Origin of the sequence: Pseudomonas sp. BP01, from assembly GCF_022760795.1 — a bacterium.
In the GTDB taxonomy this organism is placed as follows: domain Bacteria; phylum Pseudomonadota; class Gammaproteobacteria; order Pseudomonadales; family Pseudomonadaceae; genus Aquipseudomonas; species Aquipseudomonas putida_Q.
Genome location: NZ_JAFBKA010000043.1, coordinates 1 through 49,833 on the forward strand (window position 1 = coordinate 1; position 49,833 = coordinate 49,833).

Genomic DNA, 49,833 nt, shown 5'->3' on the forward strand with positions numbered 1-49,833 from the left:
GCAAGCTCCTGCTCCCCGCCCCCAGCGAACCCGCCATCACTCCAGTCCGCACGCGCCGCCCACGCCAGCGCAAGCCGGAACCGACGATCACCCGTATCAGCCAGCAACCAGCTGCGCTGGAAGTTGCCACCGCCCCCAAGGGCAGCAACGAAGACAGCACCTCGGCGCGCCTGCCGGCCAGCTACCCCTACCGTACCCGACTGCGACGCCAGGACTACGAAAAGGCCAAGCACGCGCTGCAGATCGAGCTGTTGAAGGTCCAAAGCTGGGTGAAGGAAACCGGCCAGCGTGTGGTGATCCTGTTCGAGGGGCGCGACGCAGCAGGCAAGGGCGGCACCATCAAGCGGTTCATGGAGCACCTCAACCCACGTGGCGCACGCATCGTCGCACTGGAGAAGCCTTCGGAGCAGGAACAGGGCCAGTGGTATTTCCAGCGCTACATCCAGCACCTGCCCACAGCGGGCGAAATGGTGTTCTTCGACCGCTCCTGGTACAACCGCGCGGGCGTCGAGAAGGTGATGGATTTCTGCACACCGCTGCAGTACCTGGAGTTCATGCGCCAGACACCGGACCTGGAGCGCATGCTGTGCAACAGCGGCATCCTGCTGTTCAAGTACTGGTTTTCGGTGAACCGCGAAGAGCAACTGCGGCGCTTCATCTCGCGCCGGGACGACCCGCTGAAGCACTGGAAGCTGTCGCCCATCGACATCAAGTCGCTGGACAAGTGGGAAGACTACACCGCGGCCAAGGAAGCGATGTTCTTCCACACCGACACCGCCGATGCGCCGTGGACGGTGATCAAGTCCGATGACAAGAAGCGCGCACGGATCAACTGCATCCGCCACTTTCTACATTCGCTGGACTACCCGGGCAAGGACCACAGCGTGGCCCATGCCCCGGATGCGCTGCTGGTCGGCAAGGCCGCTCGCGGCTTCGAGGAAGACGAGCTGGTCGCCCAACCAGCCTGAAGGGCCTAGAAGTTGGCCATGGCACTGCAATAATCAGCTTTGCGCCGGGCCACGTCCTCGGCCTTGTCCAGGCGCTTGAGCGTGCCGCCGCAAGCGCTGTAGCCGTGCACCACCAGCTCATAGTCGGCGCCTTTTTGCGGCACGAACGAGAACATGCCCAGGCAGTTCTGCACCGTGTCATAGCCGGCCGAGCGGCCCCCATCGAGAAAGTGCAGGGTAAACGGCTTACCGGCAGGCACCAGCACTTCGCTGACTGCGTCACCCGCCTGGGCAGATACACTGGCCGGCATGCCCAAGGTTTCGCCATTGCGGTCGGAGAAGCCTTTGGTGGGTACCGCAATCACTCCGGCACCGGGGCTGTACCAGTCCACACAGTCCTTCTCCGGTACCGCCCGTACCATACCGTCGGCGATTACCCGCAGGCGTGCGGTGTCACCGCCACTGGGCGAGCCGTAGGGGGTATTGAAAGATTTGACTGCGGCAATGTTGCCGCAGCCGGCAAGAGCGGCGGCCAGCAGGCCGAGCATGACGGGTGCTTTCATCCGTGAATGTCCTTTGCGCGAATGCCGAATGTCCGGCAGCCTGACTCAGACCCGCCAATGCCGCTTGGGTTTCACTGCCATCTGCGATTCAATACGCACTTTTCCAGCACCACCCAAGGACTCAAGCCCCCATGGCCACCCCTACCAAGCAACAAAAACGCGCCAAGCGCGCCGCCAGCAAGGCCAAGCAGAACCGCATGGTGCGCAGCGGCCAGGCGGTCAAGCCCAGTGCCGGCGACAGCGCCAGCGTCGAGCAGGTATACAACAAGGCCATGGAGTCGGGCAGCTACGACGCGATGTTCGAGAAGATGAAGGAAGCCCAGGAAGGCGGCCTGGTGCCGATGATCTCGGTGTTCCTGGTAGACCCGCTGCTGGCCCTGGTGCTCAAGGGGCACAAGGAAGAGCACGCTACCGACTACATCGTGCTGGTGTTCAACGCCTACCGCAAATGGCTGGACGGCGCTGACGAAGAGGCCACCATGGCCTGGCTGGAAAGCGATGAGTTCCAGGAGGCCTACATCACCGCCTCTGAGTTGGTGGCCAAGCAGCAGCAACAGCAGAAGCAGTTTGGCTGACAGGGCCATTTAACCTGCAAGGGCCCTATCGCCGGCAAGCCAGCTCCCACAGGTTCATGACAGGCCTGAGGGCAGCAAGCTTCTTGTAGGAGCTGGCTTGCCGGCGATAGGGACACAGGCAACAAAAAGGCCGCACCCTTCACAGGGCGCGGCCTTTTCATTACAGCCAGCGCGGATCAGTTATCCAGCGCCACCCGCCCGGCAGCTTCGCGCTTGCGGTGCACCAGCAAGCCAGCCGCTACCACAGCGATGCTCAGCAACGCAGTCGCGATGATCTCCGCACGGTGATCCTCACGCAGCGCCATGACCACAAGAATGGCAACGATAAAGGCAATGGTCGCCCAGGTCAGGCCCGGGAACAGCCACATCTTGAAGGCAATCTTCTCGCCACTGGCTTCACGCTTGGCACGCATGCGCAGCTGCGAAATGGCAATCACCAGGTACACCAGCAGGGCGATGGCGCCAGAGCTGGCCAGCAGGAACTCGAACACCTGGGCCGGGGCCACGAAGTTGGCGAACACGCAGAGGAATGCCGCTGCAGTGGACAGCAATACCGCCACGTACGGGGTCGCCGCCTTGGTGGTGCGCTGGGCGATGGCCGGGGCGTCGCCACGCTTGCTCAGCGAGAACAGCATGCGCGAAGAGGTGTACAGCGCCGAGTTCAGGCAGCTGGTCACGGCAATCAGCACGACGATGTCGACAATCAGCTTGGCATTCGGCACGCCGATACGGCTCAGCACGGTCTGGTAGGAACCGGTTTCGGCCAGGGCCGGGTCGTTCCACGGCACCAGGGCCACGACCAGGAAGATCGACACCAGGTAGAACAGGCAGATACGCCAGATGACCGAGTTGGTGGCGCGGCTGATCTGCTTGCCCGGGTCCTTGGACTCGGCAGCGGCGATGGTGACAATTTCGGTACCCATGAACGAGAACATGGTGGTCAGCATGGCTGCCAGCACTGCGCCCAGGCCGTTAGGCATGAAGCCTTGGGTGTCGAACAGGTGGCTGGCACCGCTCACCTGGCTGCTCGGCACAAAGCCGAACAAGGCCGCACAGCCCACGGCGATGAAGCCGATGATTGCCAGCACCTTGAGCAGGGCGAACCAGAACTCGAACTCGCCGTAGTTCTTTACGCTGCACAGGTTGGTCAGGGTAAGCGCCAGGGTAATGATGAGGGAGAACGCCCACAGGTCAACCGCAGGGAACCAGGCATGCAGAATGGCCGCGGCAGCGTTGGCCTCCAGCGGAATCACCAGCACCCAGAACCACCAGTACAGCCAGCCAATGGTAAAACCGGCCCAACGCCCGATGGCGCGGTCGGCATAGGTCGAGAACGAACCGGTGTCTGGCGAGGCGACCGCCATTTCACCCAGCATGCGCATCACCAGCACGACCAGCGTACCGGCAGCGGCGTAAGCCAGCAGCACGGCCGGGCCGGCAGCTGCGATGGCGTGGCCGGAGCCTACGAACAGGCCGGCACCGATGACGCCAGCGATGGACAGCATGGTCACATGCCGTTGTTTGAGCCCCTGAGCGAGGTCATTGGAATTGTTACCGCTCATAAAACTACCTTTGTAAGGAGTGGACCACTCCGACTTCGGAAACGGAGCGCGCCTGGGGTTGACCTGGGCGTCGCTGCAATCGGCGGTTTCCTACTGGCAATAAGTGCGCCATCTGCTGAATGCATTCGTCAGAAAATTCCGCGGGCCTTTTAGCACGCGGTTTGGAGGGCTTTCGGCCATACCTTGACCGAAAGGGCGCCAAATCATCGGATTACTGAAATACCCACTTACAAACGCACCAAAGGTGCTCCTCGGTAACACCTGTGCACCACGGCAATGCCAAAAAGTGCAACCTTCAGGTACAACCTTTTAGCCTGCCGATGCACTCCCAGGTAAACCTGCCCCCAATGAACGCCTTTGACCTAAAGGTCGGGTTTACCCCCCGAATGGGCCAAAACCGCTTCCATGAGCGGGCTAAAGCTGGCACCATCGCGCCTTTTTTCATCAAGGCTCTGGTGCTGGGCGACACCTTCGCGGACATCTGCGCGACGTTACGCTGTAGCGATGCGACAAACTGCCCCACCAGTGCCCACAGTCCCTGGCAACCCTGTTGGCCGCCATAATGCCGCTATGCTAGCTTGGCGCTCGCCAGGAAGGCCGCCAATAGCTGGGAACGCACCCGAACACATGAGGACCGCACATGGCTCAGGCCACGCCCGCGCTGGAAATCCGCAATCTGCACAAACGCTACGGCGAGCAGGAAATTCTCAAGGGCATTTCGCTGACCGCACGCGACGGTGACGTGATCTCCATCCTGGGGTCGTCCGGCTCCGGCAAGTCCACCCTGCTGCGTTGCATCAACCTGCTCGAGAACCCGCACCAGGGCGAAATCCTGGTGGCCGGCGAAGCCCTCAAGCTCAAGGCTGCCAAAAACGGCGACCTGATCGCCGCCGACAACCGCCAGATCAACCGCCTGCGCAGCGAAATCGGCTTTGTCTTCCAGAACTTCAACCTGTGGCCGCACATGTCGATCCTCGACAACATCATCGAGGCGCCACGCCGCGTGCTCGGCCAAAGCAAGGCCGAGGCCATCGAAGCCGCCGAAGCGCTGCTGAACAAGGTTGGCATCTACGACAAGCGCCACAGCTACCCCGCCCAGCTTTCCGGTGGCCAGCAACAGCGTGCCGCCATTGCCCGTACCCTGGCCATGAAGCCTAAAGTGATCCTGTTCGACGAGCCCACTTCGGCCCTCGACCCGGAAATGGTCCAGGAAGTGCTAAACGTTATCCGCGCATTGGCCGAAGAAGGCCGTACCATGCTGTTGGTAACGCACGAGATGAGCTTTGCCCGCCATGTGTCCAGTGAAGTCGTCTTCCTGCACCAGGGCCTGGTCGAAGAGCAGGGATCGCCGCAGCAGGTCTTCGAGAACCCGAACTCGGCGCGTTGCAAGCAATTCATGTCAAGCCACCGCTAACGGAGCAATACATGCACACTTACAAGAAGTTTCTCCTGGCAGCTGCTGCCACGCTGGTGATGTCGGCAAACGCCATGGCCGCAGAAAAACTGCGCATGGGTATCGAAGCCGCCTACCCACCGTTCAACAACAAGGATGCCAGCGGTAACGTGGTTGGCTTCGACAAAGACATCGGCGACGCCCTGTGCGCCAAGATGAAAGTCGAATGCTCGGTCGTCACCTCCGACTGGGACGGCATCATCCCGGCCCTGAACGCCAAGAAGTTCGACTTCCTGGTGTCATCGCTGTCGATCACCGACGAGCGCAAGCAGGCGGTGGAATTCACCGAGCCGTACTACTCCAACAAGCTGCAGTTCATCGCCCCGAAAAACGTCGACTTCAAGACTGACGCAGCGTCGCTGAAGGGCAAGGTCATCGGCACCCAGCGTGCAACCCTGGCCGGCACCTACCTTGAAGACAACTTCAAGGGCGTCGACGTCAAGCTGTACGACACCCAGGAAAACGCCTACCTGGACCTGGTGTCCGGCCGCATCGACGGCATCCTGGCCGACAAGTACGTGCAGTACGAGTGGCTGAAAAGCAAAGACGGCTCGAACTTCGAGTTCAAGGGCGAGCCGGTGATGGACAGCGACAAGATCGGCATTGCCGTGCGCAAAGGTGACACCAAGCTGCGCGACGAGCTGAACAAAGCCCTGGCCGAAATCAAGGCCGACGGCACGTACAAGAAAATCAACGACAAGTACTTCCCGTTCAGCATCGAATGACCCGCCCTGACCGGCGCGCCCAGGTGGCGCGCCAGTCCCTAAAATGACCTGCCCATGAATATCGACCTGCACGGATTCGGTCCGGCCATGATGGCCGGCACCCTGATGACCGTAAAACTGGCGCTTTGCGCCTTGCTGCTGGGGCTGGTGCTGGGCCTGCTCGGCGCCCTGGCCAAGACCTCCCCGCTCAAGCCGCTGCAATGGCTTGGCGGCTTCTACTCCACCCTGGTTCGCGGCGTGCCCGAACTGCTGTGGGTGCTGCTTATCTATTTCGGCACCGTCGGGCTGATGAACAGCCTCGGCGAAGCCCTGAACATGCCGGGCCTGGAGCTTAGCGCCTTCGCTGCGGGTGTTATCGCCCTGGGCCTGTGCTTTGGCGCCTACGCCACCGAAGTGTTCCGTGGCGCCATCCTGGCGATCCCCAAGGGCCACCGTGAAGCTGGCCTGGCGCTGGGCCTTTCCAAGGGCCGCATCCTTTCGCGGATCATCCTGCCGCAGATGTGGCGTATCGCCCTGCCCGGCCTTGGCAACCTGTTCATGATCCTGATGAAGGACACCGCGCTGGTGTCGGTGATCGGCCTGGAAGAAATCATGCGTCACTCGCAAATTGGCGTGACCGTGACCAAGGAGCCGTTCACCTTCTACATGGTCGCGGCCTGCATCTACCTGGGCCTCACCGTCATTGCCATGACCGGCATGTACTTCATGGAAAAACGCGCCGCTCGCGGCTTTGCGAGGGCTGAATAATGAATTGGGAAGTCATCTTCAAATGGCTGCCACGCCTGGCCGAGGGTGCGGTCCTGACCCTGGAGCTGGTAGCCATTGCCGTGGTTGCCGGTTTGATCCTGGCCATCCCGCTGGGCATCGCCCGCTCCTCGCGCCGCTGGTACGTGCGCGCCGTGCCGTTCAGCTACATCTTCTTCTTCCGCGGTACGCCGCTGCTGGTGCAGCTGTTTCTGGTCTACTACGGCCTGGCGCAGTTCGATGCGGTGCGTTCCAGCTCGCTGTGGCCGTACCTGCGCGATCCGTTCTGGTGCACGGTGCTGACCATGACCCTGCACACCGCCGCGTACATTGCCGAGATCCTGCGCGGCGCGCTGCAGTCGATCCCCAAAGGTGAGATCGAAGCGGCGCGGGCGCTGGGCATGTCGCGTGGCAAGGCGCTGTTCTACATCATGCTGCCCCGTGCTGCGCGCATCGGCCTGCCGGCGTACAGCAACGAAGTGATCCTGATGCTCAAGGCCAGTGCCCTGGCCAGTACCGTGACCCTGCTGGAACTGACCGGCATGGCCCGTACCATCATTGCCCGTACCTACCTGCCGGTGGAAATCTTCTTTGCCGCAGGCGTGTTCTACCTGGTGATCTCGTTCTTGCTGGTACAGGGCTTCAAGCTGCTGGAGCGCTGGCTGCGTGTAGATGCCTGCCAGGGTCGCTGAGACCTTACTCGCCCTTTCGCGGGTAAACCCGCTCCCACAGGTACATCACTGGCCTTGAAACCTGTGCTAATCCTGTGGGAGCGGGTTCACCCGCGAAGAGGCCCTCAAACCCAACACACATCTACCCATGCCCAGCCACCTCCACAGCCACCACCTAAGCACCCGCTTCAAGGCCCTCGACCAGTTCCTGATCGAGCACCAACAGCTGTGGAAACCGCGCCCCTTCACCACCCTGCAACTGGCCTGGGAAACCACCCACCCCGAACTCGCCACCCACCTGCGCCAATGTTCCCTGGCAGACGCCGAAGCCGACCGCGCCACTGACCGCTTGCCCGCGCCCTTCCCGCAACTGGCCGAACAAGCCCAACAGCTCGCCGCCCTCGGCAGCCTCCCGCAAACCGACCTGCCACCTGCCGCCCACCGCCTCGACGTCGCCGTCCCCGGCCGCAAATGGCAGCAGATCGAAGCCTTCGCCAGCCACCTGGTCTTCCACCACCCGCCGCGCCACTGGCTGGACTGGTGCTCCGGCAAAGGCCACCTCGGCCGTCGCCTGCTGCAACCCGGCCAGCAGCTGACCTGCCTGGAATACGACGCCGAACTAGTCGCCGCCGGCCAGGCCCTGAGCGCCCACCATCAATTGCCAGCACAGCACGTACACCAGGATGTGATGGCCAGCGACAGCGCCCGCCACCTGGCTAGCGACAAAAGCGTGGTCGCCCTGCACGCCTGCGGCGACCTGCATGTACGCCTGATGCAGCTGGCCAGCCAGCAAGGCTGTCGGCAACTCGCCGTAGCCCCCTGCTGCTACAACCGCATCGCGGCGCCGCAGTACCAAGCGTTATCCACAGCCGCGCAGGCGTCGGCCCTAAGGCTGTCGCTGGACGACCTGGGCCTGCCCCTGAGCGAAACCGTCACCGCCGGTGCCCGCGTGCGGCGCCAGCGCGACACCTCGATGGCCCGGCGCCTGGGCTTTGATCTGCTGCAACGCCAGCAGCGCCAAACCAGCGAATACCTTGCAACGCCGTCGCTGCCGGTAGCCTGGCTGGAAAAGCCCTTCGAGCAGTACTGCCGCGACCTGGCAGACCTCAAACAACTGCCCTTGACCGGCAACCCGGACTGGGCCGCCCTGGAAGCCGCCGGCTGGCAGCGCCTGGCCGAGGTGCGCAACCTGGAGCGCGTACGCAACCTGTTCCGCCGCCCGCTGGAGTTGTGGCTGGTACTCGATCGCGCCCTGTTCCTCGAAGAACAAGGCTACGCCGTTCGCCTGGGCTTGTTTTGCGACTATCCACTGACCCCACGCAACCTGCTCATCCTCGCAGAACGCGACCGTTAGCCGCAGCACAACCTGTGGATAAGTCTGTGAACAAGCTTTTGATTACCTGTTGGATCCAAGCGCTATTTCAAGCGTTTGGCTTATTCCGGGTTGCAGCTCAAGGCCAGTAAAAACAGGCGTTTGCGCAAAGACCAGCGGCGCAGCGATCCGGCATGCCTTTCGCGCAAGTCCCAAATGCCACTTGTGCATAAACATTTCTTGTGGTTGGCGCAAGCGGCTTTTGTGGGAGCAAAAATGTCAGTGCGCCTTACCTTTGGCAATCTCGATATCGTTCATTAGCGCCTTGGCCATGTCGCACAGGTAATCGGCAGCACCCAGGAATTTATGGTCGTCTTCCATATCTCCCTCACGCACCAGGTGCTTGATGTAGCCCATCAGGATCGAGACATGCTCGTAGGCAGCATCCACAGGGACACCGGGCTCCACGCGTAGCAGATTGAGGGATGGGTTACCGGCTGCGAGGAAGGTTTCCACGCCTGCGGTGGTGATTGGCTTGGGGGTGCTGGGATCAGAATCGATCGTTTTCAATGTTCAAACTCCCTAGTTCAAAAGGAGTTGCCGTGTTCATTCTTTCTCACGGAATAAAGGCGGCAACCGTGCACGAGGTGAGAAACCGAGTGAACATAGGAAGCTCGGCCAGACCAAGGTCTGCCCGCGCACGGTCGCCATTACGCAGCCGATACGTTCAAAGTCGGGTTCTCACACCCGGTCGCCAGAGCGACCCGAGAACGGTATCCGTGAGCCACTTCCCCGACAACAGCGATACTTCGGCGGCGCGCGTAGGATACTTCCCAAGCATCCAAACCCAGAAGCTTTAGGCCCCATGGTTCAGAATTTCCTTACGCAAATTGCCGCACTCACACGATCCCTGTGGGAGCGGGTTCACCCGCGAAGAGGCCCTATCAGGCAACACAAGGCTAATGCCCCACCGCCGTAACGGTGTATCATCCGCCCCCCAAATCATTAAAAAGTGACGTCGCGCGCTGCCCGCCAGCCTCGCGGCCTTCTGGCGTTGCGCCAGAACCGACAATGGACCAACGGACCTGACCATCGTGACCCGAGCCAAACCCCTCGCCCTGTTGACCCTCGCCCTGACCCTGACCGGCTGCGCCGGCGGCACCTCGCCTCACCCAAACAGCAACCTGGGCTGGAACCACCCCGGCATGCAACTGGGCGGCGACAACGGCCTGCCCCTGCGCACCGAAAGCCCCTGCCGCAAGCGCGGTTGCGACAACGACAAGTTGTTCTTCAACCCGGGCAAAAGCGAGCCAAGCGTCAACACGATCCACCGCGGCTGGTAGGAAAATTCTCCTTTTAGGCCGGTGACTTAGGTCTTTTTCGAACATTCGCAAGGAAGTGGTTTACAGGCGCCAAACGATCGTTATAATGACGCCCCATTGCCGGTATAGCTCAGATGGTAGAGCAACTGACTTGTAATCAGTAGGTCCCGGGTTCGATTCCTGGTGCCGGCACCATTCAAGGTTCCATAGAAAGCTTTCAAAATCTCTGGAACCCACGAAAAACCCGCCTTCTGGCGGGTTTTTTCGTTTTGGCGTTCCGTCGGATTCCGAGGGTAGCCAGCGCTAATAAGGGTACTTTTAAGGATACCTACCAATTCGACATTGGAAAGTACCCTTATGGCTCGCACAACGGCTCCCCTTACCGACAACGCCTGCCGCACTGCAAAGGCTCGCGAAACTGAGTACAAGCTTTTTGACGGCGACGGTCTTTACCTGCTCGTGAAGCCCAACGGTCGCAAAGGCTGGCGGCTCAGGTACGTGAAGCCCGATGGTCGCGAGGGCCTTACCTCTCTCGGCAATTATCCGGTAGTCGGACTGGCTGACGCTCGCCGTAAGCGCTTCGAGCTCAAACAGCAGCTCGCCAATGGCATTGACCCTATACAGTCCAAGCAGCAGGCCAAGGTGCAAGCCGTGATCAATGGCCGTACCTTCGAAAGCGTTGCGCTCGATTGGTATGCCGGGATGGTGCCGAAGTGGGCGCCGGGCCACGCCAAGACTGTGCTCAGCCGGTTAAAGACTCACGTATTCCCTTTGATCGGTGCCAGAGCAATCGTTGAGTTGGACACCCACGACCTCATGCAACCACTGGAAGTCGTGACGAAGCGCGGCACCATCGACGTGGCGCTCAGGGTCAAGAACTACCTGCAAAGCATCATGCGCGAAGCCAAACGGCTGCGGCTGATCACGGCGAACCCAGCCCACGACCTCGATGGGTCGATCAAAACACCACGGGTTACACATCGACCCGCTCTACCCTTATCGCGGTTACCTGAGCTACAGGCGCGTATCGACGGCTACAAAGGTCGCCCGCTCACGCGCCTCACGGTGATGCTGTCTTTGCATGTGTTCGTACGCTCCAGTGAGCTGCGTTTCGCCCGCTGGAATGAATTCGACCTCAAGCGAGGTATCTGGGAGATCCCCGACACCCGCCCGGCGCTGGACGGCGTGCCCTTTTCCACAAGGGGTACAAAGATGGCCGGGGACATTCACGTTGTACCCTTATCGCCGCAAGCAGTGGCCTTGCTTGAGCAGATCCACGCGATCACCGGCAAGTTCGACCTGGTGTTCGCGGGGGATGCCAAACCGTGGAAACCGATGTCCGAAAACACGGTGAATGCAGCGCTCAGGACGATGGGCTACGACACCAAGGTGGATATCTGCGGCCACGGGTTCCGAGCCATGGCGTGCAGTGCGCTGGTCGAGTCCGGGCTGTGGTCGGAGACGGCTATCGAGCGACAGATGAGCCACAAGGAACGCAACAACGTGCGCGCCGCCTATACCCACAAGGCCGAGTTCCTCGAAGAGCGCCGGATGATCATGACTTGGTGGAGCCGGTTTCTGGAGGTAAACCGCGAGGAGCATGTCACCCCGCATGAGTTCGCCAATCAGTCAGGTGAGAACGTCACGCGCCTTCGCAGTGCCAAGAGGACCGAGTAGCCCGCCGCGCTACCTCCCAAGCCCGCTGTGAAGTTACCCACAGCTCCGCATGAAGCTCCTCCGCGCGGGTCCATTGAAACGAGGCGGCAAAGCCGCCCCGTTTCAATGGACCTAACCTTATTAAAAACCACTGGCACAGTTGTCATCTGTGGAAAACCACTGATGTCCACCGGAGGATAGTTTTATCCACAGGCGCTAACCCCCTGAAATTGCTTTGCTTGACGAACATTGTCCACAAGCGTAGACCGGTAGATGCAAGCGCTGCCGAGGCAGCCGAATGTGGCCAGAAACCTGAAAGGTCACGCCGCTACCGCGGTGGTTCAACCCCCAAGTACGATTCGCGTCCGGTAGCTCGTACGGTCACTACCCATGTGATGGATGCCAACTAAACATCGTTGCCCCTGCGGCAGCCACCCTACCCTTCTGTCCAGCAGCAACCTATCCGCTTGGCCATTTCGTATGCGCCAACCTGCACCCGTCTCTTTCTCTGGAAAGAGACGGGCGCTCCTACCACTGCTGCAGCCCTCATCGCATATGGCTTTGCGGCAATTCCCCTCGTGACAATCGGCGTGACAAACGCCGATGTCACCAGCAACAGCGCTGCAGATGATGGTGCCGCAGACCAGGGAATGGACTGCACCTGACTGACAGTCAGGCATGCCCCGGTCATCGCATCGCTGCGTTCACCCGGCTCAGGATCTTCAGGTGCTGGTCTCGTCAGCCAATGCCGCCTCTACCCGCCCACCGGCAACGGTGCTCAGGAGGCCAGATCATGAGATGCCCTTGCTCCCGGACGTAAGGAGCCGCCAGTCCCGCGTAGTGGACGTTCCCCACAGGTCGCAGGGGCCTTGATCCCTGATAACACTCAGCATTCTTGGTGGGATGACGTGGGGCAAGGATCAAAGAACGGTAGATGAGGTGACTGACATGCCATTGGTGGGTAGACGCGGTGGTCGTAATTTCGGCTATGGCAGGCAGTTGAGTTACGCAGGACCACAAGCGCTGAAAGACATGTTCGGCGGAGGCCACTACGGTACGGTGAAAGCACACTGTGATCGGTGGCAGGCATTCGTGAAGTGGTGCCGCTCCGAACAGGGGCCGGGTATCAATGATGCGCGGCAGATTGATCGAAAGGTGTTGGCCGACTATGCGGCGTATCTGCGCGACCTGGTTCGGCGCGGTGACCTCGCCGTCAGCACCGCACAAAACCGGCTATCCAGCGTTAACAGGACCATGGCGGCGCTTCGCGGTGATCAGTACGTGAAGTTGCCAAGTCCGAGCAAGGCTTTGGGTATGCAGCGCACCGGGGTTCGGCAGTCGGTGCCGCAAGGCCAAGACCGCGAACAAGTTCAGCAGATCTTCGAGGCGCTTTGCAGCCGTGACCAGAGACGGGCCGCAGCGATCGTCCTGTTGGCGCGAGCCACCGGAATGCGCTTGCGTGAGGCCATCCTAGCCGACTTGCCACGGCTGAGCCGTGAGGCCAACGACCTAAGCAGGATCAACATCCAGGATGGCACTAAAGGCGGCCGAGCTGGCGCCTCTGCGCCACGATGGATCGCGGTGGACCACCATATTCAAGATGCACTTGGGTTTGCACGGCAGGTGTCGCCTGCGAGTAGCCGCAACCTGATTGCGCCAGACGAAAGCTATCGGAATGTTCTGCAGGAAATCATCCGCCCAGCGCGGGATGTCCTGCATGCACACAAGCTCAAAGGCTTCCATGAGTTACGATCGGCGTATGCATGTGAACGCTATGAGCAAATCACCCAGCAGCCCGCGCCTATCAACGGAGGCCAATGTTACCAGGCAGATAGGATCCTAGATCGTGAGGCCCGAAGGCAAATCAGCTATGAGTTGGGGCACGGTCGGATCGACGTGGTAGCGGCCTACATTGGTGGCCGGGCATGAGTAAGCCATTCGATATGGAGCTGTTCCTGTCTGGAGTACTGTCCGGCTCGCACGCAACTCGGCAACGCCACATACGGCAGGCGAAAATCATCCAGGCTGAGATTGCCGTTCGCTGGCAGCGAGAGACGCCTTGGGTTTGGCAGAGAAAGCATGTCGCGTGGTTTCTCGATCATCGGATGAGCAAACGCAGTGAAGAGACGCGGTATTACTACGTGCTGACGGTTCGGCTGCTCGCTCGTCGCCTAGAAAAGTCATGGGTCTTTAATCTCTGATTCGGATCTAATGCTGGTAGTAACGAACGGCACCAATCGGCTATCACAGGCCGCTCATAGGCAACCTTCTCCGGCCTGGCGGCGGGAGACGTACCAAGGCACTACAGGATCGGCATGAACGTGTTTCTTCTCTAAATCAGGAACGCGCTGTAGCGCTCGTCAGTGTGCCTCGAGCCGCGCCACGGCTGCTGGAATACACCCTAGGCCCAGCCGAAAGTAGACTTGACAAAAGCTCGCATACCAATAATATTGGTGCCCTCTTTACGCGTTTTAGGAGCTTTCGAGCTCTAGTCTGGTGTATAGCCGGACTCTAATTTATTGAACGGTATTAGTTGCGACGAAGGCTCGCGTGGGCTTCACTCGTCGCACTCGTGCCTTAGCACTCGCACTCCTCGCAAATCCCACGCGAGCCTTCGCCGCTATATCTTTGGTAAAGAGAACCTCCTGGAGACGCAATCAAGTGCCATGGACTAGGGTCGACTAACGTGACGTTGAAGTACGATGACAAAAGACTCGAGTCACTAGCTCATATTTCTCTTGAAAACTCCCGTGTCGTTCTGACTCATCCAATCCTTTTTCTCTGCGGTGGCCAAGTAGATGTTAAGTCTGCTGCTCCGACTTCTGTTAGAGGGGCACTTGTTGAGTATTTGCACAAAGCCCGTTGTCATCTTGCAGACAGCATTACTCTGGCTGAAGACTTTAAAGACTGGATTCATGATGCTGTTTACAAAGACCTCTTGGCCTTTGAGAGCGACATTGCTCACATATCGTCCTTGATTGTTATAATCCTCGAAAGTCCGGGTGCGTTAGCTGAGCTCGGGCTATTTGTAAAAAACAAAGCTCTCAAGAATAAAATACTGGTCTTTGTCAGGCAAGATCACTACGAAGAAAGCTCATTCATTAAGCTCGGGCCATTAAGATACTTGCAAGGCGTAAAGGAAAGCAGCGTCTGCTCCTATCCCTGGGATAACAATGACCTAGCAGGAAGTCTATCTTCTTCATTAAAAGAGATGAGAGAAGATATCTTAGGCGCCATATCAAATCGAGACGAATCAGAGGCGTTCAACATCGATAACGAAGGACACATCGCCTTCGTAATTTATGAAATCATTAAAGTTTTCAGAGCCTTGAAGCTTATGGAAATTGAAGGCTACCTTCGAGCCCTCGACATTAACATTTCAAGAGACAAACTGAAAAGGCTTATATTTCTCCTCGGCAAATTCAACTTGATTAAAAGTTCGAAACGAGGCCATATCGACTACTACTATGTCGCCCTCGATGTAGTTATGGTCGAGTTTGCAGGGAAATTTGAACCGATTAAGGTTAAACTTGCGGCGCAACAATATTATGCGACCAATGATAGCGAGTCGAGAAGAATGCATGTTATTCAGTCTGCCTACGCTGTGGCTACTCCCGAGCCGGTCGTCTTGCCAGTGGGGGCGGAGTGATGCTGATCTTAGAAGAACTGGCAAGTAAGCTACTAATCAGTACCGCAGAATTAGTAAAGTTCGTGAACACTGCACCCTACCGATATAAGGTGTATTCAATTCCAAAACGGAGTGGCCGAGGACTTAGAACCATTGCGCAGCCTACTGAGGTGCTGAAAGTAATACAGCGAATGGTTCTCGATAGTTACTTGAAAGGCCTTCCTATCCATGATTGCGCTACAGCTTATAGAGATGGCTTAAGCATCAAGGAAAACGCCGCAGTACATCTGGGTAGCAAATATCTGTTAAAAATGGATTTTTCGGACTTCTTTCCGTCCATAGGCCCGAGCGATCTTATTACGCACATAAAGAAACATAGAAAAGATATCGCTAGAGAAGATGCTTACGCCGTAAGGAAAATATTTTTCTGGGCTACAAAGAAAGACCCTGCGCATAGACTTAGCATCGGCGCGCCTTCATCACCTTTCATATCTAACACCTTGATGTACGAGTTTGATTGCAAGGTCTTCGACGAGTGCACTCGTTTAGGTGTCAGATACACACGCTATGCGGACGATCTCACATTTACAACTAATGTCCGAGGCATTCTGTTTGAGCTTCCCGATATAGTAACCAAGACTTGTGCCGAGATTGGATATCCAACCTTAAGAGTAAACCAGGACAAAACTGTTTTTTCATCAAAAGGAAACAACCGCCACGTCACAGGACTGGTACTAACGAATGACAACAAAATATCACTAGGCCGAGAGAAAAAAAGGTACTTTAGATCGTTGATTCATAGATACTCACTTGGTGGCATGTCTAGTGAAGACATCTATGCACTCAAGGGAAGGCTGGCATTCGCTAAGCACGTGGAGCCGACATTCTATTATGCTGTTGTTCAGAAGTACGGTACGGAACTCATTAAATCAATCATGGAGTACCAAATCTTAAAATAGTTGTTTCTGCTCAGGTCTCGACTCACCTGCTTACAGTTCTCAGCCATAACACCAGAGCGCTAGGCCTCAAAAGAACAAGCATCAGCAAATCCGCATTGATCTAGGACACGTATATTTTCTGTTATTCATTACAGCCACAACGTATCGATCACTCTCATTTTGGCACTTCCCATAGCGTTGCGCCGCAGAAAAGGGGACAGATTTATTTTTCGACGATAGTTGATGTGCCATTAAATAAGTTTGTCCCCTTTTTCCTCCACAGCGGATAGCTAACGCCCGAGACTGAATACTCAGCACACTGATATTTGCGCTAAAAAAATCAGAATATTTGCTTTAGATAGTGATCTAGGTTGTGCTCGCGACGAAACTAGCCCGCGTAACTTTTCTCCGCTGCATGTAATCTCACTGATCAGTCGTGCCAAATTTCACCCGCAATCGCAGACAAAGTCGGATCAGAAATACCTCTAGTTACCCTACAAAGGTCGATATTCTGTCCAACTTGAGCCTGTAGCTTTCCTCTGAGAGAACGCTCTACAATTTTCCCGTGCATGAAACCGCGCATATTGCCATCAAAGTTTTGCGTGCACTGCCGAGCAATAAGACCAGCATTCGGCTTGGCGCCACCTCTGTAGGAGTCTTGAAGCTGTCGATTGTATATTGTGTTTATGTACTTCTCCAGTATCGCATCTCGTCGTTCATTGAGACACTCCTCTATCAACGCTGAAACTTGCTGCTGTGTTAGCCGAGGATATAACTCGGAAATATGCTCTTCATCTACAAAGTGACTCTCAGCATCATTTCCGACCGAAATAAAGACTTTTATACCTACAGCCTCTAAACCTTCCTTATACTCCAAAATTTCAGCGTCCGTCATATAATCCCGATCACGATGAACAACTACAGTTGTACCTGGAGCATGTTCAACTATGAATGAATTCAATGCCTGCGCGATCTGTATATTCGAACAACCATTATATGACCAAACTTGATACTCCCCAGGCAAGAAACCAGAAGCCTCAGCAATAAGATTAATATAACTTACATCTGCATCTTCAGTAAGCAATATACAAGGTATCTCGCCATTTCTCAGTTGATCCCCCTTATCAAGAGCCCCGATTTCTAGCAAAATGCTTCGTTCAAGATCTTCCGAATTTTCAACCAAAGAACAATTATTTATCCAATGAATAGTGGCATCATCTTTAAGCGCATCGAAAAAATGTCGAGAATGCGTAGAGATTATAAGTTGACAGCCGGTTTCCTGGTGTAGCTCTTTGAGCAAGATCGCTAAAATTCTTTGATTATTTGGATGCAAGTGCGAATCAGGCTCATCCAATATAAGCAGCTTAGGCTTGTACAAATAATAATAAGCTAGTATTTGAATGGCCTGTAGAATCCCTGTCCCACACGAATCAATTGGCAGCGACACCTCGTTACTAGTAACTCTCGCATTGATATGTTCATCAATATTGGAGTCAAACCTCACGCTTATCTCATAATCTGGAAATACAGTCTTAAACTTATCCTTAAACGATTGCCATGACTGATCATCCTTAGATAGCAGCAGCAAAATATTTCTAAAGACACTATTCGAGTCTCCTTTTGCGGCAGCTTTACGGACAACTGATGGCGGTCTATATTCTTCAAAGGAAGGTATTCCTGCTAGACCAGGAACAATCATTGAGTAAGGGCTTTCAATGTTTTGGAGGTGCTCTCCCAAAGATCTACCTTCTAGCGAGGTAGTAATATTTCTATTCCTGCCTTTTCGTATAGTAACAGTTGAGTTTGTGTTCTCAACAAAAGTTACTTTAATCGCATGCTCCAATGAAGTCTGAAGCCTTCCGTACGGTGCTAACGCTTCAACGTCCCTCAAAGGTGAGTAAATCAACGACTCACTAGAAAGTGATGAGGGGCATCTATCTTGAGACCACCGAGCGCCTTGTTGTGCAGTAGTTTGTGCAATAGACACAGAAAATTGGATTGCTTGCTGGATACTGCTCTTACCCGCATTATTAGATCCAATAAGGAGATTTATACCTCCTAGAGGAATTTCAATGTCCGTAATATTCTTAAATCGCTCTATTTTCACAGAACTAAGCAAATCCATCTCCTTATTGACATGAAAACATCAGAAATCAAGACTATAAAAATAATTACCCGGACGATCAAAACGCCTTATGCAACAGATCAATAATTTATCAAGCAATGCTTTAGCGCATTCAATTATTGATACCTCTCGACAATTACAAACATGGCCTGTGCCCCTCCCAGCCACATTTAACCGGGAGCGCCCCTTAAGAAATGAAAGGTCATGGATAATTATTATTTTCTAACGCAGCCTGAAAATTACCGCAGCCTCAAATATCGTAAGTTACATCGCGACGTTTATGCTCACCACTCGGAGCGAGAAGCTATCATTTTGCCAGTAACACGTCCATCGGTGAGTAGCTACAGGGCGCCGTTTGTCACTGCTGACCAGCGCTAGAGGGATTCCCCTATTCGTGCAACCACGCGAGATTAGCCATAGCCCAGAACGTTAGAGTGCCTTCCATCCTGCTAGAGTTAGTTATGTATCTTGGGCTATCAGACAGAGCCTTAGGGTAGTTTTAGAGATACTGGCTCATGTGAATTGATTTAAAAACCTTATAGATCAGAAGCTTACTATATTTTTCGACTCCTGGTGCCGGCACCATACGCAGTATCAAAAAAGGCTCACCGAAAGGTGGGCCTTTTTTGTTTTCGGCTAAGAGGTATGACTCAAATGGCGGATTCCCCCAGCCTTGCGCAAGACGCTGTGGCGACTCGGCCGTAGAGCGGCCTCAACAATCCCACAGCAACACCCGTGGCTCTACCAGGCTGCACCATCGCGCAGAGTAAAAGACTCACAAGCACGCCGCGTCTCCTGTAGGAGCGGCCTTGCGTCGCGATGGGCCGCAAAGCGGCCCTGGCAATCTCAGGCCAGAACAGCGAAGGCTCAAGCCCTCCGACAGCACTCAAAAAACCCTGTCAGGCGGCTTTCTGCTCCAGACTCTCCCAACCCAGGCAAGCCAGCGCCAATGTGCGTGGTACCGCTTCACGACCACTGCTGTAGCGGCTGATGCTGCGGGCGCTGACTCCCAGCGCTTCGGCAGCCTGGTCGAGCGTCATCCGGTGCCGCAAACGCCAGCGAATGAAAACTCGGGTGTTTTCATCAGGTGCGTTTTGGGCAAGCGCGTCCAGTAGCAGGGTATCCGCACCAATCTGAATATCCAGCGCTGGCCACTCCACCGACCATCCTCCGTCGCCCAATACGACGCCTTCAAACGCTTTGCGCTTGGACAGTGGCGCCAAGCCAGGATACGTCTTGACCGCATCGCTCATATCCAGGGTGAAATGCTGCCCATTGGTAAAGGTAAGCTCAAGGCTGGCGTCCGATCGAGGCTGTACACTCTTCAGACGGGGACGTTTCATCGATGCCATTTCATCCACTCCTTCAACAAATCGGCCTGATTGGCCGCCACCCAGGCCAAGGCTTCTTGCACCACTTTCGCAGGTGCCCTGCCTTGGCTAACAGTCACAGATTCCAGACTGATCACCACGTCCACCCCACCGCCGGTAAGGTGTACGTGGGGTGGTAGATGATCCCTTTCCCTTAGCTCGATGCGGTACTTGTCGCGAAATCGGTATTTGGTAGACATGGCATGATCGTATCGCCAATTTGGCGATACTACAACGTTGAAAACCAGTGTAAAACATTCCGCTCAGTGTACTGGCAGAACGTCTACACCCATACAGTCGCCATGCCTATGGCTGCTCCGTCCTCTTGCGCTTGTTGTTCAGAATCTCTGAAACCGCGCTCTGGGTCGCTATCGCCGACAGGTCCGTTACCGGTCAAGCCAGAAGCAGGGCCCTGGATTACGTCGTGATCCTTGTCAGGCACAATTCAGTCCAGATAGGATGAGATAAATTCTCAAACGCAATCCTATACCAACAAGAGGGCTGAAGTTGTCTACCCCGCCCGTGCCATCTGCAACGCAGGCTGATGTTCAGTCCCTCTACATCGACCACCACGCCTGGCTGGTGGACTGGCTGCGCAAGCGCCTGCACCAAGGGGATAACGCTGCCGACCTGGCTCAGGATACGTTCGTCAATGTGCTGGGCAAACTTGACCGGATACAGGATGTGCGCCAGCCGCGTGCCTGGTTGAGTACCATTGCCCGCGCTCTGGTGATCGATCGTGCGCGCCGCGATCGTGTCGAAAGGGCCTACCTGGATGCAGTGGCCAACCTGCCAGAGCCGTTGATGCCATCCCCGGAAGCCCAGATGATCCTGCTTGAAACCCTGGCCAAGGTGGATGCCTTGCTCGACGGCTTGCCGCCCAAGGTGCGCACAGCCTTTCTGCTGTCGCGCCTGGACGGGTTGGGCTACAAGGAAATCGCCGCGCAACTGGGGGTCAGCCTGAGGTCGGTGGAGAGCTACATGGCGAAAGCTATCCGCCATTGCTACTTCGCTACCTCATGAGCGGCGCAACGCGCCCCGAGCTACCCGATGACGTGCTCGACCAGGCGATCATGTGGATGGTGCGCTTACAGTCGGGTTACGCGGACGAGCATGCCCTGCAGGGTTGCCTGGATTGGCGCAAGCTTCATCCTCTGCATGAAACCGCTTGGCAGGCATTGCAGAACAACGAATCTACCTTCCACAACCTCGCCAGCCTGCCAGGCGTCCCCGGCGGTGTCGCGCGTGAAGCCCTTGAGCGCATACAGCATCGCCAGCTGGACCGGCGGCGGCTGCTTCAGGTGCTGGGTACCGGCCTGGTCGTTGGCGCAACGGGCTGGCAGGGCCAGGAGCAGGTTCAGCGCTGGGGTGCCGACTACAGCACCCGCGTGGGCGAGCAACGAACAGTGATGCTTGCCGACGGTACACGGCTGCAGCTCAATACCAATAGCGCCGTCGATGTCTCATTTACCAATAGCCAGCGCCTGATCAAGCTGTTGCAGGGTGAAATCTTCATCTATACCGGCGCTGACGAAGGTTCGCCCGCAGGCCGGCGCAGCTTCTGGGTGCACACCGCCCAGGCACAATTGCAGGCACTGGGTACGGCGTTTGCGGTGCGCCAGGAAGCTACGCGCACACGGCTGATGGTCGAACAGAGCAAGGTGCTTATCCATCAGCAGGCACGGCAGCAACTGGTGGGCGCAGGCGAGGAGTATTCGATCAGCGACGAAGGTAGCCGTAAGCTCCAACACAGCGAAATGGATGCCAGCGCCTGGACGCGGGGCCAGCTGGTAGCACGCAGCCTGCCGTTGCAGACACTGATCGCGGAACTGGCACGCTATCAGCACGGCTGGCTTGGCTGCGCGCCACCGGTGGCGGGGTTGAAGGTATCGGGCGTTTTCCAGCTGGATGATATTGAGCAGGCACTGAATGCCCTCAGCGATTCAATGCCCGTCAGGGTTGAGCGTTTCACGCGGTTCTGGCGTCGCGTTGTTCCTCGCTCAGCATAAATTGCAAAAAGACGAGTTTGAGACTGCGGGTTTTTCGAGCACTTCGGCCAATAGGGAAAACACCCTGCCAAACGAATGGAGCTCGATTCACATGTCATCTGCGTTCTCACCTCGCCATATACCCAGGACCCGCCTTGCCGTAGCGCTGCGTGGCGTGTTGCTTGCCAGCGCTGCAAGCATTGCGCTGCCGATTTACGCGGTACATGCCGAACAGAGCGAAGTACGCCATTACAACCTGCCTGCAGGCACGTTGGAGCAATCGCTCAGTGCGTTTGCACAAGTTGCCGCCATCAACTTGCCCTTTGACCCTGCGCTGGTCCGTGGCAAGCATGCGACCGCATTGAACGGCGACTACACCGTTCAGCAGGGCCTGGATGCGCTTCTGCAGGGCAACGGCCTTGTTGCCACCCAAGCGGCCAATGGCAACTGGGTACTCGACCCAGTGGCCACCACCGGCGGCGCGGCGCTGGAGCTGGGAAGCACGCTGGTCAGTGGCCAGGGCATGGGCGAGATGACCGAGAACACCGGTTCGTACACCACCGGTGCGGTGAGCGTGGGCTCCAAGAGCCCGACCAGCCTGCGCGAAACGCCACAGTCGGTGTCGGTGCTGTCCAGCCAGCTGATTGAAGACCGCAGTCTCACCAGCCTGCAGGACGCGCTGAAAATGGCACCCGGGGTCACGGTGCAAAAAACTACCAGCGACACCTACGAGTTCTACTCGCGCGGTTTCAACATCGACAGCATCCAGATTGATGGCGCAGCGCCCATGGCACTGTCATCAGTGGCTACCAGCTTCTACTCCCGCCGGTTGTACAACCTGGCTGAATTCGACCACATCGAGGTATTACGGGGTTCCGGTGCGCTGTTCGGCGGTGTGGGCGACCCCGGTGGCGTCATCAACCTGGTGCGCAAGCGCCCGCTGTCGGACTTCCAGTTGAAGTTCGAAGCCGCCGCCGGCTCCTGGGACAACTATCGTTCGCAAGTCGACGTGACCGGCCCGCTCACCGACAGCGGCAATGTTCGCGGCCGCCTGGTGACGGCATACACCGACCGCCAATACTTCACGGATAAATTGGCCACGCAAAAACCCACGGTATACGGGGTGTTCGAGGTCGACCTGGGCCCGCAGACCATCTTCACCCTGGGTGGCATGTATGAAAGCACCCACTCCAACTCGTCGTTGGGGCTGCCACGCTATACCACGGGTAAAGATATCGGGCTGGCGCGCCACACCAACCTGGGGCAGAACTGGTCCTACATGGACAATATCTCCCAGGAGATCTTCACCAAGCTCGACCACTACTTCGATAACGACTGGAAGCTGAACGTCTCGTATACCAATACCCGCGACGCCGGCAAGGCGCTGGCGGCAGTATCGGGCAACGCCGTCAACCCGGTGACCTTGGCAGGCCCGGTGTGGCGCGCCAGCTATAACGTCTATTCCACCAGCCAGGACCTGCTAGACAGCAACCTTTCTGGCAGCTTCGATGCCTTTGGCCGCGAGCACCAGTTCGTGCTGGGTGCCGATTATCAGAAGGTCACCAGCCGCTGGCAGGGTTCTGGGGTGTTCACCGGCACCGGTGTCCCCATCAACGTGTTCGACCCTGGTTACTGGAAGCCCACCACAATTTCATTGCAGACCCCACGGGACTACAGCCCCAATACGCAAGAGCAGTACGGCTTGTATGGGCGCTTGACGCTGCAGGTGGCTGACCCACTCAAGGTCATTCTGGGTGGCCGCGCGGCCCGTTACCACTTCGAGCAGGTGTATACCAATGCGGGCGTGGTGCAGAGCGACATCGACATGCGCGAACCGACGCGTTTCGTGCCTTACTTTGGCGCCATCTACGACCTTGATGAGCAGTGGTCGCTGTATGGCAGCTATTCGAAGATCTACAAGCCGCAGCAAAGCTACCTTCGCGGGCCGGTGGGCAGTAATGACGTGCTGGAGCCGCTGGAGGGCAAGACCTCCGAGGTGGGTATCAAGGGCGAACTGTTCGATGGCCGCTTGAACACCAGCCTCGCCGTGTTTTATACCAAGCGCAAGAACGGCGCGGTGCAGGATACCAACTTCCCGGCGGCCTCCGTGCTGTATGGCGGCAGTTGCTGCTATGTGAACCAGGGCGAGGTCGTCAGCAAAGGGATCGAGCTGGAAGCGACGGGCGAAATCCGCAAGGATTGGAACCTGATGGCCAGCTACGTGTACAACTACAACAAGAACGAGACTGACAGCACGGCCTTGAGCACCATCACGCCCAAGCATCAGTTCAAGGTGTGGACGACTTATCAACTGCCCGCAGAGCTTTCGGACTGGACCGTAGGCGGCGGCGTCGATCTGCAAAGCGCCACCTATGTCAGCGGTACCACGGTGCGCATGGATGGCAATGGCAATGTGGTGGAGTCGAACATCCCGTTCGATTACAAGCAAAGTGGCTACGCGGTGTGGAACGCCCTGTTGAGGTACCGCGTGGATGACCACTGGACCGTGTCGCTCAATGCCAACAACCTGTTCGACAAGACTTACTACCAAACAGTCTCCAGCGCGGCGAACGGCAACTTCTACGGGGACCCGCGTAATTACATGCTGACCCTGAGGGGGACGTTCTAGTCGTCTCGGTCGGCGGGTATGCAACCAGAAGCTGGTTCAGCTGCTGGTTAACCGAAAACCCGGGTTCGCGCGGGTTGCAACGCTACGGAGAATTCAACTTTTCCCGCTGAGGTAATTTCTCCACGGTGCAAGCAAACCCTCCTGAAGAACTCGATCAATGACGCCATCTTCAATGCTGCCTACATAAGTAGCGCCCAGCTGAAACTCGAAGGAAATACTTCCTTTTTCAGATAAGTCCCTAACAGCTTGGATCAACGCTTCCACTTCCTCCAGGTTCTTCAAGTCGACATCATGAGGAAGTTTTTCCGGCAGCAAAGCTGAGTAAATCTCCAGCGTCCCGCCTACCACTTCCAAGCCATTTTCGTCAATCTCGTCAACCATGGTTGGCGGCGCAATGCTCCATACCCTTGACGCAGCAAGCTCACTCACAAGCTGGTGTACATCAGACCTGATTGACTGATCCAAATCCTGAGCCACGTAGAAAATCAAGTTCTGCTTTGCGTGATCTAGCAGTATGGCATGCATTACTCAGTTCCTTTCTTCGGAGGGTATGCCGGAAGCGCTGATCAGGGGCCGCCTGGGTTGTACATAAACCGGTATTCTTTGAATCAACGAAGGTGGGCATTTTTGTTTCATCTTTCACTGAGCTGCGCCCACCCTTTCTTCGCTGTCAAACCACCCCATGCATGAAGAACTCGACCGGTACACTGAAAAACTCAGCAAAGCCCTTTATCTGGGCAACCGTCATCTTCCGCTTGTTGTTCAGAATCTCTGATACCGCGCTCTGGGTCGCTATCGCCGACAGGTCCTTCTGCCTCACCCCCCTGTCCGACAGCAGAAAGGCCAACGCTTCGGCCTGGCTCGCGAACGGCACCAATACAGACTCACTCTCATACTCGTAGACGCGGTCCGCTACCATCTCCGCAAAGCGTGCCGCAGCGTGGCCTTCACTGTCCGCATGGGCGTAGAGCTCGTCGATCAGTGTCATGCGTGCCTCAAGCTCGGCATCGTCCTTGATGGGGTCATGGCAGGCGGCCAGAAGCTGGGCCATGGTTGCCATCTGAGTGTTCAGGCCATCGAGCATGGGTGAAATATTAGCGATGAAGGCATCTAGTCCATTGGCTTCGATTTTATCCCGCTTCATGTTGTCACCTGTCGAATTGAAATATCGCGCTGCCCAGGTTGCTACCTGATATCGCTTCGGCACCATTTGTCGTACTCGGCGTGCGACAAAATGGCCTTGATGTAGAGAGTGCCCGTTCGCGCATTGAGCCACGCGATCAGGCGGCATTCGTTTTTCTTGATATCGAACACGTAGATATCAAGCGGCCCTTTGCGGCTGGTGGGCCTGAGTTTTGAGTGGGGGATGCGATCAACGTTCCAGCCAGACACAGTGGCCCACGTCTGCCTCAACTGTTCAAAAGATTCAAAGCGCAGCGTCGCCCTGTCGAAGGTCGTCAGCCACAGGCTAAGCGGCGCTTTCCACTGGCCGTGAGCTTCAATCGCCTTGGTAACCGCCGCTTTCGTTATGACCCGCATTGTGTTGTCCCGGCGCACCAACATAACGTGGAAAATATCTCTGATCCAGATATCTGTCAACCAGATATCTGGATTCGCGATGCGCGATGACCTCGCAATCGGTGGAGCTGTTTGGCGAGGATTGGAACAGCTTCGAGGGCCAGTTGGAGAAGCCGGTTGATGCAGGGACCGCGCGCAGACCTGTGGGAACGGTTGGTCAGAACGCGGTGCTTACCGTCACCGACAGGTTACGCGGGTCGCCGTAGATGGCCCCGGCATAGAACCCGTATTGGGTGTAGTAGTGCTTGTCGAACAGGTTGTTGGCGTTGAGGCTGACGCTGGTTTCATCGGTCAGCTGGTACTTGGCCATGGCATTCCAGATGGCATAACCGGACCAGTTCACATCAGTGGCCCCATTGCTCACACCGTTGGTGGGCTGGCCGGCCGGGCTGGAAATGGCACGGATGTTGGTCTGTGCAGTCACACCGGCACCCACGGTCAGGCGGTCGAGCGGGCCGCTGAGGCGGTAGGTGGTCGAAGCCTTGAACAGGTGCGACGGGTCGCTGCGGCCATCGCTGTCGACGCGACGGAAGTGCAGGTAGGTGTAGCCGGCATACACGTTCCAGTTGGGCGTCAGCGCGCCTGCCACTTCCAGGTCGATACCGTCGGTTTCCACGCCAGAGCCCGCCTTGTAGGCGCTGGCCCCGGTCGGTGTGGTCAGGTCGCCGTCGAGCACGGCTTTGTTTTCCTGCTTGGTGCGGAAGTACGCCGCCGAGGCGTTCAGGCGGCCATCGAACCACTCACCCTTGATACCTGTTTCGTAGCTCTGCCCACGAATCGGCTCGACCTTGCTACCGCTGCTGGTTTCAGAGGTTTGCGGGGTGAAGATGTCGGTGTAGCTGGCGTATACCGAGTAGTTGTCATTGAGGTCGTACACCGCGCCCAGGTAGGGGGTGACGATGCCGTTCTCTTCCTGGCTGCTGCGCTCGCCGGCCACGCTGCGGGTAACCGAGGAATAGTTGCTGGTGCGCACGCCAACGATCACCGACAGCGGGTCGCTGATGCTCAGGCGGGTGGCGGCGTACATGCCCTGCAGGCGGGTGGTGGTCTTGCTGTGAAGGCCGGTGCGTGAGGCGATGATGTCGTAGTCGTCATCCACGCCATTGCGCCAGTCGGTGACCGGGAAGCCGTTGTTGGCGCGGAACTGGCAACCCAGTGCAGGCGCGCTGGCCATGCCATCGCCGACCATGGTGCAGGTGTACTGGGGCGACCAGCCGACGGTGCGGCTGTCGTTGTAGCCGACCATAGCCTGGTGCGTGCGGCCGAACAGCTGGAACGGGCCGGACAGGTCGATCTGCGCCGACTGCTGGGTGGTGTCGCTGGAGCTGTGCAACCCGTTCAGCACCGCGCCGCTGCCGTCCTGGTCCCAATAGCCGCCGTAGCTGCCGCGCCCAGCCGAGTTCACCTTGGCAAGGCCCCGGTGGTTCAAGGCTTCGGTAGTCGCCTGGGCGGCTTTCAGGTCCAGGGTCCAGTCGTTGTCGAAGCGGTGCTCGAGCGAGCCGAACGCCGTACGGGTGGTGTACTCGCCAAAGCTCCAGCTGGGCACCACGTTGGTGCTGCGCGGCAAATCGGTCTTGCTACCGTCGCGGTACCAGATGGGGATGTTCGCGCCCCAGCCGCCGCCGACAACCTTGTTGTACTCATACTGGTAACCGGCGCCCAGGGTGGTGGCGTCGTCCAGGTCGAACTCGAAATTGGCCAACGCGGCGCGGGAGCGCTCGGACTGGTTGTCGCGGAACGAGTTGGCGTCCTGCTGGGTCATCACGAATCGCGAACGCAGGCGGCCATCCTCGGACAGGGGCAAATTCAGGTCAGCACCCAGGCGACGCTTGTCCCAGCTGCCGTAAGTGGCGTAGGCGCTGCCGCCGAACGTCTTGGTCGGTGCCTTGCGGATCAGGTTGACGGTGGCCGAGGGGTCGCCGGTGCCGCCCAGCAGGCCGTTGGCGCCGCGCACGATGTCGATGCGTTCGTACAGGTCCATGTTCAATGCATTGCCGCTGCCACTGAAATCAGACCCGCCCTGGGTCTGCAGGCCGTCGACCTTCCAGTTGCTGATCGAGTAGCCACGGGCACGGTAGTCGGTACGCCCACCCACCTCGGACTTGTTGGCCGTTACCCCCGGCGCTGTTTCCAGCGCCTGCTCGATGGTGTGGATGTCGCGGTCATCCATCTGCTGGCGGGTAATGGTGGTGACCGATTGCGGCGTCTGGCGTGGCGTCAGCGCCAGGCCGGTGGAGCTGCGGGTGCTCTCGACCGTGTAGCCTAGCTGGCCAGCATCGTCGGCCGGCAGCAGGGCACTGTCCTCGATCTGCGTGGCGTCCAGCTCCAGAGGTTTGCCGTCGGCAGCTACGGCCCCGCCACTGATGGCGACGGCAACGAAGAACGCCAGCGGCTTGAGGCGATTGCCACTTTGGCTGATGGGGGTGAACACTTTCGGGATGCGCTTGGGATTCATTTGGGAAGGCTTCGTATTTGCAGATGATTTTTTGTTAGGATTCTAGGGATCGGCCCTCCAGGCTCCAGACCCGACATGTACGGGCATGTAATTGAACGTAACGAGCGCCACCGGCCCTCACCGAACAGGTGTTTTTCCGCATGAGCACGAACTTGCTGGTCGTCGACGATGACGACGAAATCCGCGAACTTCTTTGTGATTACCTGACCGATGCCGGCTACAACGTGCTTGCCGCAGCCGACGGTGAACAGATGCGCGAACAGCTGGCCCGGCACAAGGTGGACCTGGTGGTGCTCGACCTGATGCTGCCGGGTGAAGATGGCCTTAGCCTGTGCCGCCAGTTGCAAGCGACGCCTGGGCTGGCGGTGATCATGCTGTCGGCCAAGGGCAGCACGCTGGACCGCATCATCGGCCTGGAGGTGGGTGCCGACGACTACCTGGCCAAGCCTTTCGAGCCACGCGAGCTGATCGCCCGGATCAAGGCCGTGCTGCGTCGCCCGCAACGCCTGGATACCCCCGCCGAAGCGCGCGCCGTGGTGGATGCGCAGCTGTTCGCCGGCTTTCGCCTTGAACACGTCAAGCGGCTGCTCACCCGCCCCGATGGCGAAACCCTGACCCTGCCGCGCTCCGACTACCGGGTGCTGCGCGAACTGCTGGAAGCCAACAACCGGGTGGTTTCCCGCGACCAGCTGACCCGCAGCGCGTTTGGCCGCGACCACCTGCCCGACGACCGTTCGGTGGACATGTGCGTCAGCCGCCTGCGCCAGCAACTGCGCCGTGCGCCGCCGGGCGCCGCGCAAATCCTCACCATCCGCAATGAAGGCTACCTGCTGAGTATCGCCAACCTCGCGGCCGATGCCTGACATGCGCTGGCTTCGCCGGCTGTGGCCGCGCACCTTGTTTGGCCAGCTGCTGCTGATCATGGTCAGCGGCACGCTGGTGATCCAGTTGATGTCGAGCAGCATCTGGTTCGATGTGCGTTTCGCCCAGGTACTCGAGGCGCCCATTCGCCTGATCGCCGCGCGCAGTGCACCATTGATCGCCCAGGCCAACTGCCACGCCGGCACGCTGAAGGTGCCCGCCCACTATCAGTTGCGCTGCGCCGAAACGCTACCCACACCTGAACATGACGAGCGCCGGGGGCGCAGGCGCGTCGAGCTGTTGCTGCAGCAGGCCCTCAGGTACGAACTGGGGCATGCCCAGGACGTGCGCCTGCTGAAGGTGCGACTGACCGATGAACTGGGCCAGCCGATTGTCTGGCGCAGCCTGTTCGGCCTGCGCACGGCCCAGGCGCACGTGCAGTTCGCGGTGCCGTTGGCCGACGGCCACTGGCTGACCATTGAGGGCCAGGAACTGCAGGGCTGGAGTGGCGAATCGGCCTGGGTGCTGATCAGCGACTACCTGTTGCGGGTGTATGCGCTGCGGATTGTCGCGGTATTGCTGGTGTGCCTGATTGCCGTGCGCCTGTGCCTGCGCCCGTTGCGACGCCTGGCCGACGCAGCGCGCGGCCTGGGCGGCAACCTCGAGCAGCCTCCCCTGGCGCTGGATGGCCCGGAGGAAGTGCGCCAGGCGGCCCAGGCGTTCAACGCCATGCAGCAGCGGCTGATTGCCATGGTCAATGACAAGGCCTACTTCCTGGCCGCCGTGTCCCACGACCTGCGCACCCCGCTGACCCGCATGCGCCTGCGCCTGGAGCGGCTACCGGACGACGAACACCGCCAGCGCCTGCGGCAGAACATTACCCAGATGGACGACATGATTGGCCAGGTACTCGATTACCTGCGCGCAGGCGAGCAGTTGAATTTGCAGCAGGTGGACCTGGACCGGCTGGTGGCACGCCAGTGCGCCGAGCTGGCCAGCGCCGAAGAACCGCTGCCGGTGCATGGCCAAGTGGGGTGTTCGCAAGTCGATGCCTTGCTGCTGCAGCGCTGCCTGCAGAACCTGCTGGTCAATGCACTGCGCTACGCCAAGGATGTTTCGGTCACGCTGGAGCGGGCGGTAAGTGGAGTGCTCATCCATATCGACGATCGCGGGCCCGGGGTCGCGCCGGAGCTGCTGGCAACCATCACCGACCCGTTCGTGCGCGGGGAAGGCTCGCGTAACCAGGCCTCTGGCGGGTATGGGCTGGGGTTGAGCATTGCCCAGCGGATTGCCACCAGCCATGGGGGTGAGCTGATGCTGTCGAACCGCGATGGCGGTGGGTTGCGGGTCAGCATACTGCTGCCCATCTAAAGACCAGCGCGGTCCCCTGTAGGAGCGCGCCGGGTTTACCGGGGCCGCGAACGCAGGAATACGCAATCAGGTAACAGTCTTTTACCGATTACCCAGGTTTTCCCCTCCCCGCCTTTGCCTATCCTATGCCCGGTCATCCTGCCTGCGATGGACCCATGAATCACTCTCTGCCCAGCCGCTACGCCTGCCTCGCCATCTGCCTGTTGTTCACCTTCGCCAGCCTGCCGCTGCTGCCCCAGCACGCCTGGCTCTGGCCAATCATACTGATCACTGCCCTGCTCAGCCTGGTCGGGCTCAACGACCTGCGCCAAAGCCACCACGCCGTGCGCCGCAACTACCCGATCCTGGGCAATATCCGCTACCTGATCGAAACCATCCGCCCAGAAATCCGCCAGTACCTGATCGAGGGCGACGACGACAAGCTGCCGTTCTCCCGTTCGCAGCGCTCGCTGGTGTATGCACGCGCCAAGAACGAAAGCGCCGAGAAAGCCTTCGGTACCCTGAACGATGCCTACAAACCCGGTTTCGAATTCATCAGCCATTCGATGCTGCCGGTGGCCACGCCAGACCCGGCCTCGTTCCGCATCGCCATTGGCGGGCCGCAATGCCGCCTGCCCTACTCGGCCTCGATCTTCAATATTTCGGCCATGAGTTTCGGCGCCCTCAGCGCCAACGCCATCGCCGCCCTCAACCGCGGCGCGCGCATGGGCCGGTTTGCCCACGACACCGGCGAAGGCAGCATCAGCCCCTATCACCGTGAACACGGCGGTGACCTGATCTGGGAAATCGGCAGCGGCTACTTCGGCTGCCGCACCGCGGACGGTCGTTTCGACCCACAGCGCTTCGCCGAGCAGGCCCGCTCGCCGCAGGTGAAGATGATCGAGATCAAGCTCAGCCAAGGTGCCAAGCCGGGCCACGGCGGTATTCTGCCGGGGCACAAGGTCAGCCCCGAAATTGCTGAGACCCGTGGCGTGCGCGTAGGTGAGGACTGCATCTCGCCGGCCGCGCATAGCGCCTTCCGCACACCGGTCGAGTTGCTGCAGTTCGTGGCCAGCCTGCGCAAGCTGTCGGGCGGCAAGCCCGTGGGTTTCAAGTTCTGCCTGGGCCACCCGTGGGAGTTCATGGGCATTGCCAAAGCCATGCTGGCCACCGGCATCACCCCGGACTTCATCGTTGTCGATGGCAAGGAAGGCGGTACCGGCGCGGCACCTCGCGAGTTCAGCGACAACATGGGCGTGCCCATGCGCGAAGGCCTGATGTTCGTGCACAACACCCTGGTCGGCCTGAACCTGCGCTCCAGCATTCGCATTGGCGCGGCGGGCAAGATCGTCAGTGCCTTCGACATCGCCAGCGTACTGGCCATCGGAGCTGACTGGGTCAACTCGGCACGCGGCTTCATGTTTGCCATTGGCTGCATCCAGTCGCAAAGCTGCCACACCAACAAATGCCCGACCGGCGTGGCCACGCAAGACCCATTGCGTCAGCGCGCCCTGGTGGTGCCAGACAAAGCCGAACGGGTGGCCAGCTTCCACCGCAACACGCTGCACGCACTGGCCGAAATGCTGGCTGCTGCGGGCCTGGAGCACCCTTCGGAGCTTAAGCCCAAGCACCTGGCCCGGCGCATCAGCCCCAGCGAGATCGGATTGTTTTCGGACCTGCACACGTTCCTCAAGCCAGGCGAACTGCTCAGTGGCTCGATTGAAAGCGAGTTTTATGCGCGGATGTGGCGGATGGCACGTAGCGACAGTTTTGCACCGGAAACGGGGGAACTGATGCCGGTTGCAGCAAAAGCCGTGCGCCGAAAAGAAACAGCCCCGGCATAAGCCAGGGCTGTTCGATGCTTCAGATCAGGATCAGAAGATGCTGATTGGGTACTCGACGAATACGCGGACTTCGTTGCCGTCGTCATTGTAACCGTTCTGCTGCACGGCGTTGTTGGTACGCAGGAACGAGCTACGCAGCTTGATGGACAGGTCCTTGGCCGGGCCGTCCTGCACCACGTAACGGATCTGGTTGAAGATCTCGCGCTCTTTACCTTCGCCGAAGCCCTGTGGGTTGGCGACGTTGCGGGTGTTGATGTTGTCACCCACCACGTAGGCCAGCTTGTAGGTCAGGCCCGGAATGCCGTAGGCACCGAAGTCCAGGCCGTAGCCCAGCTGCCAGGAGCGCTCGTCTTCGGCGTTGAAGTCGGACCAGTACGAGTTGGCCAGGTAGATGGTCGAACCACCGTCACCCACGCCACCGGCGTTCTGGTAGAAGCCGTAGTTGTAACCGGTGCTGCCGGTGCTGCGCTGATGCGCGAGGGTGAACGAGTGCGCACCGTACGCGTAAGTGGCTGCCAGGCTCCAGATGGTGTTGGAGTCGCCATTCAGGCCAGCGGCTTTCACGTACTTGTTGTTGATGTCCGACTTGTAGCCGTTGAAGTCCAGGGTCAGGGACTGGTCGCTGGCGATCGGGAAGACGTAGTTCAAGCCCAGGTAGTGCTTCTTCATCACGTCTTCGTTGTCGGCGGTGTACAGCGAAGCGGTGAAGTTGTCGGTGAACTTGTAGCTACCACCCAAGACGTTGATCGACTTCAGGCCACCACCGTCACGGCGCTCGGCGCTCTTGCGCGCTTCCTGGGTGAAGCGACCGGCGTTCAGCTCCAGACCTTCGATCTCTTTCGAGGTGACCAGGGTACCGGTGAAGCTTTCTGGCAGCAGACGCGCATCGTCGTACTGCAGCACTGGCAGTGCTGGCATCTGGTCACCGTACTTCAGCACGGTGTTGGAGATGCGGAATTTTACTGCAGCACCACCACGGGCCAGGTTGTGCGGCGAGCTGGCGTTGCCTTCGGCATTGGTGGTTTCGTGCGGTTTGAAGAAGTCGACGCCGCCGCCACCGTTGTGGCCTTTGCCGCCATCAAGGCGCACGGCGTACAGGCCGAATGCGTCGACGCCGACGCCAACGGTGCCCTGGGTGAAGCCGGAGGAGAAGTTGGCGATGACCGCCTGGCCCCATTCGATCTGATCGTCGGTGCCGTGCTTCTTGTCACGGTTGATGTAGGCGTTGCGCAGAAGGACGTTGGCGTGGCTGTCCTCGATGAAGCCCTTGCTGTCGGCCTGATCATTGGCCTGTGCCTGGGTCGCGGCGATCATCGCCAGGGCGACCAGGCTGATCCTGGTTTTCAACATGTTGTTTTCCTTATTTCTTAATCAAAAACGCTCTGCACTATGACGCCAGGAACCAACGCCCCTTCGTAGGTTCGACGCTATGCGGATCCAGCCTGGTGGGCCAACCGGTAAGTACACGGCAGCCCTCGGCAGCAGCATGGCCAAGACATGGCCAGCAGGCGTTGGCCGAATCCTAGCCGTGTGCGATTACAAATGTCAAAAAGTCGTGAAATGCAGGTTGATATAACCAAAAATATCGACGGGTCTAGTGCATTTCCATGCAGGTTTGCGCTATCAGCGGGCAATTTATCTTGTGTGGGAATTGCCTTTTGATCGGTCAGACAATTTCCCGAGAGCAGGCAAACCGTGGCCGCAGAGGCTGTTACAAAGAGATACATATGTAAAGACAAGCCTTTACAAATACCCAAGCAAGAGTAAATAGCAAGCATTAGCATTCGCGCCTTCTTTTTCACTTGCCCGGTCCGGATGTGCCCATGCTTGTACCCTGCCGCCTTTCCCGCTTGACGCTTGGCCTGTCGCTGCTGTTCAGCGCCGGCCTGGCCAGTGCCGCCACCACCACGCTGCCAGAGTCGTCGGTTACCGCCGACAGCGAACGCGAGAAGGACAACCCGCGCGTCAAGGAGGTGAGCACCGCCACCCGCACCTCGACGCCGGTACGCTATGTGCCGCAGGCCATCGACACGGTGAAAACCGCCAATGTGCTGGACTACGGCAGCAACACCTTGGGCAAGGCGCTGGAGGGTATCCCCAACGTCAGCAGTGGCGCCGACACCCGCTTCGACAGCGTGCGTATCCGTGGCTTCGAAGCCAGCAACGACTTCTACCTGGACGGTATTCGCGACGACAGCCAGTACATCCGCGACCTGCACAACATCGAGCGGGTCGAGGTACTGAAGGGGCCCGCGGCGGTGCTGTATGGCCGCGGTAGCCAGGGCGGCATCGTCAACCGGGTCAGCAAGGCACCGGAACAGGGCCGCCGCTCCACCCTCGAGGCGCAGGCCGGCAGCGAAGACCTGCGCAGCCTGTATGCCGACCTCAGCGCCGACCCAAGCGACACTGTCAGCCTGCGCCTGAACATGGGCAACCAGGACAACAACAGCTTCCGCGAGGGTATCGACGGCAGCCGCCAGCTGTTCGCCCCGTCGGTCAGCTGGCAGATCACCCCCGACCTCAACTGGCTGGTGCAGTACGAATACAGCCGCTACAACCGCACGCCCGACCGGGGCATCCCCGGGGTGAATGGCCGCCCGGCCGACGTCAGCCGCGGCACCACCTATGGCGACCAGCGCGACTACATCGATGATCGCGCCCAGTCCCTGCGCTCACGCCTGAACTACCAGCTGAACGAAACCTGGCAGCTACGCCATACCCTGGGCCTGATCAAGCTGGACAGCGAGTTCGACAACACCTACGTCACGGGCTACAACGCCAGCACCAATGTCCTGACCCGCCAGCGCTGGCAGCAGGACCTGAACACCCGCAACCTGTTCAACAACCTGGAAGCCGAGGGCGATTTCGACACCCTGGGCCTGGAGCACAAGCTGTTGCTGGGCCTGGAGTTCGGCAACCAGAAGCGTGACCCTGTGCTGTATAGCGCTGGTAGCCAGCTGCTCCCGGGCTTGGGCAAACCCGGTAGTAACCAGCAGCACAATGGCACACTGGTGCTGTCGAGTGACAACCACACTGTGGTCGATAGCCGCGGCCTTTACCTGCAAGACCAGATCCGCCTGAACGATCAATGGCAAATCCTGGCTGGCGTGCGCTTCGACCAGTTCGACGTGGAAACCACCAACAAGGATGGCGTGCGCGAACCGCAGGACAGTAACAGCACCAGCCCGCGCCTGGGCGTGGTCTACACGCCATGGCGTGACCATTCGTTCTACGCCTCGTGGAGCAAGACCTTCTCGCCGGTGGGCGGCGGCTTGATCGGCATCACCCCGGATGCGCCGGGCAACGGCAACGACGCCAAGCCGGAAGAGACTCGGCAGAAAGAAATCGGGGTGAAAAGCGACTGGCTCGACCAGCGCCTGACCACCACCCTGGCCGTCTACGAGCTAGAACTGTACAACCGCCGCACCCGTGATCCGGAAAACCCGAATAACATCTTGCTCAGCGGCTTGCAGCGTTCGCGCGGCATTGAGTTGACGGCCACCGGCAACATCGTCGGCAACTGGTACGTACGCGGCGGCATCGGCCTGCAGGATGCGATCATCGTGAAGGACAACAACGGCCAGGAAGGTAACCGCATCAATGACGTGGCCAAGCGCAACGCCAGCCTGTTCGTGACCTGGAAACCAGAGCTGGGCTGGTACGCCGAAACCGGCGTTACGCTGGTAGGTGAGCGTTATGCGGACAACCAGAACACCACGGTGTTGCCAGGGTATGGCCGTTGGGATGCGCTGGCGGGGTACCGCACCCATGACTGGGATGTACGGGCGGCGTTGAGCAACATTGCCGACAAGACCTACTACAGCTCGGCGACCAGTGCGGCGCAGATTCAGGTGGGGGACCCGCGTAGCCTGGTGGTTACGGGTAGCTACAGCTTCTAGCCCTCCCATGGAATGACAGGGTCAATTGTAGGAGCGGCCTTGTGTCGCGATGGGCTGCGCAGCAGCCCCAACAATCTGTGCTGAGATTGCGATCCTGGGGCTGCTGCGCAGCCCATCGCGACACAAGGCCGCTCCTACACGATTGCGTGCAACCTTCAGGCATTGACGGCAATCGATGTCAGTGCCACACCGCCATCAGCGCCTGCATTTCTGCTTCGCTGATCAGCCCTTGGGGGTACCGCCCGGCAAGCAGACGTCGTGGGTCGGTCGTCCTGACCCTGATGCTTCCATGGTGTTTCAACCACTTCGCCACAACCTTGAGCGATTGGTGATTCACTGCCGATGGGCGCAAAGCCGACTCACTTGCTGCGTTCATGTCTACACGTACTCCCTGGCCCGTGAGCGGCTAATCTACGTAGGTAATGTTACAGATCCGAGAGCGCGGCCAAGCCGAGCTATCTACTTGAAAACAATACAAAACGTATGCCAGCCTGGGCGCCGGGTGTCGCCCGAAAAAAAGGCCCGTTCAATGACGGGCCTTTTTTCATTCATGCAGCGCTCACCGCTTGACCGGCGCCGGCTGCTGCTGAGTCAGACAGTGGATGTTGCCGCCACCCAGCAACAATTCGCGGCCCGGGATCATCACCACTTCGTGGTCAGGGAAGATCTTTGCCAGAATCGCTCTGGCTTCGGCATCTGCCGGGTCGTCGAAGCTTGGCGCAATGATGCCGCCGTTGACGATCAGAAAGTTCACGTAAGAACCGGCCAGGCGCACCGACGGGTCACGCTCCTGGCTGCCAGCCACCTGGTCGACACCGGCACACTCTTCAGCGGTGGCAAACAGCGGGCCTGGGATCGGCATCTTGTGCACGATGAACTCACGGCCCTTGGCATCGCGGGTGTTTTTCAACACCTCCATGGCCGCGTGGCAGCGCGCATAGTTGGGGTCGTTGGAATCATCGGTCCAGGCCAGTAACACTTCACCGGGGCGCACGTAACAGCAGAAGTTGTCGACGTGGCCGTCGGTTTCGTCGTTGTACAGGCCATCCGGCAGCCACACCACGGTGTCGACCGCCAGCTGATCGCGCAGCACGGCTTCGATCTGCTCGCGGTTCAGGTGCGGGTTGCGGTTACGGTTGAGCAGGCATTCCTCGGTGGTGATCACGGTGCCTTCGCCGTCCACGTGGATCGAACCGCCCTCCAGTACGAAACCTTCGGTCTGGTAGCGCTGGCAGCGCTCCATTTCCAGCACCTTGGCGGCCAGTTCCTCGTCGCGGTTCCACGGGGCGTACAGGCCGCCATCGAAGCCGCCCCAGGCATTGAAGCCCCAGTCCACACCACGTACTTCACCCTGGTCATTAATGACGAAGGTTGGGCCGGTATCACGCACCCAGGCATCGTCGTTGCTGATTTCGACCACGCGAATGTTCGGCTGGTCGAGCTGGCGACGGGCATTTTCGTACTGGCCGGCGGAGGCCGCGACGGTCACAGGTTCGAAGCGCGCAATGGCCTTGGCCAGGGTAACGTGGGCAGCCTGCGCCGGCTTGCCGCCCAGGCGCCAGTTGTCCGGGCGTTCCGGCCAGACCATCCACACCTGGGTTTGCGCAGCCCACTCGGCAGGCATGTGGAAACCATCGGCACGGGGCGTGGAGTTGAGGGTTTTCATGGGTGACCTCTGTGATGGCCCTGAGCCGGAGTGTGCTGGGGCGTTTGTGAATTTATAACCGATATATATCGATATTTAAAGCCCGAAAACCTAAGATACTCAGCCAGCTCGGCGCATTTAAATCGATAACAATCGACGCGCATTCCAGATCATCTGGTGTAAGGAACGCCCTGCCGTCTACCATAGCCACACCTTATGCATCCTGTTACAGCTGCGCGCGGAAATTTCCGGCAAGGCCGACTAGGGTCAATACTGGGCAACGGGCCAGCGAGCCGCTATGAACATCATCCCTACCGCAATCCCTGAAGTACTGATCATCGAGCCGAAGGTTTTCGGTGACAGCCGTGGTTTTTTCTTCGAGGCATTCAACGCACGCGAGTTCGCACGGCAAACCGGCGTGCGCACCGAGTTCGTGCAGGACAACCACTCGCGCTCCATCAAGGGTGTGCTGCGTGGGCTGCACTACCAGGTGGAAAACACCCAGGGCAAGCTGGTACGGGTGGTGCACGGGGAAATCCGCGATGTCGCCGTGGACGTGCGCAAAAGCTCGCCAACGTTCGGCCAATGGGTCGCCGTGCACCTGTCGGCCGACAACCACCGCCAGCTGTGGATACCCCCCGGTTTCGCCCACGGTTTTGCAGTGGTGAGCGAATCGGCCGAGTTCCTCTACAAGACCACCGACTACTACAACCCGGGCGCCGACCGCTGCATCCGTTGGGACGACCCGCAACTGGCCATCGACTGGGCGCTGCAGCAGCCACCGCTGCTGTCGGACAAGGACAAGGTCGGCCTGCCACTGGCAGAGGCGGAACTGCTGCCTTAACTAGCGCATAATTGCGTCAGACTTTTCTGGCGCATTTACGTGATGATTGCAAAACCCACGCCCCCACGCCGTCCCCGCTGGCGCAGCCTGGCCCTGTTGGCCCTGTGCCTGGCCCCCTTACTGTGGCCCCTGCATCATTTGGCCGAACGCTATTACCAGGAAGAGCTGGCCTCGCAGAACCGCCAGACCCTCGACCTGTACGTCGCCAACCTGCTCGGCACCCTGCACCGTTACGAAACGCTGCCACAGATCCTCGGCGACCTGCCGGCGCTACGTGGCGTGCTGGCCGACCCGTTCCGCCTGGAAGCGGTGACCAACGCCAACCGCCTGCTCAAGGGCATCGTGCAGCAGACCGGTGCCGAGGTGATGTACCTGATGGACGTCAGCGGCAACACCCTGGCCGCGTCCAACTGGGACAAGCACGACAGCTTCGTCGGCCGCAACTTCGCCTTCCGCCCCTATTTCAACGAAGCCATGGCCGGCCACCTGGGCCGCTTCTTCGGCCAGGGCACCACCTCGGCCAAGCGCGGCTACTTCTTTGCCGCAGCCGTGCGGGACGGCGAGCGGATTGTTGGCGTGCTGGTGGTCAAGGTTGACCTCGACCACACCGAAACCCTTTGGGGCCGCACCCCCGAGCAGCTGTTACTGACCGATCACAATGGTGTGGTCATCCTGACTTCGCGGCCCGACTGGCGCTTCCGTGCTACCCGCACGCTGACCGAGGCCGAGCGCCAGGCCATCATCGCCATCCAGCCCTACCCAACCCAGGCCCCACAACCGCTGGTGCTCAGCCCGGACGCCTGGATCACCCAGACCCGCGACATCAAGGAAACCGGCTGGCAGGTCAGCATCCTCGCCCCGCGCATGCTGGTCGACCGCTCGGTGCAAACGGTAATGGCCATCGGTGCCGGTACGCTGCTGGTAGTGATGCTGCTGGCCGGCCTGGTCATGCAACGGCGGCGCCACTACATCGACCGCATCGACTTCGAAGCCCGTGGCCGCCAAGAGCTGGAAAAGCGTGTGGCAGAACGTACCGCCGACCTTGAAGGCCTGAACACCCGGCTGAAAAATGCCGTGCTGGAACGCGAAAACGCCCAGCAGGAAGCGGTGCGCGCCCAGGACGAACTGGTGCAGGCGGGCAAGCTGTCGGTACTCGGCACCATGTCGGCCAGCATCAGCCACGAGCTGAACCAGCCGCTGGCGGCCATCCGCAGCTACGCGGAAAACGCCGAGATCCTGCTCGACCACCAACGCACCGATGACGCCCGCGGCAACCTCAAGCTGATCGGCGAGCTGACCGGGCGCATGGCCTCGATCATCGCCCACCTGCGCGCCTTTGCCCGCCGCGACCGGCATGCCCCGGAAAGCGTGGCCCTGCAACCGGCCTTGGACGATGCCCTGGCACTGCTGGCCAAACGCCGCCGGGCAATGGCCGTGGAGCTGATCCGCGACCTGCCGGAGGCGACCTTGTGGGTACAGGCCGGTGAAACCCGTCTGCGCCAGGTGCTCGGCAACCTGCTGGCCAATGCCCTCGACGCCTTGACCGAAAAGGCCAACCCGCGCCGCTTGTGGCTAAGTGCCGAGCAGCGCGATGACTGCGTCTACCTGTACATTCGCGACAACGGCCCCGGTTTCAGCCGCCAGGCCCTGGAGCATGCCAAGGAACCGTTCTTTACCACCAAGACCCGCACCCAAGGCCTGGGCCTGGGCCTGGCGATCTGTGAAAGCCTGATGCGCGCCTTGGGCGGTGAACTGCTGCTGGCCAACCACCCGGAAGGTGGCGCACTGCTGACCCTGCAACTGCGTGTGGCCGCACCCGGCGCTACGTTGCCCAATTCGGAGGACCCCTCGGCATGACCACCGAGACACTGATCGACAGCCAAGCCCAGGTCATCCTGGTCGACGACGACCCGCACCTGCGCCAGGCACTGAGCCAGACCCTGGACCTGGCGGGGCTCAAGGTGGTCGCCCTGGCCGATGCGCAAGGCCTGGCCGACCGTATCGAGGCTGACTGGCCCGGTGTGGTGGTCAGCGACATCCGCATGCCCGGCATCGATGGCCTGCAACTGTTGGAGCAGCTGCACGGCCGCGACAGCGAGCTGCCGGTGCTGCTGATTACCGGCCATGGCGATGTGCCGCTGGCGGTGCAGGCAATGCGCGCCGGGGCTTATGATTTTCTGGAAAAACCCTTCGCCACAGACGCCCTGCTCGACAGCGTGCGCCGGGCCCTGGCCCTGCGCCGCCTGGTACTGGACAACCGCAGCCTGCGCCTGGCGCTCAGCGACCGCCAGCAACTGGCCACCCGCCTGGTCGGCCATTCGCCCTCCATGCTGCGCCTGCGCGAGCAGATCGGCGCCCTGGCCGGCACCCGCGCCGATGTGCTGATCCTCGGTGAAACCGGCGCTGGCAAAGAGGTGGTGGCGCGCGCCCTGCACGACTTGTCTAGCCGCCGCGACGGCCCGTTCGTGGCGATCAACGCCGGCGCGCTGGCCGAGTCGGTGGTCGAAAGCGAGCTGTTCGGCCATGAGCCCGGCGCGTTCACCGGCGCGCAGAAGCGCCGTATCGGCAAATTCGAGTTCGCCAACGGCGGCACGCTGTTCCTCGACGAAATCGAGAGCATGAGCCTGGATGTGCAGGTAAAACTGCTGCGCATGTTGCAGGAACGGGTGGTCGAGCGGCTAGGCGGCAACCAGCTGATCCCCCTGGATATCCGCATCATTGCCGCGACCAAGGAAGACCTGCGCCAGTCCGCCGACCAGGGGCGCTTTCGGGCCGACCTGTATTACCGCCTGAACGTGGCGCCGTTGCGGATTCCACCGCTGCGCGAGCGCGGCGATGACATCCTGGTGCTGTTCCAGCACTTCGCCGATGCCGCCAGCCAGCGCCATGGCCTGCCACCGCACGCCCTCCAGCCTGCCCAGCGTGCCGTGCTGCTGCGCCACCCCTGGCCAGGCAATGTGCGCGAGCTGCAGAACGCCGCCGAGCGTTTCGCCCTTGGCCTGGAACTGGCCCTGGACGGCCAGGCGCCGCCGGCGACAGCACCGGCGCTGCCCATGCCGAGCGGCAACCTCAGCGAGCAGGTCGAGCACTTCGAACGCTCGCTGATCGCCGCCGAACTGGCCCAGCCACACAGTTCCATGCGCAGCCTGGCCGAGGCGCTGGGCATCCCCCGCAAAACCCTGCACGACAAGCTGCGCAAGCACGGCTTGAGCTTTGACGGCGGCAGCGGCGGGCACGACGATCAAGAGGACCACCGTTGATGAGCACCGATAGCCAGTACCTGCAGTCCGTACTGCACAGCGACATCCCGCTGACCCGCGAAATGGGCCTGGAAGTGATCGATTGGCAGCAGCACACCCTGCGCCTGCAACTGCCGCTGGCGGCCAACGTCAACCACAAGAGCACCATGTTTGGCGGCAGCCTGTATTGCGCGGCAGTGCTGGTGGGCTGGGGCTGGCTGCACCTGCGCCTGCGAGCGCTGGGGATCGATGATGGGCACATCGTTATCCAGGAGGGGCAGATCAGTTACCCCTTGCCAGTTACCGGCACAGCGGTGGCGCGGTGTGCCGCGCCGGACGAAAAGACCTGGGAGCGATTCCTGGCCATGTACCAGCGCCGTGGACGGGCGCGGTTGACGTTGGAAACCACGGTGAGCAATGCCGGCAGTGACGAGCCTGCGGTGAAATTCAGCGGCCAGTACGTGCTGCACCGCTAGCCCAACAGCCGCTTGAAGCAACTGCCTGGCACACAATCCAAAGACTGGCGCAATTCCTGTGGGAGCGGGCAAGCCCGCGAACACCGGCGAAGCCGGTGCCGTGCACCGCGGTGCCTGCTTCGCGGGCTCGCCCGCTCCCACAGCGTACGGTGAAATCCGTCAGATCAGGTTCAGGAAGGCCTGGCGCCAGGCAGCATTGGCCGGCAATGCCAGGAAATATGGATTGAGCAGCGACTCACGCGGCGGGTACCGGAACGGCAAGCCATCCAGCCCGATCACTTCGCCACCGGCCCCTTCCACCACACCCTGCGCCGCCGCAGTGTCCCACTGCGAGGTCGGCGCCAGGCGCGGATAACAATCGGCGCTACCCTCAGCCAACAGGCAGAACTTCAACGAGCTGCCAATATTGGCCAGCTCCAGCTCACCCACCGCAGCCCCAAGGCCGGCCAACAGCGCTTCCTGCTCCGGGCTGGAGTGTCGACGGCTGGCAACCACCGTAAACCGCTCGCCCTGCGCGGGGGCGTTACGGACCTGGATCGGTTGGGCTGCCTCACTGGCGTCTGCCCGCCAGGCCCCCAAACCGCGCCCCCCGAAGTAGCAGCGCCCATTGGTGGGCATCGACACCACCCCAAACACCACCTCGCCGTTTTCAACCAGGGCAATGTTGACCGTGAACTCCTCGCTGCCGGCAATGAACTCCTTGGTGCCGTCCAGCGGGTCGACCAACCACCAGCGGCTCCAACCCAGGCGCTCGCCCAACGGAATGTTGCAGTCCTCCTCGGACAGCACCGGAATATGCGGCGCCAGCGCCAGCAGGCCATCGGCAATCACCCGGTGCGCTGCCAGGTCGGCGGCGGTCACCGGCGAATTGTCGGCCTTGTTGGTCACGGCCACGTCGGCACGCCAGAACGGCAGGATCGCCTCGCCAGCGGTCAGTGCCAGCTTGACCACTTCGTGCATCAGTTGCAGGTCGTTCATAGCTCCAGCAGCCCCCGCTGGATCATCAGGTCACGGGCCAGGTACAGCGCCGCCAGGGCACGCCCCTCGGTGAACTGTGGGTGCATGGCCAATGCCGACAACTCGCGCAGGTTGACCTTGTCGACCCGCATCGGCTCTGGCTCATCGCCTTCCAGGCGCTCTTCGTACAGGTCGGTGGCCAGCACCACCTGGATCTTCTGGCTCATGTAGCCCGGCGACAGCGACAGCTCGGTCAGGTGCTCCAACTGGCGTGCGCCAAAACCGGCTTCTTCCTTGAGCTCCCGGTCGGCTGCCGCCAGCACGTCTTCGCCCGGTTCAATCAGGCCCTTGGGCAACGACAGCTCGTATTCATCGGTGCCGCCACAGTATTCCTCCACCAGCACGGCGTGCTCGGCGTCGAGCATGGCCACGATCATCACCGCGCCGTAGCCGTTACCCCGGCCCACCAAACGCTCGTAGGTACGCTCAGTGCCATTGCTGAAGCGCAATTGCACGGCTTCGACGCGGAACAGACGGCTGCTGGCGACGATTTCGCGGCTGAGGACGGTGGGTTTCTGGCGCATGGGGCGGCTCCTTGGCGTGAACGGGTTACTATACCGTGGCTAGCCGACTGATCGAGAGTTTCCCATGCCTGTTATTCCCTGGTCTGCCATCGATACCGTCCTGCTGGACATGGACGGCACCCTGCTCGACCTGCATTACGACAACCGCTTCTGGCTGGAGCACCTGCCCCAGCGCTATGCCGAGCTGCACGGGGTGAGCCTGGCCATGGCGCAAATGGAGCTGCAGCCACTGTTCGAGCGCAATGCCGGCACGCTGAACTGGTATTGCCTGGATTTCTGGAGCCGCGAGTTGCGCCTGCCGATCCGTGAGCTGAAGCAGGAAATCGCCGACCTGATCGCCCTGCGCCCAGACGCCGATACCTTCCTGGCGGCAATCCGCAAGGCGGGCAAACGCGTGGTGATGATCACCAATGCTCACCGCGACTCGCTGTCGCTGAAGCTGGAACGGGTGGAACTGGCGCCGTATTTCGAACGGCTGATCAGCTCGCACGATTATGGCTACCCCAAGGAAAGCCCGCAGTTCTGGGATGCATTGCAGGCAGACATCGGCTTTGAGCCGGGGCGCAGCCTGTTTATCGATGACACGCTGTCGATTCTGCGCAGCGCGCGGCGGTTTGGTGTGGGGCACCTGCTGGCGGTGCGCCAGCCGGATAGCAAGGCAGGGCCGCGGGATACCGAAGAGTTTGCGGCGGTCGAGGATTACCGGGAATTATTGATAGGCCTATGAGGCCCTCTTCGCGGGTGAACCCGCGAAGAGGCCGGTACAGGTTTCAGAGATCAGTCAGGAATACGCAGCACCTGCCCCGGGTAGATCTTGTCCGGGTGCGACAGCATCGGCTTGTTGGCCTCGAAGATCTTGTTGTACTGGTTGGCATTGCCGTAAACCACCACAGAGATGGCCGACAGCGTGTCGCCCTTTTTCACAGTGACGAATCTTGCCGCCTTCACCACCGGCCCGGTCACGGTGATCTGGTCATCGACGCTGGCCACACCATTGATGTTGCCGGCTGCGAGAATGATCTTTTCCTTCTCCTCCTGGCTGGCCACTTCACCCTTGAGGGTGATCGTGTCTCCCTCTACAGTGGCGGTGATGTTCGGGTTGCCCAGGCCGACACTTTCCACGTGTTTCTTCAGTTGCTCTTCGGCATTGGCGTTACCGGGGGTGAGCAGGTCGATCAACTTCTCGCCGGCTTCCTTCACGAAACTGAACAGGCTCATTGCGCTCTCCTTGTTGACGAAACCTCGGACACAGGAGTCTAGGCCAGCTTTTCCACTCCTGCCCCGTGCGACCAATCGACGCGGTCTATCAAGGCATAGACCCTAGCGATTAGACGCCGCCGGCCCGCAAGCCTAGGCTTGTGCTATCAGAAAGCCGCCGGTATTCAACACCCCGATGAACAGCAAACCTCCGGTCTGCGCGGCCTCATCGCCCTTGTCCATGCCCGCCGCCAGCAACACCTACGATTACGTCCAGCTCAGCGACGCCAGACGCGACAGCACCCCGCTGGCCGAAGAAGTGGCCCTGGCCATTGTCTACAACGGCCTCAACCAGGCGGTGATGCTGGTCAGCCCCACCGACCTGGAAGACTTCGCCGTCGGTTTCAGCGTTGGCAGCGGCATTGTCGAAGGCACCGCAGAAATCTACGACCTGAAGCTTTCCGGCAGCGGTTCGGCGATGTACGCCGACCTGGAAATTTCCAGCCGGGCGTTCTGGAACCTGAAAAACCAGCGCCGCCAATTGGCCGGCACCAGTGGCTGCGGCCTGTGTGGGGTCGAAGCCCTGGAGCAGGCGCTGCCGGACCTGGCCGTGCTGCCGGGTGCACCCCTGCCCCCGGCCGAATGGCTGGTCGGCCTGCGCGAACGCATCGATGCCTTCCAGCCGCTGGGTCAGCATTGCGGGGCTGTGCATGCAGCACTGTTCATGGACCGCCATGGCGAGTTACTGCTCGGCCGCGAAGACATTGGCCGGCACAACGCCCTCGACAAGCTGATCGGCGCCCTGCTGCGCCAAGGCATCGACAGCCAGGGTGGCCTGGCCATCGTCACCAGCCGCTGCAGCCTGGAGCTGATCCAGAAAGTATTGCGTGCCGGCATCCAGACCCTGGTCAGCCTGTCGGCGCCCACCGGCCTTGCCCTGCAATGGGCACGCAAGCACAACCTCAACCTCATCCATCTGCCCAAGCACAGCGCACCGCGGGTCTACAGCCCGGCGGCGGAGTCGTAATACCCGTGACCTCCTACCAGCACCTCCCGGACAACGCCCCAGCCTCTACCCCTCGCTACAAGCCCTACCACGGCCCGGCCGGTGGCTGGGGCGCGTTGCGCAGCGTGGCCAAGGCCTGGGTCGGCAGCGACAACGCGCTGAAGAACATTCGCGCCCTGCTCAAGACCAACCAGAACGGCGGCTTCGACTGCCCGGGCTGCGCTTGGGGCGATTCGCCGGAAAGCGGCATGGTCAAGTTCTGCGAGAACGGCGCCAAGGCGGTGAACTGGGAGGCGACCAAGCGCCGCGTCGATGCGGCTTTCTTCGCCCGTTACAGCGTCACCTCGCTGCTGCAGCAGAGCGACTACTGGCTGGAGTACCAAGGGCGCCTGACCGAACCGATGGTCTACGACGCGCCTAGCGACCGTTACCTGCCAATCAGCTGGGATGCCGCGTTCGCCCTGATAGCCCGCGAGCTGAACAAGCTGGCCAACCCTGACCAGGCCGAGTTCTATACCTCGGGGCGCGCCAGCAACGAAGCGGCGTACCTGTACCAGTTGTTTGTGCGCGCCTACGGCACCAACAACTTCCCCGACTGCTCGAACATGTGCCACGAGGCCAGTGGCGTGGCTTTGGGGCAAAGCGTTGGCGTCGGCAAGGGCACCGTCACCTTCGACGACTTCGAGCATGCCGACGCCATTTTTGTCTGGGGCCAGAACCCCGGCACCAACCACCCACGCATGCTCGACCCGTTACGTGATGCGGTGAAGCGTGGTGCCCAGGTGGTGTGCGTAAACCCCCTCAAGGAACGTGGCCTGGAGCGCTTCCAGCACCCGCAGAACCCGCTGGAGATGCTGACCAACAGCGACCGGCCGACCAACACCGCGTTCTTCCGCCCGGCGCTGGGCGGCGACATGGCGATGCTGCGCGGCATGGCCAAGTTTGTCCTGCAATGGGAACGCGAAGCCCAGGCCAAAGGCGAACCGGCGGTGTTCGACCATGCTTTCATTGCCGAACATGGCCATGGCGTCGACGACTACCTGGCAGTGGTGGATGCCACGCCGTGGGAGCACATCCAGGCGCAGTCCGGCCTGACGCTGGCCGACATCGAGCTGGCCGCGCGCATGTACTGCCGTGGCAAGCGGGTGATCATGTGCTGGGCGATGGGCATCACCCAGCACCGCCATTCGGTGCCGACCATCCAGGAAATCGTCAACCTGCAAATGTTGCGCGGCAACATCGGCGCACCGGGCGCCGGCCTGTGCCCGGTGCGTGGCCACAGCAACGTGCAGGGCGACCGCACCATGGGTATCAACGAGCGCCCGCCGGTGGCCCTGCTGGATGCCCTCGAAAAGCGTTTTGGCTTCCCCGTGCCCCGGCACAACGGCCACAACACCGTCGAAGCAATCCACGCCATGCTTGATGGCCGGGCCAAGGTATTCATCGGCCTGGGCGGCAACTTTGCACAGGCCACGCCGGACACCGAGCGCACCGCGCAGGCGCTGCGCAACTGCGCGCTGACCGTGCATATCAGTACCAAGCTCAACCGTAGCCACCTGGTCCACGGCAAGCAGGCGCTGATCCTGCCGTGCCTGGGCCGCACCGACATCGACCTGCAGGCCGACGGGCCACAAGCGGTCACGGTGGAAGATTCGTTCAGCATGGTGCACGCCTCCAACGGCCAGCTGAAACCGCTGTCGACGCAGATGCGCTCGGAACCGGCAGTGGTTGCCGGCATCGCCGCCGCTACCCTGGGCAAGCAACCGGTGGACTGGCACTGGCTGGTGGCCGACTACGACCGCATCCGCGACCTGATCGGCGATACCATCGCCGGCTTCAGCGGTTTCAACCAGCGCCTGCAACACCCAGGCGGCTTCTACCTGGGTAACAGCGCGGGCAGCCGCGAATGGAAGACCAGCACCGGCCGCGCCAACTTCAAGGCCAACCTGCTGCCGGATTCGTTGCTCGATGAGCGCGTGCGCGCCAGTGGCCAGCTGCCCGACCTGATCATGCAGTCGATGCGCTCGCACGATCAGTACAACACCACCATCTACGGCCTGGACGACCGCTACCGCGGCGTGCGCGGCCAACGTGAGGTGCTGTTCGCTAACGAAGCCGACATCATCCGCCTGGGCTTCCAGCCGGGGCAGAAGGTCGACATCGTGTCGCTCTGGGGGGATGAGCATGTGCGCCGGGTACAGGGCTTCACCCTGCTGGCCTTCGACATCCCGGCCGGGCAGGCAGCGGCGTACTACCCCGAGGTGAACCCGCTGGTGCCGCTGGAGAGCATTGGCGACGGCAGCCATACGCCGACATCGAAGTTCATTGCCATCAAGCTGGAGCGGGCACGGGACGACGGGCGTATCCTGTAGAAACGAAAAAAGCCCTGTTCCATGGCGGTTCAGGGCTTTGTCATAAAGGTCTCAGACAGCCAAAAATAGATAAAGTTTCACAGCAAATACAGTAACTTAGCGATTTGTGTACAACTCGTGCTACTCGTCGGATTTCCGTTGCCAGCCACGCCGCTTAGCCTCAAATTCGCCTCGTCATCCCTATGAGGCTCTCTTGATGAAGAAGTACTCCTCGATTCTGTTGTTGTCTTTCAGCTTGCTCAGCGGCGTTGCCATGGCCGGTGGCAATACCGAGGCCGGCATTGGCGGCGCATTGGGTGGGGTACTCGGCTCCGTAGTGGGCAACTCCATCGGTGGTAGCACCGGCGGCGCCATTGGCGCAGGCCTGGGCGGCGCGGCCGGCGGTGCCCTGGGCGCCGACAAGCGCCAGCGTGGTGAGGCCGCTATCGGCGGCGCGCTGGGCGCAGCTGGCGGTAACGTGGTCGGTCGCTCGGTGGGCGGCACCACCGGTAGCTACATTGGCGCAGCAGCCGGCGGTGGTGCCGGTGGTGCGCTGGGTAACTACATGGGCAACAAGGCCGACGAAGACGAGCGCCATGAAGACCGTCGCTACCGTCGCGGCTACGACGACCGTCGCCACTACGATCGCGGCCACCACTACGGCCACCGCAAGCACAAGCGCCACTGGCGCGACTGATGCCTGAGGGCCCTGCCCTGGCAACAAAAGCCCCGCCCCTTACGGCGGGGCTTTTTTATGTCTGCTGTTCCAGTACCAGGCCAGACAGGATGAGCTGCAGCGGCTCAGGCAACACCACAGGACGACCACTGGCCCGTTCGATGAACACCTGCACCACCGTACCTGCCGCACACGCCTCCGGCTCGCCCGGGCGGAACAGCGCCAGGCGGTACTCCACCGTGCTACCCGCCAGGCGCGCCACCCCCAACCCCACTTCGAGTACGTCGGGGAAGCCCGGCAGCGCGTAGAAATCCGCCGCCGAACTGACCACGAATGCCGCCAGCTCGCCGTCACGCAGGTCCACCTCGGCCTGTTCGACAAGGAAGGCCTGGATAGCCGTTTCGAAAAAGCCATGCACGGTAGCACCGGCGATATGGCCGTTAACGTCGTTGTCCGAAGGGCGAGTGAGGATGGGGTGGAAGTGGGAGAAGGCAGTGCGCTGAGGGGATTCGGTCATCTGTCTGGCTCTTGTCTTCGCAATTGATGCTGACAGTGAAACAGAAAATTCAGACTTTCGCTGCCTGTGGCGCCTCCCAAGGCCTGTCTAGATCCCCTGTAGGAGCGGCCTTGTGTCGCGATGGGCTGCGACGCGGCCCCACGATC

Annotated in this window: 45 protein-coding genes, 1 tRNA gene and 1 pseudogene; 30 read left to right on the forward strand and 17 right to left on the reverse strand. The window is 60.0% G+C overall.

Translation table 11 applies throughout. From position 1 onward, the window contains the following. Window positions 1-95: 95 nt before the first annotated feature. The gene (gene ppk2, locus JOY50_RS26235; protein ID WP_165931621.1) at window positions 96-968 is read left to right on the forward strand and encodes a polyphosphate kinase 2; all 873 of its coding nucleotides are present in this window, start codon (window positions 96-98) and stop codon (window positions 966-968) included. 5 nt (window positions 969-973) lie between these two features. Here ppk2 and JOY50_RS26240 read toward each other — a convergent pair whose 3' ends face one another. After that, window positions 974-1,510: a hypothetical protein gene (locus JOY50_RS26240; protein ID WP_132842888.1), complete on the reverse strand. Its 537-nt coding sequence runs from the start codon at window positions 1,508-1,510 to the stop codon at window positions 974-976. 131 nt (window positions 1,511-1,641) lie between these two features. Between JOY50_RS26240 and JOY50_RS26245 the strand changes: the two genes are divergently transcribed. Beyond that, a complete protein-coding gene (locus JOY50_RS26245; protein ID WP_138736473.1) occupies window positions 1,642-2,085 on the forward strand; it encodes a hypothetical protein in 444 nt (147 codons plus the stop codon). 176 nt (window positions 2,086-2,261) lie between these two features. Here the strand turns inward: JOY50_RS26245 and gabP are convergent, their stop codons facing one another. After that, complete coding sequence (gene gabP / locus JOY50_RS26250) at window positions 2,262-3,647, reverse strand: GABA permease (RefSeq protein WP_243056064.1); 1,386 nt, start codon at window positions 3,645-3,647, stop codon at window positions 2,262-2,264. 640 nt (window positions 3,648-4,287) lie between these two features. Between gabP and JOY50_RS26255 the strand changes: the two genes are divergently transcribed. The 5 genes from JOY50_RS26255 (at window position 4,288) to JOY50_RS26275 (ending at window position 8,594) form a co-directional block, all read left to right on the forward strand. Further along, complete coding sequence (locus tag JOY50_RS26255) at window positions 4,288-5,061, forward strand: ABC transporter ATP-binding protein (protein ID WP_132842884.1); 774 nt, start codon at window positions 4,288-4,290, stop codon at window positions 5,059-5,061. An 11-nt stretch (window positions 5,062-5,072) separates the two neighbouring features. Beyond that, window positions 5,073-5,825 carry an ABC transporter substrate-binding protein gene (locus JOY50_RS26260; RefSeq protein WP_132842882.1) on the forward strand — a complete coding sequence of 251 codons (753 nt, stop codon included), beginning with the start codon at window positions 5,073-5,075 and terminating at the stop codon, window positions 5,823-5,825. 54 nt (window positions 5,826-5,879) lie between these two features. Next, window positions 5,880-6,572 carry an ABC transporter permease gene (locus JOY50_RS26265; protein WP_016497593.1) on the forward strand — a complete coding sequence of 231 codons (693 nt, stop codon included), beginning with the start codon at window positions 5,880-5,882 and terminating at the stop codon, window positions 6,570-6,572. Further along, window positions 6,572-7,261: an ABC transporter permease gene (locus JOY50_RS26270; RefSeq protein WP_016484493.1), complete on the forward strand. Its 690-nt coding sequence runs from the start codon at window positions 6,572-6,574 to the stop codon at window positions 7,259-7,261. Before JOY50_RS26265 ends, JOY50_RS26270 begins: the two co-directional genes overlap by 1 nt. Before the next feature lie 127 nt (window positions 7,262-7,388). Continuing rightward, on the forward strand, window positions 7,389-8,594 hold the full coding sequence (locus tag JOY50_RS26275) for a methyltransferase (RefSeq protein WP_243056065.1): 1,206 nt from the start codon (window positions 7,389-7,391) through the stop codon (window positions 8,592-8,594). Between the two features lie 237 nt (window positions 8,595-8,831). Here JOY50_RS26275 and JOY50_RS26280 read toward each other — a convergent pair whose 3' ends face one another. Beyond that, window positions 8,832-9,122: a DUF3077 domain-containing protein gene (locus tag JOY50_RS26280; RefSeq protein ID WP_243056066.1), complete on the reverse strand. Its 291-nt coding sequence runs from the start codon at window positions 9,120-9,122 to the stop codon at window positions 8,832-8,834. Between the two features lie 524 nt (window positions 9,123-9,646). Here JOY50_RS26280 and JOY50_RS26285 point away from each other — a divergent pair. From JOY50_RS26285 to JOY50_RS26315, 7 genes are all read left to right on the forward strand, one after another. Then, window positions 9,647-9,895 carry a hypothetical protein gene (locus tag JOY50_RS26285; protein ID WP_132842876.1) on the forward strand — a complete coding sequence of 83 codons (249 nt, stop codon included), beginning with the start codon at window positions 9,647-9,649 and terminating at the stop codon, window positions 9,893-9,895. A 98-nt stretch (window positions 9,896-9,993) separates the two neighbouring features. Continuing rightward, a tRNA-Thr gene (locus JOY50_RS26290) sits at window positions 9,994-10,069 on the forward strand. A gap of 162 nt (window positions 10,070-10,231) precedes the next feature. Next, entirely contained in the window at window positions 10,232-11,551 is a 1,320-nt protein-coding gene (locus JOY50_RS26295; RefSeq protein ID WP_243056067.1) for an integrase arm-type DNA-binding domain-containing protein, read from the forward strand. Window positions 11,552-12,478: 927 nt separating this feature from the next. Further along, window positions 12,479-13,459: an integrase domain-containing protein gene (locus JOY50_RS26300; RefSeq protein ID WP_243056068.1), complete on the forward strand. Its 981-nt coding sequence runs from the start codon at window positions 12,479-12,481 to the stop codon at window positions 13,457-13,459. After that, window positions 13,456-13,731 (forward strand): hypothetical protein, encoded by a 276-nt coding sequence (locus tag JOY50_RS26305; RefSeq protein ID WP_203543839.1) that lies wholly within the window; start codon window positions 13,456-13,458, stop codon window positions 13,729-13,731. Before JOY50_RS26300 ends, JOY50_RS26305 begins: the two co-directional genes overlap by 4 nt. A 485-nt stretch (window positions 13,732-14,216) precedes the next feature. Next, window positions 14,217-15,179, forward strand: a complete 963-nt coding sequence (locus JOY50_RS26310; protein WP_243056069.1) for a retron St85 family effector protein — start codon at window positions 14,217-14,219, stop codon at window positions 15,177-15,179. Further along, the gene (locus JOY50_RS26315; RefSeq protein WP_243056070.1) at window positions 15,179-16,117 is read left to right on the forward strand and encodes a retron St85 family RNA-directed DNA polymerase; all 939 of its coding nucleotides are present in this window, start codon (window positions 15,179-15,181) and stop codon (window positions 16,115-16,117) included. Before JOY50_RS26310 ends, JOY50_RS26315 begins: the two co-directional genes overlap by 1 nt. Before the next feature lie 409 nt (window positions 16,118-16,526). Here JOY50_RS26315 and JOY50_RS26320 read toward each other — a convergent pair whose 3' ends face one another. The 3 genes from JOY50_RS26320 to JOY50_RS26330 all read right to left on the reverse strand — a co-directional run bounded on the left by JOY50_RS26320 (window position 16,527) and on the right by JOY50_RS26330 (window position 19,791). Then, window positions 16,527-18,215 (reverse strand): ATP-dependent endonuclease, encoded by a 1,689-nt coding sequence (locus tag JOY50_RS26320; protein WP_243056071.1) that lies wholly within the window; start codon window positions 18,213-18,215, stop codon window positions 16,527-16,529. A 905-nt stretch (window positions 18,216-19,120) separates the two neighbouring features. Continuing rightward, complete coding sequence (locus JOY50_RS26325) at window positions 19,121-19,573, reverse strand: DUF2442 domain-containing protein (RefSeq protein ID WP_132842874.1); 453 nt, start codon at window positions 19,571-19,573, stop codon at window positions 19,121-19,123. After that, window positions 19,561-19,791 (reverse strand): DUF4160 domain-containing protein, encoded by a 231-nt coding sequence (locus JOY50_RS26330; protein ID WP_081237919.1) that lies wholly within the window; start codon window positions 19,789-19,791, stop codon window positions 19,561-19,563. Before JOY50_RS26330 ends, JOY50_RS26325 begins: the two co-directional genes overlap by 13 nt. Window positions 19,792-20,098: 307 nt before the next feature. Between JOY50_RS26330 and JOY50_RS26335 the strand changes: the two genes are divergently transcribed. From JOY50_RS26335 to JOY50_RS26345, 3 genes are all read left to right on the forward strand, one after another. Next, complete coding sequence (locus JOY50_RS26335; protein WP_259375092.1) at window positions 20,099-20,614, forward strand: sigma-70 family RNA polymerase sigma factor; 516 nt, start codon at window positions 20,099-20,101, stop codon at window positions 20,612-20,614. After that, window positions 20,611-21,600, forward strand: a complete 990-nt coding sequence (locus tag JOY50_RS26340; protein ID WP_243056072.1) for a FecR domain-containing protein — start codon at window positions 20,611-20,613, stop codon at window positions 21,598-21,600. Before JOY50_RS26335 ends, JOY50_RS26340 begins: the two co-directional genes overlap by 4 nt. Before the next feature lie 91 nt (window positions 21,601-21,691). After that, complete coding sequence (locus JOY50_RS26345) at window positions 21,692-24,208, forward strand: TonB-dependent siderophore receptor (RefSeq protein ID WP_192902508.1); 2,517 nt, start codon at window positions 21,692-21,694, stop codon at window positions 24,206-24,208. Between the two features lie 93 nt (window positions 24,209-24,301). Here JOY50_RS26345 and JOY50_RS26350 read toward each other — a convergent pair whose 3' ends face one another. The 3 genes from JOY50_RS26350 to JOY50_RS26360 all read right to left on the reverse strand — a co-directional run bounded on the left by JOY50_RS26350 (window position 24,302) and on the right by JOY50_RS26360 (window position 25,807). Continuing rightward, window positions 24,302-24,733, reverse strand: coding sequence for a hypothetical protein (locus JOY50_RS26350; RefSeq protein ID WP_132842864.1), 432 nt, complete (start codon window positions 24,731-24,733; stop codon window positions 24,302-24,304). Between the two features lie 145 nt (window positions 24,734-24,878). Beyond that, window positions 24,879-25,352: a type II toxin-antitoxin system HigA family antitoxin gene (locus JOY50_RS26355; RefSeq protein ID WP_243056073.1), complete on the reverse strand. Its 474-nt coding sequence runs from the start codon at window positions 25,350-25,352 to the stop codon at window positions 24,879-24,881. Window positions 25,353-25,393: 41 nt separating this feature from the next. Next, a complete protein-coding gene (locus JOY50_RS26360) occupies window positions 25,394-25,807 on the reverse strand; it encodes a type II toxin-antitoxin system HigB family toxin (RefSeq protein ID WP_243056074.1) in 414 nt (137 codons plus the stop codon). 29 nt (window positions 25,808-25,836) lie between these two features. Here JOY50_RS26360 and JOY50_RS26365 point away from each other — a divergent pair. Further along, a pseudogene (locus JOY50_RS26365) lies at window positions 25,837-25,929 on the forward strand (DUF3079 domain-containing protein); the annotation flags it as partial. Window positions 25,930-25,943: 14 nt separating this feature from the next. Here JOY50_RS26365 and JOY50_RS26370 read toward each other — a convergent pair. Further along, the gene (locus JOY50_RS26370) at window positions 25,944-28,241 is read right to left on the reverse strand and encodes a TonB-dependent siderophore receptor (RefSeq protein ID WP_243056075.1); all 2,298 of its coding nucleotides are present in this window, start codon (window positions 28,239-28,241) and stop codon (window positions 25,944-25,946) included. A 140-nt stretch (window positions 28,242-28,381) separates the two neighbouring features. Between JOY50_RS26370 and JOY50_RS26375 the strand changes: the two genes are divergently transcribed. The 3 genes from JOY50_RS26375 (at window position 28,382) to JOY50_RS26385 (ending at window position 32,296) form a co-directional block, all read left to right on the forward strand. Beyond that, window positions 28,382-29,104 carry a response regulator gene (locus tag JOY50_RS26375; RefSeq protein ID WP_132842854.1) on the forward strand — a complete coding sequence of 241 codons (723 nt, stop codon included), beginning with the start codon at window positions 28,382-28,384 and terminating at the stop codon, window positions 29,102-29,104. Window position 29,105: 1 nt separating this feature from the next. Then, the gene (locus JOY50_RS26380) at window positions 29,106-30,473 is read left to right on the forward strand and encodes an ATP-binding protein (RefSeq protein ID WP_243056076.1); all 1,368 of its coding nucleotides are present in this window, start codon (window positions 29,106-29,108) and stop codon (window positions 30,471-30,473) included. Between the two features lie 155 nt (window positions 30,474-30,628). Beyond that, window positions 30,629-32,296, forward strand: a complete 1,668-nt coding sequence (locus JOY50_RS26385; protein ID WP_132842849.1) for an FMN-binding glutamate synthase family protein — start codon at window positions 30,629-30,631, stop codon at window positions 32,294-32,296. Between the two features lie 30 nt (window positions 32,297-32,326). Here the strand turns inward: JOY50_RS26385 and JOY50_RS26390 are convergent, their stop codons facing one another. Next, window positions 32,327-33,646 (reverse strand): OprD family porin, encoded by a 1,320-nt coding sequence (locus JOY50_RS26390; protein WP_132842845.1) that lies wholly within the window; start codon window positions 33,644-33,646, stop codon window positions 32,327-32,329. A 473-nt stretch (window positions 33,647-34,119) separates the two neighbouring features. On the opposite strand from JOY50_RS26390, the gene JOY50_RS26395 reads away from it, so the two are divergent. Then, a complete protein-coding gene (locus tag JOY50_RS26395; RefSeq protein ID WP_243056077.1) occupies window positions 34,120-36,195 on the forward strand; it encodes a TonB-dependent siderophore receptor in 2,076 nt (691 codons plus the stop codon). A 178-nt stretch (window positions 36,196-36,373) separates the two neighbouring features. Here JOY50_RS26395 and JOY50_RS26400 read toward each other — a convergent pair whose 3' ends face one another. Continuing rightward, window positions 36,374-36,571 (reverse strand): hypothetical protein, encoded by a 198-nt coding sequence (locus JOY50_RS26400; RefSeq protein ID WP_026034717.1) that lies wholly within the window; start codon window positions 36,569-36,571, stop codon window positions 36,374-36,376. Window positions 36,572-36,754: 183 nt separating this feature from the next. Further along, window positions 36,755-37,861 carry an agmatine deiminase gene (aguA, locus tag JOY50_RS26405; protein WP_028614140.1) on the reverse strand — a complete coding sequence of 369 codons (1,107 nt, stop codon included), beginning with the start codon at window positions 37,859-37,861 and terminating at the stop codon, window positions 36,755-36,757. A 277-nt stretch (window positions 37,862-38,138) separates the two neighbouring features. On the opposite strand from aguA, the gene rfbC reads away from it, so the two are divergent. From rfbC to JOY50_RS26425, 4 genes are read left to right on the forward strand one after another with little or no spacing between them, the layout of a single operon-like run. Further along, on the forward strand, window positions 38,139-38,684 hold the full coding sequence (gene rfbC, locus JOY50_RS26410) for a dTDP-4-dehydrorhamnose 3,5-epimerase (protein ID WP_132842836.1): 546 nt from the start codon (window positions 38,139-38,141) through the stop codon (window positions 38,682-38,684). A 42-nt stretch (window positions 38,685-38,726) separates the two neighbouring features. Continuing rightward, on the forward strand, window positions 38,727-40,541 hold the full coding sequence (locus tag JOY50_RS26415; protein ID WP_028614138.1) for an ATP-binding protein: 1,815 nt from the start codon (window positions 38,727-38,729) through the stop codon (window positions 40,539-40,541). Next, complete coding sequence (locus JOY50_RS26420; protein ID WP_243056078.1) at window positions 40,538-41,944, forward strand: sigma-54 dependent transcriptional regulator; 1,407 nt, start codon at window positions 40,538-40,540, stop codon at window positions 41,942-41,944. Before JOY50_RS26415 ends, JOY50_RS26420 begins: the two co-directional genes overlap by 4 nt. Next, a complete protein-coding gene (locus JOY50_RS26425; protein WP_132842831.1) occupies window positions 41,944-42,399 on the forward strand; it encodes a YiiD C-terminal domain-containing protein in 456 nt (151 codons plus the stop codon). Before JOY50_RS26420 ends, JOY50_RS26425 begins: the two co-directional genes overlap by 1 nt. 159 nt (window positions 42,400-42,558) lie before the next feature. On the opposite strand, the gene cysQ is transcribed toward JOY50_RS26425, so the two are convergent. Both cysQ and nudE read right to left on the reverse strand, forming a co-directional pair. Further along, entirely contained in the window at window positions 42,559-43,377 is an 819-nt protein-coding gene (gene cysQ / locus JOY50_RS26430) for a 3'(2'),5'-bisphosphate nucleotidase CysQ (RefSeq protein ID WP_132842829.1), read from the reverse strand. Beyond that, window positions 43,374-43,940 (reverse strand): ADP compounds hydrolase NudE, encoded by a 567-nt coding sequence (gene nudE / locus JOY50_RS26435; RefSeq protein WP_019474031.1) that lies wholly within the window; start codon window positions 43,938-43,940, stop codon window positions 43,374-43,376. Before nudE ends, cysQ begins: the two co-directional genes overlap by 4 nt. Before the next feature lie 64 nt (window positions 43,941-44,004). Here nudE and yrfG point away from each other — a divergent pair, with 64 nt between their 5' ends. Continuing rightward, window positions 44,005-44,667 carry a GMP/IMP nucleotidase gene (gene yrfG, locus JOY50_RS26440; protein ID WP_132842826.1) on the forward strand — a complete coding sequence of 221 codons (663 nt, stop codon included), beginning with the start codon at window positions 44,005-44,007 and terminating at the stop codon, window positions 44,665-44,667. A gap of 50 nt (window positions 44,668-44,717) precedes the next feature. Here yrfG and lysM read toward each other — a convergent pair whose 3' ends face one another. Beyond that, a complete protein-coding gene (gene lysM / locus JOY50_RS26445) occupies window positions 44,718-45,158 on the reverse strand; it encodes a peptidoglycan-binding protein LysM (RefSeq protein WP_019472842.1) in 441 nt (146 codons plus the stop codon). Between the two features lie 175 nt (window positions 45,159-45,333). Here lysM and fdhD point away from each other — a divergent pair, with 175 nt between their 5' ends. The 3 genes from fdhD (at window position 45,334) to JOY50_RS26460 (ending at window position 49,191) form a co-directional block, all read left to right on the forward strand. Continuing rightward, window positions 45,334-46,164 (forward strand): formate dehydrogenase accessory sulfurtransferase FdhD, encoded by an 831-nt coding sequence (gene fdhD / locus JOY50_RS26450; RefSeq protein ID WP_132842823.1) that lies wholly within the window; start codon window positions 45,334-45,336, stop codon window positions 46,162-46,164. 5 nt (window positions 46,165-46,169) lie between these two features. Next, window positions 46,170-48,515, forward strand: coding sequence for an FdhF/YdeP family oxidoreductase (locus JOY50_RS26455; protein WP_132842821.1), 2,346 nt, complete (start codon window positions 46,170-46,172; stop codon window positions 48,513-48,515). Window positions 48,516-48,711: 196 nt separating this feature from the next. Next, on the forward strand, window positions 48,712-49,191 hold the full coding sequence (locus JOY50_RS26460) for a glycine zipper domain-containing protein (RefSeq protein WP_138736462.1): 480 nt from the start codon (window positions 48,712-48,714) through the stop codon (window positions 49,189-49,191). Between the two features lie 55 nt (window positions 49,192-49,246). Here the strand turns inward: JOY50_RS26460 and JOY50_RS26465 are convergent, their stop codons facing one another. After that, window positions 49,247-49,687, reverse strand: a complete 441-nt coding sequence (locus JOY50_RS26465; RefSeq protein WP_132842815.1) for a thioesterase family protein — start codon at window positions 49,685-49,687, stop codon at window positions 49,247-49,249. Window positions 49,688-49,833: the final 146 nt, after the last annotated feature.

What these genes read in the sequence shown, in the direction of transcription:
- JOY50_RS26465 (WP_132842815.1), bottom strand. Translation starts at nt 49,687, where the DNA reads ATGACCGAATCCCCTCAGCGCACTGCCTTCTCCCACTTCCACCCCATC.
- JOY50_RS26385 (WP_132842849.1), top strand. Translation starts at nt 30,629, where the DNA reads ATGAATCACTCTCTGCCCAGCCGCTACGCCTGCCTCGCCATCTGCCTG.
- JOY50_RS26380 (WP_243056076.1), top strand. Translation starts at nt 29,106, where the DNA reads ATGCGCTGGCTTCGCCGGCTGTGGCCGCGCACCTTGTTTGGCCAGCTG.
- JOY50_RS26345 (WP_192902508.1), top strand. Translation starts at nt 21,692, where the DNA reads ATGTCATCTGCGTTCTCACCTCGCCATATACCCAGGACCCGCCTTGCC.
- aguA (WP_028614140.1), bottom strand. Translation starts at nt 37,861, where the DNA reads ATGAAAACCCTCAACTCCACGCCCCGTGCCGATGGTTTCCACATGCCT.
- JOY50_RS26270 (WP_016484493.1), top strand. Translation starts at nt 6,572, where the DNA reads ATGAATTGGGAAGTCATCTTCAAATGGCTGCCACGCCTGGCCGAGGGT.
- JOY50_RS26275 (WP_243056065.1), top strand. Translation starts at nt 7,389, where the DNA reads ATGCCCAGCCACCTCCACAGCCACCACCTAAGCACCCGCTTCAAGGCC.
- JOY50_RS26355 (WP_243056073.1), bottom strand. Translation starts at nt 25,352, where the DNA reads ATGAAGCGGGATAAAATCGAAGCCAATGGACTAGATGCCTTCATCGCT.
- JOY50_RS26245 (WP_138736473.1), top strand. Translation starts at nt 1,642, where the DNA reads ATGGCCACCCCTACCAAGCAACAAAAACGCGCCAAGCGCGCCGCCAGC.
- JOY50_RS26390 (WP_132842845.1), bottom strand. Translation starts at nt 33,646, where the DNA reads ATGTTGAAAACCAGGATCAGCCTGGTCGCCCTGGCGATGATCGCCGCG.
- JOY50_RS26350 (WP_132842864.1), bottom strand. Translation starts at nt 24,733, where the DNA reads ATGCATGCCATACTGCTAGATCACGCAAAGCAGAACTTGATTTTCTAC.
- JOY50_RS26375 (WP_132842854.1), top strand. Translation starts at nt 28,382, where the DNA reads ATGAGCACGAACTTGCTGGTCGTCGACGATGACGACGAAATCCGCGAA.
- JOY50_RS26330 (WP_081237919.1), bottom strand. Translation starts at nt 19,791, where the DNA reads ATGTCTACCAAATACCGATTTCGCGACAAGTACCGCATCGAGCTAAGG.
- JOY50_RS26265 (WP_016497593.1), top strand. Translation starts at nt 5,880, where the DNA reads ATGAATATCGACCTGCACGGATTCGGTCCGGCCATGATGGCCGGCACC.
- lysM (WP_019472842.1), bottom strand. Translation starts at nt 45,158, where the DNA reads ATGAGCCTGTTCAGTTTCGTGAAGGAAGCCGGCGAGAAGTTGATCGAC.
- JOY50_RS26240 (WP_132842888.1), bottom strand. Translation starts at nt 1,510, where the DNA reads ATGAAAGCACCCGTCATGCTCGGCCTGCTGGCCGCCGCTCTTGCCGGC.
- cysQ (WP_132842829.1), bottom strand. Translation starts at nt 43,377, where the DNA reads ATGAACGACCTGCAACTGATGCACGAAGTGGTCAAGCTGGCACTGACC.
- JOY50_RS26415 (WP_028614138.1), top strand. Translation starts at nt 38,727, where the DNA reads ATGATTGCAAAACCCACGCCCCCACGCCGTCCCCGCTGGCGCAGCCTG.
- gabP (WP_243056064.1), bottom strand. Translation starts at nt 3,647, where the DNA reads ATGAGCGGTAACAATTCCAATGACCTCGCTCAGGGGCTCAAACAACGG.
- JOY50_RS26295 (WP_243056067.1), top strand. Translation starts at nt 10,232, where the DNA reads ATGGCTCGCACAACGGCTCCCCTTACCGACAACGCCTGCCGCACTGCA.
- JOY50_RS26460 (WP_138736462.1), top strand. Translation starts at nt 48,712, where the DNA reads ATGAAGAAGTACTCCTCGATTCTGTTGTTGTCTTTCAGCTTGCTCAGC.
- JOY50_RS26255 (WP_132842884.1), top strand. Translation starts at nt 4,288, where the DNA reads ATGGCTCAGGCCACGCCCGCGCTGGAAATCCGCAATCTGCACAAACGC.
- JOY50_RS26260 (WP_132842882.1), top strand. Translation starts at nt 5,073, where the DNA reads ATGCACACTTACAAGAAGTTTCTCCTGGCAGCTGCTGCCACGCTGGTG.
- JOY50_RS26400 (WP_026034717.1), bottom strand. Translation starts at nt 36,571, where the DNA reads ATGAACGCAGCAAGTGAGTCGGCTTTGCGCCCATCGGCAGTGAATCAC.
- JOY50_RS26425 (WP_132842831.1), top strand. Translation starts at nt 41,944, where the DNA reads ATGAGCACCGATAGCCAGTACCTGCAGTCCGTACTGCACAGCGACATC.
- JOY50_RS26370 (WP_243056075.1), bottom strand. Translation starts at nt 28,241, where the DNA reads ATGAATCCCAAGCGCATCCCGAAAGTGTTCACCCCCATCAGCCAAAGT.
- JOY50_RS26305 (WP_203543839.1), top strand. Translation starts at nt 13,456, where the DNA reads ATGAGTAAGCCATTCGATATGGAGCTGTTCCTGTCTGGAGTACTGTCC.
- fdhD (WP_132842823.1), top strand. Translation starts at nt 45,334, where the DNA reads ATGAACAGCAAACCTCCGGTCTGCGCGGCCTCATCGCCCTTGTCCATG.
- JOY50_RS26395 (WP_243056077.1), top strand. Translation starts at nt 34,120, where the DNA reads ATGCTTGTACCCTGCCGCCTTTCCCGCTTGACGCTTGGCCTGTCGCTG.
- nudE (WP_019474031.1), bottom strand. Translation starts at nt 43,940, where the DNA reads ATGCGCCAGAAACCCACCGTCCTCAGCCGCGAAATCGTCGCCAGCAGC.
- JOY50_RS26315 (WP_243056070.1), top strand. Translation starts at nt 15,179, where the DNA reads ATGCTGATCTTAGAAGAACTGGCAAGTAAGCTACTAATCAGTACCGCA.
- JOY50_RS26420 (WP_243056078.1), top strand. Translation starts at nt 40,538, where the DNA reads ATGACCACCGAGACACTGATCGACAGCCAAGCCCAGGTCATCCTGGTC.
- JOY50_RS26340 (WP_243056072.1), top strand. Translation starts at nt 20,611, where the DNA reads ATGAGCGGCGCAACGCGCCCCGAGCTACCCGATGACGTGCTCGACCAG.
- yrfG (WP_132842826.1), top strand. Translation starts at nt 44,005, where the DNA reads ATGCCTGTTATTCCCTGGTCTGCCATCGATACCGTCCTGCTGGACATG.
- rfbC (WP_132842836.1), top strand. Translation starts at nt 38,139, where the DNA reads ATGAACATCATCCCTACCGCAATCCCTGAAGTACTGATCATCGAGCCG.
- JOY50_RS26300 (WP_243056068.1), top strand. Translation starts at nt 12,479, where the DNA reads ATGCCATTGGTGGGTAGACGCGGTGGTCGTAATTTCGGCTATGGCAGG.
- JOY50_RS26325 (WP_132842874.1), bottom strand. Translation starts at nt 19,573, where the DNA reads ATGGCATCGATGAAACGTCCCCGTCTGAAGAGTGTACAGCCTCGATCG.